Below are 56,572 nucleotides of genomic sequence, written 5' to 3'. Positions count from 1 at the left end.
TGGCAGTACCGGCGATCCATGGTGCTCCTCACAGGCGCAGGTCGGCGGCGCCTCGTGGAAGGGCATATTTCAGATCGTAGAGTACATGGGCCGGCTTGCCCCATTCGCGCAGGCGCCGGATCCCCAGGTCGCAGAATTCACGGTGGCCCACCGCCAGAATGATCGCGTCGTAGGCCCCGACCGCTGGCTGATCTATGGGGCGAATGCCGTATTCGTGCATGGCTTCGTCCTTGTTGGCCAGGGGGTCGTATACATCAAGGGCGACATTGTAATCACCGAGTTCCTTGATGATGTCGATGACCCGCGTGTTGCGAAGGTCCGGGCAGTTTTCCTTGAAGGTCAGCCCAAGTATCAGTACACGCGCGCCCTGCACATGAATGCGCTGCTTGATCATCTGCTTGATGAGCTGACCGGCAACGTAGGCCCCCATGCCATCATTGATGCGCCGACCGGACAGGATCACCTCGGGGTGGTAACCCACCTGCTGTGCCTTGTGGGTCAGGTAGTAGGGGTCCACGCCGATGCAATGCCCACCCACTAGCCCCGGGCGGAAGGGCAGGAAATTCCATTTCGTGCCGGCGGCCTCGAGCACCTCTTCGGTATCGATGTTCAGTCGATTGAAGATGACCGCCAATTCATTGATCAAGGCGATGTTCACATCACGCTGAGTGTTCTCGATGACCTTGGCCGCTTCGGCGACACGGATGGAACTCGCCTGAAACGTGCCTGCGGTGATGACAGAGGCATAAAGTGTATCGACGAAGGCCGCCACCTCGGGCGTCGAGCCGGAGGTCACCTTGCGGATGCTGGTGACCCGGTGCTCCTTGTCGCCCGGGTTGATGCGCTCGGGGCTATAGCCGGCAAAGAAGTCGGTGTTGTAGGTCAGCCCCGAAATCCGCTCGATCACGGGAATGCAGTCCTCTTCGGTAGCCCCCGGATAGACGGTCGATTCATAGATGACGATGTCCCCCCGGGTGATGACGCTGCCCAGTGTCTCACTGGCCTTCAGCAAAGGCCTCAGGTCGGGGCAATGCTGTTCATCGATGGGAGTGGGCACCGTGACGATATACACGTTGCAATCACGCAATGCCTCGCGTTCGCTGGTGAACGTCAGCTTGGTCGCTTCGCGCAGTAACTCCGGCTCGACCTCGAGCGTCAGGTCGATCCCGTCGTTCAACTGGGCAATGCGCTGTGCATTGATGTCGAAGCCGGTGGTGGGCAGTTTCTTGCCGAACTCCACCGCCAGTGGCAGGCCAACGTAGCCGAGTCCAATGATGCCCAAGCGTATCTTGTCCATGCTGACTGTCCTATCCATCGTTCTATGTCCGGGCTGTGGCTTGGATGCAAAGCGCTAGCGCTGCCTTGCACTGACGGTCCAATCGGTCGAGGAGGGTATCGGCTCCTCCAGATCGAACGTTGCGGTCTTCGTTTCCGGCGCTTGTCTGACCTCGACACCGTCGACTTCCGATTCGTAAGCGGGGAGGGCCTTCTCCTCGATCCACACCAGGTCGGCGATCTGCTCTTGCGGGTGGTAGGCGGCAGGCGCCTCGAGCAGCAATTCCCGGATACGGTCATGACGAACCTGGATGAGGGCGTCCTGCAACTGCTGGAGGAACCCTTCCAGCTTGCTCCATTCCCAATGGCTTTCATGGGCCGCCATGATCCTTGGATGGGCGGTGTCGGTGACATCGTCACCGATCAGCAGCTCCTCGAAGAGCTTTTCGCCCGGACGCAACCCCGTGTAGACGATCTCGATATCCCCCTCGGGAGAATCCGCACTCAGCACCTCGAGACCCGACAGGCGCACCATGTGCTTCGCCAGATCGCTGATCCTGACGGGTTCTCCCATGTTGAGAACGAAGACATCGCCCCCATTGCCCATGGCGCCGGCCTGGATGACCAGCTGAGCCGCCTCGGGGATGGTCATGAAGTAGCGCGTGATGTCCGGATGGGTAACGGTGATGGGGCCGCCTTCGCGGATCTGCTTGCGAAACAGGGGGACCACCGACCCGGAGGAACCCAGGACATTGCCGAAGCGGACCATGCAGAAGCGGGTGGTGTGCTGTTCTCGGGCGAAGGCCTGGCAAATGAGTTCCGCGAGACGTTTGGTGGTGCCCATGACATTGGTGGGGCGAACGGCCTTGTCGGTGGATACCAGGACGAAGGTTTCGACCTGGCAGGCCATGGCGGCTTTCGCGGTTTCCAGGGTGCCGAAGACATTGTTGCGAATGCCCTCTATGGCATTGTGCTCGACAAGGGGAACGTGCTTGTAGGCAGCCGCGTGGTAGATGGTCTGTACCCTGAAGGCGCGCATCACGCCCTCCAGGCGTTGCCGCTGTTGCACGGAGCCCAGGAGCGCCTTGATCGGTATCGCCAGTCCGGCGGCCTTGGAGAACTGCAGCAACTCCTTCTCTATCTGGTAGAGCGAATATTCGCAGACTTCGAAGAGGATGAGCCGCCGCGGGCGCTGTTGCAGTACCTGGCGACACAGTTCGGAACCGATGGACCCCCCCGCCCCGGTCACCAGCACCACCTTGTCGCGGATGTTCGCATCCAGCAGCGCCTGGTTCGGTGGTACCGGGTCCCGACCCAGCAGGTCCTCGACGGTGACGTCGCGGATCTCGTTGATGCGCGCACGACCGGCGATCACATCAGCCATGCCCGGAACGGTCTGTACGGGCACCGCCAGCGGCTCGAGCATCTTCAGTATTTCGCGGCGCCGGCCGAGAGAGGCGCTGGGCATGGCCAACAGCACGCGCTTGACGCCATATTCCTTGATCAGGCGAGGCAGTTCGCTGGGCGCGTAGACCTTGAGCCCCTCGACGAGGGTGCCGCGCATGCCTCGCCAATCATCGATGAAGCATACCGGAACGTACTCCTGGCCATGGCGCAGCGAGGCGACCAGCTGGGAGCCCGCGGCACCGGCGCCATAGATCGCGACGCATGTCTTGTGGCGCATCAGGCTACGCTGGTACAGCCCGCGCAGTATTGCGCGGACACCGCCGATGGTCAGCAGGGCCAGCATGGCGTAGATGATGGGCACCGAACGCGGTATGGGCAGATCCAGCCAGTAGCTGATGATGGCCATGGCGGCCGCCGAACCCAGGACGCCAAGCAGGATCGCATGCAGTGCCTTCTGGCTCATGTAGCGAACCACGGCACGATAAAAGCCCAGGTGAACGAAAATGAGCAGGCTCAACGGTATCAGGACCGCGACCATGAGCCAGGTGCGCTCTTCGTAGAGAGGGGTCCAGCTATCCAGCCGCAACAGCATGGCCAGAATGAAGCTGGTGGTCAGCAGAAGCGTGTCGACCAGCACTTGGATGATGCGTTTGTAGGTGCGTGGCAGGCGAAACATCCGTCTAAAGAGTGAAAGCATATTCTTCATTTCCTTATAAATGCCTGCGCAAGCCGCGAATGCTATCAAGGCAGCGGTCGATGTCCTTTTGGGGGTATCTCCTCGCGATCCGGTCGTGAAAGATAACCCCGTATCTCACAACATTTTTTTCGACCCGGCAGTTCATCCTATGCATTTTTCAAAGGAAAGTGCGTGAATATTTTCATTGTTCTTGCCCTCTAGACAGGCACTGTTTTTCAGTTAATAAATTTCACTTATTTATTATTTTTTTAGTCAAATTGAACGAGAAGCCACTATTGTCTTTGTCGACAACCCTGCATGTTTGCCAGTATGGCAAAGATTTCGTTCGATGTGACCTTTTCGTTACGTCCGAAAATTTTCTGCTGGAGCCATTGGCAGACCAAGTGCATCGAGGCGCCATTCATGTCATGACTGGCCTGGTGAATGCTGAACGGTCTACTATTGTTTCATAGAGTATCTTTTTGTTAGCTTGTTTTCTATGGTAGGCGCCTGTGCCTTCCATCCCAAGCTCAATTTTCTAAATTTAGAAGGCTTTTCTTGGGTTAGTTTGTTAATCCGGTGAGGGTGAAGAATCAAGTGCTTGGCAGCAGTGGCCTTGACGAGGAGCAAGCACACCGGGCAGAGGTCGAAGGGTGGACAAGGCGTATCGAGGTGGTGAAAACCGGTTCTGGGATTATGGATTAGGCGAATATGACGACTTTTGAACGGGTGCAGGCGGAACTGGCAGCAAGACCGAGGGCCTGGCTGATAACTGGCGTGGCGGGCTTCATCGGTTCCAATCTGCTGGAGCGATTGCTCAAGCTGGATCAAAGCGTGGTGGGGCTTGACAACTTCGCCACGGGCCACCGGCGCAACCTCGACGAGGTGAGGGGCCTGGTAAGCCCCGAACAGTGGGCGAGATTCAGGTTTCACGAAGGGGACATACGGGTACTGGGCGATTGCCAGCGAGCCATGGAGGGGGCGGATTACGTGCTGCACCAGGCCGCGCTGGGGTCGGTCCCGCGCTCCTTGAATGACCCGCTGGCCACCAATGCCGCCAACATCGATGGTTTTCTCAACATGCTGGTGACCGCCAAGGAGGCCGGCATCGAACGCTTCGTCTATGCGGCGTCGAGTTCGACCTACGGTGACCATCCGGCCTTGCCCAAGGTGGAGGAGCGCATCGGCAAGCCATTGTCGCCCTATGCAGTGACCAAATACGTCAACGAACTCTACGCCGAGGTATTCTCGCGCTGCTATGGCGTGAAAACGGCGGGCCTGCGTTACTTCAATGTCTTTGGCCCGCGCCAGGACCCGGAAGGTGCCTACGCGGCAGTGATCCCCAAGTGGACTGCGGCAATGCTCAGCGATGCGTCGGTCCAGGTGAATGGCGATGGCGAGACCAGCCGCGACTTCTGCTTCGTCGAGAATGCCGTGCAGGCCAATCTGCTGGCGGCTCTGGCGGATACGGAAGTAGACGGTGAAGCGGGCAGTGACGTGTTCAACGTGGCGGTGAACGGACGCACCACGCTCAATGAGCTGTTTTCCTACCTGCGGGAGGCGCTGGCCGAGCAGGGGGTGAACTACGACAGGCCGCCCGTCCATGGGGATTTTCGGCCGGGAGACGTGCGCCACTCCCAGGCGGATATCAGCAAGGCGGCGGGCAAGCTCGGCTATGTGCCGACGCACACGGTGGTCGAAGGCATCCGCCAGGCCATGCCGTGGTATATCAACCATTTTCGCCAGTAGGGGGCGAGGCTGCTCATGCCTCGACACAGAAACGCCCAGGCGTTCGAGGGAACCGCTCCGGGCGTTCTGGCATCCTGCATGCGTCAAACGGCCGTCATTTCGATACGGCGGCGATCGCCTCGGTCACGTAGGGTAGATTCTCGCTCGACAGGCCGGCGACATTGGCTCGCCCGGAGCGCACCATGTAGATACCGTACTCGTCGCGCAGCCGGTCGACCTGATCCGGCTTGAGGCCGGTATAGGAGAACATGCCGCGCTGCTCGGCCACGTGGGCGAAGGTGCCGTCCAGGCCGTGGGGCTTGAGCGCCTCGACGAAATCCCGGCGCAGGCCGTTGATGCGATCGCGCATCTCGGTCAGCTCGTCGCGCCACACCGCTGCCAGTTCCGCGGAGGTGAGAATCTCGCAGACGATGGCACTGCCGTGGGCCGGCGGGTTGGAGTAGTTCTCGCGAGCGACGATGGCCATCTGCGAGCGCACGTTCTCCATCTGCTCGGTGTTCTTGGCGATGGCAATGAAGCAGCCGGTACGCTCCCGATAGATACCGAAGTTCTTCGAGTAGGAGCTGGTGATCAGCACCTCGTCGAGATTTTCGGCCATCAAGCGGGCGCCGTAGGCGTCTTCCTCGAGGCCGTCGCCGAAGCCCTGGTAGGCGAAGTCGATCAGGGGCAGCAGGCCGCGCTCGCGAACTACCTCGAGCACCTGCTGCCACTGCTCCCGGGTGAGATCGAAGCCGGTCGGGTTGTGGCAGCACGCGTGCAACAGCACGACGTCGCCCTGGGGGATCTGCTTCAAGGCGCCCAGCATGCCGTCGAAATCGAGGCGGTTGTCGCTGTCGACGTAGGGATACTTGTGCAGCGTCAGGCCGGCAGCGGGGAAGATGCCCAGGTGGTTGGGCCAGGTCGGGTCCGAGACCCAGATATCCTTGCCGGGAAGCTTGGACTTGATGAAGTCGGCGGCCAGGCGCAAGGCCCCGGTGCCGCCCGGGGACTGGGTCGCGCTGGCGCGTTTCTCGGCTAGTACCGGCGAGTCGGCGCCCAGCACCAGGGGCAGGGTGACCTCGCCATAGCGGGGATCACCGTGGGAGCCGATGTAGCTCTTGGTGGTCTCGTTCTTCAGCAGCAGCGCCTCGGCTTCCTTGACGGCCCGCATGATGGGGGTGTTGCCCCGGGCGTCGCGGTAGACCCCGACACCGAGATCGACCTTCTGGGGATTGGTGTCCTTGTTGAAGGCCTCGATCAACCCGAGGATGGCATCCCCGGGCACCCGCTCAATCTGCTCGAACATTGGACTCTGCTACCTCGTCGGTTCTGGCGGCCAGGATGAAGTCGTTCTTGTGCAGGCTCTTGATGGCATGGGACCACCAGGTCACGGTGACCTTGCCCCATTCGGTGAGCAGCGCCGGATGGTGGCCGGCTTCCTCGGCGATGTCACCCACCTGGTTGGTGAAGGCGAGGGCCTGCTTGAAGTTGCGGAACGTGAAGACACGTTCCAGTTGCATGATGCCATCGCGCTCGATCAACTGCCAATCGGGAATGTCGCGCCGAAAGGCCTCGATCTGCTCCCGGGTGGCCTTGGGTGCATCGGCGCTGCAGGCTTCGCAGGATTGCTCGGAAAGTTGGCTCATGGCATGACTCCTCTGGCGGCATAGGGAAAGTGATGTCCTTATCCACCCATTCCTACAGTGTAGGCAGATCCTCGCTCTCGTAGTACAGCGCCGGGGCTTGGCGATAGGTGAGGACATCGTGATGTCACAAGTCGCCGACTATCCTTTCTTCTCAGGTGTTGCCACCGTCGATCGCCACCAAGCTCAGGCGCCACGGTATTGGTAATGAATAGGAAACGACAATAAATGACACCAGGAGAATACCGTCATGCAATCTCAGACTATCGTGGCTAGCGCCTCGTTGGCCCTGATTCCCCTGCTGGCCCTGCCCGCGGCACCGATATTCGCCGAGGCCAAGGCGCGTGCGGATGCCTGCCTTGCCGAAGCGGAAATGCCCATCGTCATCGGCCACCGAGGAGCCAGTGGGTTTCGCCCCGAACACACCCTCGAGGCCTACGAGCTCGCCGTCGAGCAGGGGGCCGACTTCATCGAGCCGGACCTGGTGGCAACCAAGGACGGCGTGCTCATCGTGCGCCACGAGAACGAACTGAGCGGCACCACGGACGTGGACGAACGCCCGGAGTTCGCCGATCGCGAGACGACCAAGGTCATCGACGGCGTGTCGGTCAACGGCTGGTTCAGCGAGGACTTCACCCTCGAGGAGATCAAGACGCTGCGCGCCGAGGAGCGCATTCCCGACACCCGCCCGGAGAACACGACATTCGATGGCCAGTTCGAGATCCCGACCCTCGAGGAGGTCATCGCCCTGGTACGCGACCTGGAAAAGCGGACCCAGCGAAAGGTCGGCATCTACCCGGAAACCAAGCACCCGACCTATTTCGCCAAGGAGGGCGAGTTCCTCGACGGCGGGGCCATCGAGATGTCCCTCGGCAAGAGGCTGATCGAGACCCTGGTGGCGCAGGAGTTCACCGACCCCGAACGGGTGTTCATCCAGTCCTTCGAGTTCGAGAACCTGATCGAACTGCAGAACGACATCATGCCGAGCTTCGATGTCGATCTCCCCCTGGTGCAGCTCTATGGCGACATCGAGAATGCCTACACTCCCCCGGAGAGCAGCTTCTCGGCACCCTACGACATGGTCTACAACGCCGGAAACGGCGATGTCGAGGCGATCTACGGTCGACTCGACGGCCTTGTCGGCGGCGACGGCTCGGGCATCACCGCCGAGACCGACTACGGCGATCTGGTGTCGGCAGCGGTGCTCGATCATATCGCCGAGGAATACGCCGAGGGTATCGGGCCCTGGAAGAACAGCTTCCTGCTGCGCGAGACGCTCGACGAACCGGTCGATGCCGACGGCGACGGCGAGGCCGAGATCACCACGCGGCTGACCGGCGAGGTGGCCGGTTTCCTGGCCCGGGCCATCGATGCCGGCCTGTTGGTGCATCCCTACACCCTGCGCGCCGAGGAAGCGTTCCTGACCCTGCATCCCAACGGCATCCCCCAGACCCTCACCGGCGAGGTGGTGCAACTGCTCGGCCTTGGCGTGAACGGCTTCTTCACCGACCAGCCGGTCACCGGCGTCGAGGGGAGGACGCTATTCCTCGAGGCCAACGGGTGCGGCGAGGGGCGGTAGGGACATACCGCCTGCACTTGCATGACGAGCATGTTTGCGCAAAACTACACAACAGGAAAAGCGCAGACGTCATCCGGCGATTGAAGGCCGAAGGCTGGCAACACGTCGGCGGCAAGGGCGATCACATGAAATTCAAGCATCCTGGATCTCCAGGGCATGTGGTCGTTCCCGATCCTCGCAAGGACATCGCCATCGGCACGCTGCGCAACATCTATCGCCAAGCCGGCTGGGTCTGGAGGTAAAAATGCTCTATCCCGCTTACGTTCACAAGGATGCCGACAGCGCCTACGGTGTCACCTTTCCCGATTTCCCGGGGTGCTTTTCAGCGGCGGACGAGCTGGCCGATCTACCGCGCATGGCCCAAGAGGCGGTCGAGGTGTATTACGACGGCGAGGAGATGGCCATCCCCGCGCCGTCGGCCCCGGAAGAGTGGCAGGACGACGAGCGCTTCCAGGGGGGATACTGGATGCTGCTCGACATCGACCTGTCAAGAATCCGCACTCGCGCGGTGCGTGTGAATGTCAGCCTGCCCGAGTGTCTGGTGGCCCGGATCGACGAAGCCGCCCAAGCGCGCCATCTCAGCCGTTCGGCCTTTCTTGCCCTGGCCGCGCAACACGAAATGGCCCAGTCTCGATAACCAGGTTATCCCTTGGGGGCTGGGCAAGCTCTCGCTCCTATCGAGCCATTGCCGCAGGCGTGGGTTGTCTTCTTGTCATATCCCGCTCCTCATTTTCAGCCTAGAAAGGATGGCTTAGCACTATCAGTACAACCAGCAGTGCAACCAGGGTAAGTACCTATACAAAAGAAATCGTTTGTTCTGTGTTGTAGCCGGTGGGTAGCCCCGCACCGGTTCACCGATGCGGGGCACGCCCGGCGATAGCCACGTTCTCGGGCGGGCGGATCTCGAAGCGCTTCCGGTATCGCTGCGGCGGTGACCCCACATAGCGCTTGAACACCCGCCGGAAAAAAGCCAGGTCGTCATAGCCGACGGCACGGCTCACCTGCTGAATCGTCTGCTGCTCGTTTTCCAGCAGATGGCGGGCGGCATTGATTCGCAGGCGATGCAGGTAGCCTGTAGGCGTTTCTCCGGTAGCCACCTTGAAACGCCGGGCAAAGTTCCGCGGGCTCATGCCCACGCGCCCGGCCAGAGCATCTATCCGGACCGGTTCGTTGAAATTGTGAAACAGCCATTCCTGCACTCGCCGGATCTGGCTGTCCTCATGCGACACCTCGGGTGGTTCCGCCGCGTACCCGGCCTGCCAGACACGCGGCGTCTCCAGCAACAGCGCCTTGGCCGTCTCCATGGCAATCCTGTGGCCGCAGAGTTTCTCGACCAGATAGAGACTGATATCAACGGAGGCATATACGCCGCCGCTACACAGCACATTGTCGCTTTCCGTCAAAAACCGCTCCGGCTGCCAGTGGACTCGCGGATACCGACGTCGGCACGTATCAACCACGCCCCAGTGAGTCGTCGCTGGGCGATCATCCAGGATGCCGGCCTCGGCGAGCAGCGCTACACCCGCACAGACACCGGCAATGGTGACGCCATGCTCGTGCCACTTCCGCAGCCACGGGTAAAGCGCCGTGTTGGCCGGACAGGCGGATTCCAGATCCGCGCCCACCGCGGAGACGATGATAAGATCGGTCGACTCCACGTCTGCAATGGCAAAGCTCGGCTCCAGGTTCAGGCTCACGGCCGTGGACACCCGCTGGCCATCCTGGGACGCCGTGCGCACCCGGAAATGCGGCTCCACCGGCTCACCTCGCATGGTGTTCCAAAGCACGCCGGCCATGCTGAACACCTCCACCGGAGCAACGGCGGTCGACGGCATCCCACCCTCCACCAGAACCACGGTGACATCAATCATCCTTCAACTCCGATGTCAGGATCACCTCTGTATTGTGTCGCTCCAGCCACTACGCGAAAAGACGTGACTGAGGAATACTCGACCCATGCACAAAGCGGCGGGCCGAAGGGCAAGCCGCTCGACGGACACAATCCACGCATACGATGGGGAGACGGATCATGAGCAACACCACCTATACAGGAAGCTGCTTCTGTGGCGCCGTGCAACTGGCGGTCAACGGCGAGCCGGAGGCCATGGGCTACTGTCATTGCGATTCCTGCAGGCACTGGTCCGCGGGACCGATAAACGCCTTTACCCTATGGAAGCCGGAAGCCGTTCGCATCATCAGGGGCGAGGACAACATCGGCTCCTACCACAAGACACCGCAAAGCCACCGCAAATGGTGCAGGACCTGTGGCGGGCACATCCTCACCGAACACCCGGAGCTCGGCCTGACGGATGTCTACGCGGCGATCCTGCCCGAACTCCGGTTCACACCCGGCGTTCACGTGCACTACCAGGAGGCCGTGCTGCGGATCCACGATGGACTGCAGAAATTCAGGGACCTCCCCGACGACATTGGCGGATCCGGTGTCAGCATGGCGGAGTAACGTGCCGAGAGGTTTTTTAGGGTTCTTCGTCGTTGGGCGTGGAATTCACCCCCTGAGATGAGGTTCTCAAGTGGCCAGCTTTCTCACCTTGGCAAACGGGCTGAGCCCCAGCCAGGCCTGCATGGCATCGGCCAGATCGCGACGGCCGATGATGGTGAGTTTCCCATTCTCGACCGCCCGCGTGACGGTCTTCAGCCCCATCCATATCTCGGTCATCGTGCGCAGATCGACCGAGACGTAGAGGTCCACATCGAAGCCCGGATCGATGTGACAGAGATCGACGCTGCGATCGGGCTCGACGAGCAGCCACCATTTGCGCTGGGACGCCGGCAGCTCAGGATAGATGAACTCGATCACCGTCCGGTCCGCCGGCACCGGCTCGGTGTCGAGATTGCGCCGCATGTCCCACATCAAGAGTTCGGGATCGAGGTTTTCTAGCGACGGCTCGGTCTCGACCCATTTCTGGCCCCAGATGCCGATGGCCTCGATGACCGGCTGAAGATCCCGGCCGGCCTGTGTCAGTCGATACACGCTGATGTCCGACCCCGGCGACAGTTGCTCGCGCACGATGATCCCGGCGGTCTCGAGCTCGCAAAGGCGTTTCGACAAGAGCGCCGGCGACATGCGCGGCACGCCGCGCCGAAGCTCGTTGAAGCGCGTGGAGCCGGCGACCAGCTCCCGCAAGAGGACGATCGTCCAGCGTGTGCAAAGCGTTTCTGCCGCCATGGCGACGGGGCAGAACTGCTGATAGCTCGCGTTCGTCATCTTGGCCTCTCTTCGTGTCCTGCTCTTCTTCCAAGTCTGGCAGACCCAGCGCCCCAACGAGGAGTTCAGAAACTATATCGGGCAGGGTTCAGACCGTGAACTGGCGGTAAAGGCATCCTCGGTGCCATTCTTTCTCGTGCATCGGGTCCCATTCGATCGCAACGTAAACCTCTACGAGCGACCGCCACCGGGAGCGAGAGGCTGATCGATGCGCTCGTCGAGGGGCATGTACGTCACGGATCAGCAAGGTGCTTCCTGTCTTGCCTGGTCAGGCTCGGCGGAGATCGATAAGCACCTTCGAGGAGGAATTAGGCATGGCGAATTGGCATATCGAGGGGCAGTACATGGAGACCTGCAACTGCGACTTCATCTGCCCCTGCATCGGTTCGAACCTGACCGCCAGACCCACCGAGGGCGATTGCAAGGCGGCGATCGCGATGCGTATCGACGATGGCGACAAGGACGGCACGGCCCTGAATGGCCTGTCGTTCGTCGTCTTGATGCACTCACCCGGGCCCATGGCGGAGGGCAACATCAAGGTCGGCCTCATCATCGACGACAAGGCGGACGAGGCCCAGACCCAGGCCATCGGCGAGATCGCCTCGGGCGCCGCGGGCGGGCCCATGGCCGCGCTGGCACCGCTGGTCGGTGAAATGGCCGGGGTCGAGAAACGATCGATCACCTTCGAAACTGACGGGCTGAATCGCACCGTCAAGGCAGGGGATCTGGTCGACCAGGCCCTGGTGGGGGTGCCCAGCGTCTCGAAGGAAGGCGAACCGATCTACCTGGAAAACACGGCTCACCCGGTATCGCCGAAACTGGCCCTGGCGAACGCGAGCCATAGTCGCTTCCACGCCTTCGGCATCGACTGGGAAGACGCCAGCGGGCTGAGAAACGGCCACTTTGCGCCCTTTTCCTGGGCGGGATAAGCGTCGATAGCGCTTGGGAGTCGTTACCGATGACCTTGGCAAATATCCGCAACGGCTGGTCACGCGAGCGCTACGTTGCGCTCGCCGGCCTGCTCGCCCTGGCGGCGCTTGCGTGGCTTTATCTTGGCGTCGAGGCTTATCGCATGGATGCGATGATGGGCGAGATGGCGGGGCCGGGCTCCGTCGAGGCGGCTGACAGCGCCTGGAATGTCGGCCCGCTCTTGCTCACCTTCGTCATGTGGGCGGTGATGATGGTCGCCATGATGCTGCCCAGTGCGGCACCGGCCATCCTGCTCTACGGCTCGATGGCGAAAAAGAGCCGAGAGAACGCCCCCGGCTTGCCGTCCGTGTGGGTCTTCGCGCTGGGATATCTCGCTGTCTGGACCGCCTTCAGCCTGGCGGCGACAGTCCTGCAGGCCGCCTTCGAAACCTGGCGCTTGCTGACACCCGCCATGACCTCGGCGAGCACCCTGCTGAGCGGTAGCCTGTTCATCGCCGCCGGCCTCTACCAGTGGCTTCCGGTCAAGAACGCCTGCCTGGAAAAATGTCGCGCACCGCTGCAGTTCTTCCTGTTCCGTTGGCGGCCGGGGGCGCAAGGCGCCTTCCGGATGGGCGCCGAGCATGGGCTTTACTGTGTCGGCTGCTGCTGGGCCTTGATGCTGCTGTTGTTCACCGCCGGCGTCATGAACCTGCTCTGGGTCGCGCTGATCGCCGCTTTCGTCCTCATCGAGAAGCTGGCGCCTGGAGGAGAGCTCATCGGCCGGGTGGCCGGCGTGACGCTGGGGCTTGTCGGCATCGCCCTGATCTTGGATGGCATCTAAGGAATCACTGCATAAATGCCTACACGAACGAATTACTGCGTTGCGCGGTGCTGGTGCGCCAGCCCGGTCGAAACTCGCCTAACCCCATGTTATGTCTCGTTTTCTGCGCTCCGTGCGCCTTGCAGCGTAGCGACGCCCGCTTATTTCGCTCGGCGATTTATTCAGCAATTCCCTAATGGCTTGCAACAACATCAAGGCAGCGGTTCGATATTCTGATTGAGCCGGAACAGGTTGGTCGGATCGAAGCGGGCCTTGATCCTGGCCAGCCGGTCGTAGTTCTGCCGATAGTTGTCTCGCACCCGGGGTTGATCGTCCCCGGACATGAAGTTCACGTAGCCGCCCGCCTCCGAGTGGGGCCGCAGGGCCTGGTAGTAGTCGCGGCCCCAGGCGAGATTGCGCTCGCTGTCGGCAGGGTCCGGCCAGCTCGGCCCGAGCGCCGTGGCGAAATTGGCGTCCCGGTAGGCAAATGCCGTGGCCTCGGGGGCGACACGCCGGCAGGCGCCGTCGATGGGAAACAGCAGCGTCGCGGTCTGCAGGCAGGGTATCCGGCTGCCATGGTCGAGATGCACCGCGATCGCCTCGTCGGTCAGCTGCCGGGTGAAACAGCCCTTCCAATAGTGGTGGAGCCCGGCGGGCAGCAGTTCGTCGAACAGGGTGTTGATCGCCGGGTACGGCATGCGCTGGACAAGCTGCCCCAGCACGGGACCGAGGCCTTCGAGACGCTCGCGTATCGTCTCGTCCTCGCTCGCCGGCCCGCTCCAGCAGGTCAGTACCACGGCCACCGGCTGGCCGTGCCACCGCTCGGGCAGAAAGGGCAGCGGTGGCCCCAGGGTGATACCAAGGATCGCGCCCAAGGCCTCCGGCGCCTCGGCGATCAACTCTTGATAGCGGCGCAGCACGTCGCCCTCGAGGGGGTAGAAGGTCGGCCCGCCGAAGATGTCGGACACCTCGTGCAGCCGGTACTCGAAGCTGGTCACCACCCCGAAATTGCCACCGCCCCCGCGCAGCGCCCAGAACAGTTCCGGATGCCGTTCTTCGCTGCAGGTCAGCAAGCGGCCCTCGGCGGTGACCACATCCGCCGACAGCAGGTTGTCGCAGGCTAGCCCGCAACGGCGGGCAAGATAGCCCAGACCACCGCCCAGGGTCAGGCCGGCGATGCCGGTGGTGGAGACGATACCGCCGGTGGTCGCCAGGTCGAAGGCGGCGGTGGCGTGATTGAGATCCGCCCAGGTACAGCCTCCTTCGGCGTGAACCCGCCGCGCCTCGGGCTCGACGCGAATGCCGCGCATCCGGCCGAGGTCGAGCACCAGCCCGTCGTCGCAGGTGCCGAAACCGGGAACGCTGTGACCGCCACCGCGAACGGCAAGCGGCAGTTCATGCTGCCTGGCGAAGGCGACGCTGGTCATCACGTCCGCCACATCGGCGGCGCGGACGATCAGCGCCGGGCATCGATCGTGCATCGCGTTGTAGACCCGCCGTGCCTCGTCGTAGCGCGCATCATGGGGTTGGATCAGTTCGCCGCGCAGGCCCTCTGCGAAGGCCTGTATCGTCTCCGATGGCAGGGGGGCAGTCTGATCGGCTTGTCGATTGCTTGGCGTTGTCATGACACACCTCTGCTTGATGGCTTGTGGTTGTTTGGGTGACATTCACAACCTATATCAGGTGGGCGTCCTCGGGCCGTGACATGGGCGTGACATTTCATTTGGTCATGCAGGGCAGCGACATCTAGGCTGATCTTCAGGGGGTAGCCGTCATGTCAGCTCTGCAAGTCTCATTGCTCGGAGAGTTCGCCTGTCATGCCGCCGAGGGACGGCGACTCGGGTTTCCCACCCGCAAGGTCGAGGCGTTGCTTGCCTACCTGGCGATGGGTGCTGGCCGGTGGCATTTGCGTAGCAAGCTGGCGGGGCTGCTGTGGGAGGATATGCCCGAATCCCAGGCGCGTGCGAACCTGCGCAAGGCGCTCTCACGGCTCCAGCAGGCGTTGCCCCTGGAGGCACGAGAGTGCCTGATGATCAACTCCCGGGAGATCGGCCTGGAAGCCGGCGCAGCCGTGGTGGACGTGGAAGCGTTCGAACGCTGGCTGGCCGATGGCACGCCGGAGACGCTGGAGCAGGCACTTGCCTTGTATCGAGGACCGTTCCTGGAAGGCATGAACGATGCCGGAGAGGCCTTCGAGGATTGGTTGATGGCCCATCGCCTGCATCTGGACGAGGCGCTGCAGCAACTGATGCATCGACTGCTCGCGCATTACGTGGTTACCGGCGCCATCGATCCGGGTATCCAGCTCGCGCTACGCCTGCTGGCAATCGATCCATTGGACGAGGGCGTACAGCGTACCTTGATCCGTTTCTATCTCTACCAGGACCGCATCGGTACAGCCCTGGAACAGTATCGACGCTGTCGTCAACGGCTTGCCGACGAACTCGGCGTTGCCCCGGCACCGGAAACCGAGCGGTTGAAGGCCGAATTGCTGGCCCTGCTGCCCAGCGAGGCCGAAACGACGAACGATCTGGTCCGGGAGAGGGATGACCTGCCTGAACGCTCCACCGTCATCGAAGCCGCTGCCGCGACGCGTGCTCGACACCGTGCCACGGATGCCGCTTATCCTGCCCTGGCGGTGCTGGCGTTTCGCCCTGACGAAACGGCTGGCCTGCATTGCCACCTCGGCGTCGGCCTGGCGGAGGATATCGCCACCGAGCTGGGCCGCTTTCGCGAACTTGTCGTGATCGCTCCCGCCAGTGCCCTGGCATATCGGGATGCGCCAGCCACACCGGCGCAAATCGGCATCGAACTCGGGGTGGACTATCTTCTCGAGGGACAGTTCCGACGCCGGGGGGACGCACTCCGGCTCACCGCTCGTCTGCTGCAGGCCGCCAGCGCCCGCCAGGTATGGGCCGAACGCTACGACTGCGGCTTCGACGAGATAGTCGCCGTGCAGGACGATATCGCCTCACAGATCGTCGGCAACCTGATCGGACGGATCGAGGACGACCGGCTGGAGGCGATGCGGCGCAAGCCACCCCAGGACTGGCATGCCTATGATCTCTGGCTGCGTGGGTGGAGCGCCCTGCGGCGCCCCGATCTAGCCGCCATACACGAGGCGCGGCGCTACTTCCAGCAGGCGCTGGCCAGGGACCCCCGGTTCGCTCGGGCCTATGTCGGCCTTGCCCTTGCCCATCTCAATGAATGGGCGTGCTTTTCCTGGAATCACTGGGCCTTTCTCCGCCAGGAAACACTGGAATTCGCTCGCCAGGCCGTCGCCCTGGATGAGCACGATCACCGCGCCCACTGCATGCTGGGTCTGGCCGAGCTGTACAGTCGACGCTATGACAGCGCCAACCGAGAGCTTTCGCTGGCGCTGACACTCAACCCCAACGATGCTGACGTGCTCGCCCATGCCTCCTTTGCCCTGGCCTTGATCGGCGAGCCCGCACGGGGGGTGGAGGCGGCTCGCAAGGCGCTGCGCCTGGCCCCCTATCGCCCCGAGTGGCATGCCGGCATGACCGGCATCGCCTTCTTCAGTGCCCGTCACTACCAGGAAGCCATCGATATCATGGCTTCCGCTCCCCAGGCCTTCTGCAACACACCGGCCGTTATCGCCGCGGCTCATGCCCATCTCGGCCAGCCGGAACGGGCGGTCAGCCACCGAGACACCGTCTATCGCCACTATCGCTACCAATTGGCCCGAGGCGCCTTCCCGAAGCACATGAGTTGCCTCGACTGGCTGCTCGCCCTGGATCCTTACCGGCACGATGCCGATAGGACCCACTACCTTGATGGGTTGCGCCGCGCGGGTTTCGCGTAGCGGGATGAGAGGCTGCATCTGTCATGACGCGATCGCCTCGACCGCCGGCAGGGGCGCTGACTACACTCAAGGATGATCATTACGCTGCGACCGTCGACCCGCCAGGAGATGCTCATGACCTCCAGCGCTATCGCTCTGCAAGCCGCCGGGGCCGAACTCGAGGGTGAACTGATCCTACCGTACACGCCCTTGGGCATCGTGGTCTTTGCTCATGGCAGCGGCAGTAGCCGATTCAGCACGCGCAATCAGCAAGTGGCCCACAACCTGAGCGAGCAGGGCTTCGCCACGCTGCTGTTCGACCTGCTGACTGCCGAGGAGAACCGGATCGACGAGCGCACCCGTGAATTGCGCTTCGACATCGAGTTGATCGGTCGACGCATGACAGGCGCGGTGGATTGGGTTGCCCAGGCTCCCGAGACGCGTGACCTGGCCATCGGGCTGTTCGGTGCCAGCACCGGAGCGGCGGCGGCCTTGATCGCGGCCGCCGAGCGTCCCGACGCGGTTCGGGCGGTGGTCTCGCGAGGTGGGCGGCCGGACCTGGCAGGGGAGGCCTTGCCTGGGGTCAAGGCACCGACGCTATTGCTGGTGGGGGGCCAGGACACCCAGGTGATCGAGCTCAACCGGCAGGCCGAGGCGCGCCTGCATGCGCCCTGCGAGTTGCGCATCGTGCCCGGCGCCTCTCACCTGTTCGAGGAGCCGGGCACGCTGGAGGCAGTGCAGTCCCACGCCGGCCACTGGTTTCGCGAGCATTTCCGGTATGCCGAATAAAGGAGAGAGATCATGAACAAGGTCTGCGCCGTCGTCGGTATCGGCCCGGGCAACGGCCTGGCGCTGGTGCGTCGTTTCACCCGGGAAGGCTATCAGGTGGCGATGCTGTCGAGAGATGTCGATCGCCTGGAGGTGCTGGAAGGCGAATACCCCGGCGCCTACGCCTATCGCTACGATGCCACCGATGGTGAGCGCGCGGGCGAAGTCTTTGCGCGGATTCGCGAGCGGCTTGGGCCGATTTCGGTATTGCTCTACAACGCCGGCGCCGGGGTGTTCAAGAGCGCCGAAGAAGCGTCGCTCCAGGAGTTCGAGGATACCTGGCGGGTCAACTGCTATGGCCTGGCGGCGACGACCCAGGCCGTGCTCGACCAGCTGCGCGAGCATGATCAGGCGAGTCTGGTCGTCATCGGCGCCTCGGCCGCGCTGCGCGGTCGCGCCGGCACGGCGCCCTTCGCCTCGGCCAAGGCGGCACAGCGCAGCCTGGCGCAATCGCTGGCGCGCCAGCTGGGCCCTGAAAACATCCATGTCGCCTATGTGGTGATCGACGGCGTCGTCGACCTGCCGCGTACCCGCAGGGCGATGCCCGACAAGTCTGACGATTTCTTTCTCGACGCCGACGCCATCGCCGACAGCGTCTGGTTCCTCACACGCCAGCAACGCTCCGCCTGGACCTTCGAGCTCGATTTGCGCCCCTTCGGTGAAAGCTGGTAGTAGCTGGGGGTTATGCCGATAGCCGAACCTCGCGAACTCATGCAGGAGTACTCGTGCCATCGCGCCTGCCGCTCTGGATCAAGCTGGTTTTCACGCTCTGGGTCGCCGTCTGGGCGACCAGCTATTTCGTCAAGCTGGGGTGGCAGAACTTCCTCTGGCTGTGTGACCTGGCCAGCTTCCTGATCCTCGTCGCCCTGTGGTGCGAGAATCGTCTGCTGATGTCCGCCCAGCTGCTCGCGGTATTCGTGGTCGGGGTGTTCTGGGCGCTGGATGTCGGCAGTGCCTTGTTGATCGGCGTGCACCCGATCGGCGGTACCGAGTACATGTTCAATGCCGAGATGCCGCTCTATTTTCGTCTGCTCTCGCTGTTTCACCTGTTCCTGCCGCTGGTGGCCGCCTATGGCGTGTGGAAGCTGGGTTACGACCGTCGTGGCCTGTGGCTGCAGACGGCGCTGACCTGGATCGTGCTGCCGCTTTCCCTGGCCTTCACCGAACCGGAGCGCAACATCAACTGGGTACAGGGGCCTTTCGGTCGCCCCCAGGAGACCCTCGACCCGCTGATGTACCTGCTGGGGCTGATGCTGATCTGGCCGATCGCCTTGTACTTGCCCACCCATGGCCTGATGATGCTGAAGCGATTCTTGCCCGGCCGCCGCCCTCGATGACCGATTCCTGCACCACGCCGTTCTCGCATATCGTCGGTTTCGACGACTGTCCCTTTTCCCGCGACCATCGCGGCGACGTCAGCATCGTCGGCGCGATCTATTCCGGTCCGCGCCTGGAGGGCGTCGTCTCCGGCAAGGTGCGCCGCGATGGCGACGACAGTACACGAGAACTGACCCGCCTGGTGAAGGAGTCCAAGTTTGCCGGGCATCTTCAGCTCGTGCTGCTGCAGGGCATCGCCCTGGCAGGGTTCAACGTCGTCGATGTCGAACGACTGCACGAGGCGCTGGGCATCCCGGTGCTGGTGGTCGCCCGTCATGCCCCTCGGCGCGAGGCCATGCGCCGCGCGTTGCTCGAGCATATTCCCGACGGTGCGCGCAAATGGGCGCTGGTCGAGCGGCTCGGGCCGATGGAGCCGCTGGCCGGCGTGTACGTCCAGCGCCGGGGGCTCGATCGCGACGAGGCCGGCGCGGTGATACGTGCCACGGCGATCAACGGCGCGATTCCCGAGCCGTTGCGCACGGCCCACCTGATCGCCGGCGGCGTGGGTGCCGGAGAGAGTTCGGGGCGGACCTGAGGAGTCACTCCAGAGTAGGACGAAAAGATGCCACCGTTCATGACCCGGCGGCTGCCTCTTGGCATAATGGCGCAGTTGCACAAGGCGTTAACTAATCAAGGATGCAGCATGGCTCACCTGCGACGCATAGTGATGATTCACGGCCACCTCGAGGGCGTGGTAGAACTCAGTGTGGAAGGCCACACCAACATCTGTGGCACCAATGCGTCGGGCAAGACCACCCTGCAGCGTCTGGTGCCGGTGTTCTATGGCGAGCAGCCCAACAAGGTGGTGCCGAAGACCCGGCTCAAGTTCGACGCCTTCTATCTACCGCACCGCAACAGCTATCTCGTCTACGAGTACCGCCGCGAAGGAGACGACATCTGCCAGGCGGTGCTGACACGCAAGAGCGATGGTGGCGTCGAGTATCGCTTCGTCGGGGCCCCCTACCGTCCCGAGGACTACCTCGTGGAGAGCGAGGTCGGCGTCACCGCCCTGGACTACGCCCAGTGGGCCAACGGCCTGCGCCGTCAGGGCATCTCGATCTCCAACAAGCTGGGCGCCACCTCGGAATACCGCGCGGTGATCCAGAATGATTTCTCTCAAAATCAAGGCAATCGACGCGAGGCGTTGCAACTGCGTCAGTATGCCGCCCGCTATAGCCTGGTGCGCCCCGGGCAGCGCATCCGCCATATGGAGAAGCTGGTCTCGGCGGTGCACGCCAAGGAGGGCAAGATGGACACCCTCAAGACCATGCTGGCGGCGATCTTCGAGGACGACGGCGTCGAGCTGCCGGTGACCCGTATCCGCAACACCAAGGCGCGGGAGTGGATCGACCGCATGCGTCAGTCGATGCGCCTGGAGCCCCTGCAGCGCTCGCTTTCTGCCCTGAAGAGCCTCGATCGCGAGATCGCTGACATCGAGACCGCACTATGGCAGCTGCGTCCCCAGCTCGAGGCCGACCGCCACCGCGCCGATCGCGAGAGCGCAGACCTCGAGGCGCAGATCCAGAACCGGCAGCGTGCCTTCCAGGCACGGGAGGAGGCCTATCACGAACATGGTCAGGTGCTCAACGAGAGGCTCAGCGAGCTCGACAGCGAGCTGAGCAAGGCGCGAGCCGACCTCGACGACCTGCAGCGCCGGTTCGAGGCCTTCGAAGAGGCCGATATGCCGGGCCTCGAACAGGATCTCGAGGCGCTGCCCCAATGGCGCGACCAGCAGCAACAACTGCGCGACCACCTGGAACTGATGCAGCAGGCGGTGAAGGAGAGCAGGGCCAAGTTGGAGGCGCGTCTGGTGGAGCTGGGCGATCTTCTCGAGCAGCGTCGTGATGAGCTCCAGGCGCTGATCGATGCGCTGGGCGAGGAAAAGGAAGCCTGTCGCGACCAGCAGAACGAGGCCGAGAGTCGCCTGGACGCGGACTACCAGGCTCGCCGCCAGGCCCTGGAGGACGACTTTCGCACCCGCCTGGATCAGATCACCGCTCGGCTATCCGAGCTCAGGGCGCAGCTTTCCCATGGTGCCCAGACCCCGGAGGAGACCCGCGAGGCGGAGCAGGCCCAGGCCCGGGTCGACCAGGCCCAGAGCGAACAGGGTGCTGCTTCCGCCGCGATGGAGAGCGTGCGAGCCGAACTCGATGAGCGCAGGCAGGAACGCGAGGCCGCCGAGCGCGAGCTGGAAAGAGCCCGAGCGCAGCGTTCCCGGGCCGAGGCGCATCGCGACGCCCTGCTGATCCAGCGCGATCCCGCCCAGGGCAGCCTGCGCCACTTCCTGCGCCACCATCGGCCGGGGTGGGAGCAGGGCTTGGGCAAGGTGATCGCTCCCGAACTCCTCGAGCGTCGCGACCTGGCGCCCCAGCTCAACGAGGACGCCAGCGATGACCTCTATGGGCTGGCGTTGGACCTGGCCGCCATCGCGCTGCCCGACCATGCCCAGGATGAGGCCAGCCTGCTGGCCGAGATCGAGGCCGCCGACGAGGCACTGGGCGAGGCCCAGGAGGCAGAGAAGGGCGCCGAGAAGAGACTCCGCGCCTGCCACCACGGGGTACAGGAGAGCGATGCACGTCTCGACCGCGCCAGGGGCATTCGTCGTCGCGCCGCCGAGGAGGTCGATTATGCCCTGCAGGCGCGCAGCCAGTGCCAGCAGCGCCACGCCGCCGCGCAGAAGGCGCGTCAGGCCGCCTGCCGCGAGGCGCTCGAAGAGCAGGAGGCCGCGCAGCAGGCGCTGCGCGACGAACGGCGCCAGGCCCTGGAGTCCCTGGCCGACGGCCACCGTGCCCAGCGCCTGGAACTGTCCGCCGACTTCCAGGGACGGCTGGCCGGCGTCGACCAGCAGATCGCCCAGCACCGCCGCCAGCTGGACGACCACAAGGCGGAGAACCGCCGCCAGCGCGACGAGCTGCAGGCCGCCTTCGACCGCGAGCTGGCCGAGCAGGGCGTCGACCCGGTCACCGTCCGCGAGACCCGCTCACGCCTGGAGGCACTGGCCAGACGCATTCGCCAGACTACCGAGCGCGAGGATGAACTGAGGGAATACCGTCACTTCATGCGGGTGGAGTGGGGGGAGCGCAAGCCGCGCCTGGTGGAGAGGGAAGCCGAGCTCTCCCGCGAGCATCAGGCCGCCGAACGCGAGCGCGAACAGCACAAGGCCGACTTCCGGACGGCCAGCCAGGAACACCAGGCCACGATCCGTGACCTCAAGGCCAGGCGCGACGCCGAGCAGGCGCTGGTCGAGACGCTCGCCCCGCTGCTCTCAAAGCTCGAGGCCCTGAGCCTCGAGCCCGCCCCGGGGCCCCGTGGCGAGGCCCCAGGGGACGCCAGCGAGCGCATCGAACGTACCCGCCAGGGGCTGGCCGACCACGCCCGGCGCCTGGACGAGCTGCGCCGCGGCTGCGAGAAGATCGAGTCCGAGTTGATCAAGGGGGCCAGCGCCGATTTCCGCGACATGCTCGAGGCCGAGCGCGCCAAGCTCGAGGGCGAGAGCCCACGCCGGCTGCTGCCGGTGATCGCCGACATGCTCCAGCTGCTCGAGGGGCAACAGCAGCAGCTGCTGCAGGAGGGGCGCAACCTGAGCGACGACCTCGACAAGTTCTTCACCGTGTTCCGCGACCTCAACCGGCGCATCAACGCCCAGAGCCGACGGCTCTCCGACGAGGTGGCCGACGACCTGCGCCTGGAGGGCATCGGCCGCGCCGAGGTCAAGATCCAGTCGACCATCGACGAGCTCGGCTTCTGGGAGCCGCTCAAGCGCTTCGCCCAGCGTTACCGCGAATGGCGCGACTCCGGCCAGCCGCTGCCCGGCGACGACTACCTCGATGCCCTGGCCGATGTAGTGGAGCTGTTGCGCAGTGATCAGCAGTACAGCTTCGAGAGCCTCCTGCGCCTGGAGCTGCATCTCAACGAGGGCGGCACGGATCTGATCATCAGGAACGACCGCCAGCTGCTGGAGTCCTCCAGCCACGGCATGGCCTACCTGATCCTGTGCAAGTTTTTGCTCGCCTTCACCCGACTGCTGCGTGGCCAGGCCGAGGTGGCCATCCACTGGCCCATCGACGAGATCGGCACCCTGGCCTATCACAACGTCGAGAAGCTGTTCGACGCCTGCGACAACAACCGCATCCATATCGTCGGCGCCTTTCCCAACCCGGAGTCGGATGTGCTGCTGCTGTTCCACAACCGCTACCTGATCGACCGCGACGAGGCGGCGCCCGGCACGCGACGCCTCAAGCGCATCGAACCGCGCCTGAGCCGCCTGGCCCAGCGCCTGCAGGCCCGCGCCGAGGAGGTCGCCTCATGAGCGAGCGCTCGATGACCGAACATGGCCCCCTGCTCGAACGCCTGCTGGCCGGCGAGTTCATCTGCGCAGTGAGCGACGAGAGTGCCTTCCGCCGCCTCCAGGACGACGAGGTTCGCGAGCAGCTCGATACCTACCTGCGCCCGCTCAACCGTCGCCTGGCCTCCAACGACGAGAACAGCGTCTATTTCCTGGCCTGGCGTCATCTCGACGAGGGGGCTCGCGAGCAGCTCTCGCGGCAGCTGGCGGACACCGTCAACAGCCTGCTGCCGATGCTGGAGTGGCTGCAGCTGGTGCAGGAGACGCTGGGCCGCGACGGCCTGGCCGCCCCCGGTGACGTGCTCAAGCCCGCCGACTTCAGCTCGCGCTGCGAGGACAACCAGGGCCTGCGCGAGCGGCTCGAACGCCTGGCCACCGACCCCTTCTTCGGCTCCCAGAGCGACCAGCTCGACGCCCAGCTCAAGCAGGTCTTCAAGCGTCTGAAGGAGCACGGCTACCTGCTCCAGCCCCACGCCGACCGCCAGTACTTCGTGGTCACCGCCAAGATCGACTACCTGGTCGACCTGGCGCGTTTCATCCGCGACGAGGAGAACCTGCCCGTGGATGAGCAGGCCCCGGCCAGCCAGGAGAGCCTGCTGTGAGCGCAAGCGATCCCCACGCGCTGGAGAGTCGCCTGATCGGCACCGGCGTCGAGCGCCTGGCGCTGCTTGGCAAGCACGCCGAGGCGTTGATGGCCGGCTACGCCAGGGACGAGGTGCCCTTGGAGGGGCTCAGCACCACCGCACTCAATCGCCTGCTGGCGGCGCGCATTCTGTGGCGGCCGGACGAGCAGGGCGGGGTCAAGCTCGCTCCCAAGGTGCGCGAGCTGATCGCCGAGATGCTCGCCGACGAGACCCGGCGCCACGTCAACGCCGACGTGGCCGAGACCCTGGAGCTTGCACGCACCCTGGTGCAGAGCTACCGCGAGGCCCGCGACGCCGGCGAGTACTGGCGCCAGGAACAGCTGCTGCTGCGCCTGCGCCAGGAGGTGGATGATCTCAACGGCCGCTTCGCCGACGCCATCGACAGCCTGTGGCGGCGCCTCAACAGCGACTTCGGTTTCGTCAGCCGCCTGGGCGACAAGATTCGCGAGAACGAGCGCGCCCAGAAGCAGATCGTGCGCCTGCTCGACGGCCTGGAACTGATCGATTTCCATGAGCTGATCGAGCTGGTGGGCAGCGATGGTGCCCTGCGCAAGCTGCTGGTCAGTGGCCTGCAGCACCAGCTCACCCAGCATTACACCAGCCTGCGCGAGGTGCAGCGGCGCATGGTCGAGCTGATGGCGCGATTCCGTCAGCAGCAGTCGCGAAGCCGGCTGGTGGCCGGCATGGTCGGCTTCCTTCGTGAACATCCGAACTTCGTGCCCGGCAATTACGCCCGGCGCAGCGAGGTGCCGGCGCTGGTCAACCGCGCCGCCCCGCTGATTGCCGCTGGCGCCGCGGCCCTGGATCACCACCCCGATACGCGTGTGCTCACCGAGCTGCTGCACCAGCTGCCGCGGCCTGTCCATCGACCGGAACCGGTGACCGCTGCCGGCGCCGCCGCTCCCCAGGAAGACACGCTCGTCGCCGCGCGCCATCAGGCGCTCAAGGAGGACGTGGAGCGCTTCTATCTCTCGGTGGTCGATCGCGGCGGTGAGAGGCTCAGTGCCCTGGAGTACCTTCAGGAGGGCGAACTGGCCTGGGGCGAGGAAATCTGGCTCTTCCAAGTGATTGCCGAATTCCAGGGACTGCCCAGAGGCGAGCAGCGCGCCTTTCGCCTGAGCCAGCAGGAGAGCCAGGCCAGCCCCTTCAATCACCTGCGGTTGATCCATGATGTCAGCCTGGAGCTGAGGGCGGGGGCGTGAACCTTTCGTTGCGTGCTCGCCACCTGCTCCGCGACGCTGGCCAGGCGCTGCGTGGCGCTCCCTGCCTGGAGAAGCGCCGCGGCAAGGTGGTGAACGAGGTCGTGGCCTGGTGCCAGGCGCACGACATCGAGCTTGGCCCACGCCTCTCCCACGCTCGCCTGCAGCTTGACCGTGATCTGCTCACCCGGATCGACGAGACCCTGGCCGCGCTGGGCGAACCCGCCGTCGCGACGGAGCTCAGCGGCCTGACCACCGCCGAGCAGGCTCGCCTGGGTAACCGGGAGGTCAAGAGCGTCCGCGAGAAGCCTCGCGATCAACGCGTGCTTGCCAGCTTTCCTGCTGCCGAGCCGCGGCCGGGCCTGGCCAGCCGCCGCCGCGACTTCTTCGACCTCGACTGGCGCGACCTCGACCTCGATGCCTTCGACGTGCTGGTCCAGGTCGAGAATCTCGACGGCTTCTACGCCTTCGAGCCGACCACTCTGGCGCCGGCCAGCCGGCGCCGCCCGCTGGTGCTCTACCGCGGCGACCGCCACTATGGCGGCGCCTTCGCCAGGGTGGCCGAGGCCTGGGCAGAGAGTGCCAGGCCCCACCTCTATCTCGGTGACTTCGACGCCAAGGGAGTGAGCATCGCGCTCGCCGGCCGTGCCACCCATCTGCTGCTACCACCCCTCGAGGAACTTGCGGAGCGCGCCAACGCTATGCACCTGCCGCCTGAGCAACAAAGCTACCAGCCGGCTCTGCGGGACTACGCTGCCCGCCTGCCCGTTGGTCACGCGCTGGCCGACTACCTCGTCGTCCTGCTTGGCGAGCAGCGCGGCCTGCGTCAGCAGTGGTTTGGTGATCCACTGCAAGCACTGCCTCTGGGCGAATCCGGCAAGGCCTGTTCGTGGCACCAGCGGTAAGGCCGTTCTTGATCGGCAGCTTGATCGGCGATCAGCGGGGCCAGGACGGCTGAGGTAGCGGCCGAGCTGGGACGGTTCCAGCGAGAATCTAGCGCGGCGCGTCGTATCGTCCGGAACGCTTCCTCGAATAGACGATCTGCCAGAGCTGAAGATCCCGGGCCCGGAAAGAGCCGGCGCACATGCTCAGATAGTAGCGGAACATGCGTCGGGTCTTCTCGTTGTAGTTGGCGGCGATTTCGTGCCAGTGCGCATCGAAGTTGGCGAGCCAGGCCATCAGGGTGCGATCGTAGTCGGCACCGAAGTTCTGCCAGTCCTCCATCAGCAGGTGGCCCTCGCTGGCCCGGGCGATGTGTACCGCCGAGGGCAGTATCCCGTTGGGAAAGATGTACTTGTTGATCCAGGGGTCGGCACTGATGTCCGAGGTGTTGGAGCCGATGGTATGCAGCACGAAATAGCCATGCTCGTCGAGCAGGTTGGCCACGGTATCGAAATAGGTGCGGTAGTTGCGGTGCCCGACGTGCTCGAACATGCCGATCGAGACCACGCGGTCGAAGTGGCCGCTCAGTTCACGGTAGTCCTCGAGCAGAATCTCCACCGGCAGCCCTGCGCAACGCTCCCGGGCGAAGGCGGCCTGTTCCCGGGAGATGGTGATGCCGGTGACTTGCGCGCCGTAGTGGCGGGCGGCGTGCTCGGCAAAGCTGCCCCAGCCGCAACCGATGTCCAGCACCTTCATGCCGGGTTCGATCTTCAACTTGCGGGCGGCCAGGTCGAGCTTGGCGACCTGGGCCGCGTGCAGCGTTTCGGCCTCCTTCCAGTAGCCGCAGGAGTAGCACATGGTGGGGTCGAGCATGCGCTGGAAGAGATCGTTGCCGAGATCGTAGTGCGCCTCGCCGACGATGTAGGCGCGGGCGCGGCTCTGCAGGTTGAAGAAGCCCGCCTGGAGCCGATACATCAAACGATGAGAGGCCGTCCGGGAGCGGGCGCCCAGGCCATGGCGCAGCAGGCGATAGGCAAGCTCGTCGATGCGCTCGCACTCCCACCAGCCTTCCATGTAGGACTCGCCCAGGCCTAGGGTGCCCTGATGCAGTACCCGGGAGAAGAAGTCGGGATGCAATACCCGAATGTCCCAGGGGTTGTCGCCGTTGATCGAGACGGTGGAGCCCTCCAGCAGTTGTTCGACGATGCGCCGGGCGCGGGTGTCGGGGAGGGCCACGGGGGCGATTCGAGTATCACTGGTCATGACGAACTCCGGATCAAATACAGATGGGTAAGATACGGGTTTCGCGCAAGGCATCCTTGCCGCTTTGCAACAACCTCTCGAGGTGGCTATTAGCCCATCGGTTCAATGGCTTGAAGCATATTTAGGATAGCGTAGCCCAGAAAGACGCGGTATGCCCCTCCCCGGGACAACGTACCATCACGCCCGAGGTTCGTCCGTCTCGGCCGGGCGAGAGGCAGAGTGTGCCGGGTCGGCAAGCGGTGTCAGCCATTGCGGGCAGCTTGCCAGCAGGTGGTCGGTCAGCGCCTCCAGCGTTTTTCCTCCCTGACGCCAATAGTGCCAATGGAGGGGTACGTCGATGAAGCACTCGGCGTCGAGATCGACCAGGGTGCCTTCCCGTAGTTCGCGCGTGACCTGCCTCTCGGGAATCAACCCGTAGCCCATGCCGGCCAGGGCGAGATGAATGAAGCCCTCGGAGGAGGGGCAGAGGTGATGGGGAAAGGGTGCCAGGTAGTCGCGCATCTCGAGATAACGATGCTGCAAGCGGTCGTCCGGGCCATAGACGATGGCCGGTGCCCGTCTCAGGGCCTCGACGGTCAACCCTTGGGGAAAGTGACGCTCGACATAGCCGGGGCTGGCCAGCGCCCGGTAGCGCATGCTGCCCAGTGGCTGGGCGCGTGCGCCCTGTACCGGCCGCGGCGTGGCACAGATGCAGCCGGCGACTTCGCCATCGCGCATGCGCCGGAGCGCCACGTCCTGATCCTCGACGACCAGGTCCAGCAGTACGTCCCGGCGGCGACAGAAGTCGCCGGTGACCGGTGCCCACCAGGTCGCCAGGCTATCGGCATTGATCGCCAGGCGCAGACGCTGTTCGCGTTCACCCAGGGCAGGGATCTGCTCGAGCAGATCGTGTTCCAGCAGATGCACCTGCTGCACATGATTGAGTAGACGCTGGCCGAGCGGGGTCGGCGACAACTTGGGCGTGCGTATCAGGACCGGCTGGCCGAGGCGTGCCTCCAGCAGCTTGATGCGCTGGGACACGGCCGATTGGGTCAGGCCCAGATGGCGAGCGCCACGCTCGAACCCCGAGTGATCGACCACGGCCGCCAGGGCTTGAAGAAGTTTGTAATCGAGCATCAGTAAGTCTAATCAGCTATTGCTTGAATTAATTTAATTTATCTCAGTTTTGCCCCTACTCTGCCACCTCATTGGTGTTCTTGTACTGCCTGGAGGAGCTAGCATGCTGATTTCCGCGTTCCATGGACTGGCGACCGGTGCCGGGTTGATCATCGCGATCGGCGCCCAGAACGCCTTCGTGCTGGGCCAGGGGCTGCGCCGGGAACACCCGTGGGTCGTGGCGGCGATCTGCGCACTCTGCGACTGGCTGCTGATCGGACTCGGCGTGCTGGGGCTGGGTCGCCTTATCGCCAGTCAGGAGGGGTTGATGCTGGCGGCGCGCCTCGGGGGTGCCGCTTTCCTGTTCTGGCAGGCGTGGCTGGCGCTGCGCCGCCTGTTGAAGGGTGACGCCCTGGCAGCGGGAACGGGCCTGAAGGGCTCGCTACGCGGTGTCGTGCTGGCGACCCTGGCCGTGACACTGCTCAATCCCCAGGTCTATCTGGACACCCTGATCATGCTCGGGGCGATCGGTGCGGTCCAGACCAGCCCCCTGGGGTTCTATCTGGGGGCGGCCGTCGCCTCCTTTGGCTGGTTCTTCGGCCTGGTGGCGGCCGCGGGCTGGCTCGCGCCGCGACTTGCCAGCCCGCTGGTATGGCGGGTCGTCGACGGGCTCATCGCCACCCTGTTGACCGCCGTCGCCCTGGGGTTGCTGGCGGGTATCTAGCCGATATGCACCTGGCCTTCGGCATACTTCACCCCATGCGGCTGACGGGTGGCGAGGAAGTAGCCCAGCGAGATCGGACCTGCCCGGCCGAGCAGCATGGCGACGATCAACGTGAACTGCCCGGGAAGCGAGAGCTCGTCGGTGATGCCCCGGGACAGGCCCACCGCCCCCGAGGCGGAGACCGCCTCGAAGGCCAGGTCGAGGAATTGCTTGCCCGGTTCGCTGATGGTCAGGACGAACAGGCAGGTAAAGGCCAGCAGCAGCACTGCCAGGGCCACGGCGACCGCCTTGAAGACGGTGCTGTCCGGGATCGCGCGGCCGAAGGCCGAGGGCTGAACGCTGCCTCGTATGAACGAACGCGCCACCAGCAGCAGGACCACGAGGGTGGTGACCTTGATGCCGCTGGCGGCGGAGCCTGGGCCCGCACCGATGAGCATCAGCAGCATGGTCAGCAGCGTGGTGGGCTCGCGAAGGGCCGCCGTGTCCAGCGTGTTGAGCCCGGCGGAACGTGGCGTGACGGCTTGGAAGAGGGCGGCCTGCAGGCGCACGCCGAGCCCTTCCAGGCCTCCCAGGGTCGTCGGGTTGTGCCATTCGAGCAGCAGGATGGCGAGGGTGCTCGCCAGGATCAGCCAGAAGGTGGCATGCAGCATGATGCGCGAGTGCAGCGACAGGCGGTGGCCCTTGAGCATGGCGCGCAGTTCGGCCACCACCACGAAACCCAGGCCGCCGGCGATGATCAGGGTGATGACGACAGCGTTGACCAGCGGGTCGGCGACCTGGGTGGTCAGGCTGTCGGTCCATAGGGTGAAGCCGGCGCCATTGAACCCCGAGATGGCGTGGAAGAGACTCAACCACAGCCCCCACCACACTCCATGCTCGGGTACCCAGGCGACGGCCAGCAGCATCATGCCCAGACTCTCTATCAGCAAGGTGAAGAGAATGACGGTGCGCACCAGGTGGCTCAGGTCGCGAAAGGAGGTGTGATTGAAGTTTTCGCGAATCAGGTTCTGATGCTGGAGCGGCACGCGCATGCCCATCAGCATCAGGGTCAGGGCGGTGAAGGTCATGAATCCCAGCCCGCCGAGCTGGAAAAGGCACAGCAATATGATCTGCCCGACCAGCGTCAGCTCCGAGGTGTCGATGACGGTCAGGCCGGTGACCGTGACGGCGGACGTGGCGGTGAACAGGGCCTCGTGCCAGCTCAGGGGCTCATAGGCCGAGATCGGCAGCAGAAGCAGCAGGGTGCCCAGGGCGCTGAGCAGGCCGAACCCGAGCAGCAGCAGTTCCGGGGGCGAGAGCCGGATGACCCGCCCATGGGGCATGGAGCGCATGGGCCTGGAGAGGCGTCGCCGCAACCCCATCGTCACCGGTATCCTTGCGGGTCAGAGTGTATCAAAGCTTCTTGCCCAGCTTGCGCAGGTCGTCGAGTTCGCCCATGAGTATCAGGTTGTCCTTTTCCTCCAGGCGCGTGTCGGCGGAAGGGGACCGGATGATTTCGCGGCGACGCTTGATGGCAATGAGCGACAGGCTGCCCTCGTCGAGGTCCAGATCCGCGACCGTGGCACAGTTCTCGCACATGCGTTCGGTGGTCTGCAGTTCCACGACGAACTGGTGATCGCCCAGGTCGATGAAGTCGACCATGGCATGATAGTGCAGGCTTTCCGCCACTCGTATGCCGGTATCGTATTCCGGGTAGACGACGTGTCGGGCACCGAGATGCCGAAGTAGCCGATAATGGGTATCCGAGTGGGCCTTGACCCATATCTCGCGGATGCCCAGCTCCCGAAGTAGCAGCGTGCAGGTCATGCTGGCTTCGATATTGTCATCGACGTCGATGATGACAGCATCGTATTCGTCCAGTGACAGTTCCGCGAGGGTCTGCTCGTCGGTAATGTCGGCGACCAGCGCATGGGTCAGAAGGTCCGAGAGCGCGTTGACCCGGGCTTCGTCATGATCGATTCCCAGCACGTCGTCATTCTGGCGACGCAGCTCCTGAGCGACGGTGACGCCGAAGTAGCCCAAGCCTAGAATGGCGAACTGCCGTGACATAGAACCACTCCCTGTCGATGCGAACGGCCGGTTGCCTGCGGAACGCTGGGCATCCTGAACAACACGGTATCATAGGCCGCTGACACAAGAATGACGTTTTCGAAGGTTGATGTCGCGTCGATGGCACCAGGGTCGATCCATTCGCGACGAATGGCGGAATGACGCTACAATCCCCGGGCCAAATGGCCGGTCGAGCCTCGTCGTCCGGCAGGGCTCAACGATCCTTCCACCAAGGTGCTTCATGACAGCAAGAGAAAAGCCCAAGACACTGTGGGTTGGCCGCTGGGGTTTCATTCTGGCGGCGACGGGTTCCGCCGTCGGGCTGGGCAACATCTGGAAATTCCCCTACATGACCGGCGAGTATGGCGGGGGTGCCTTCGTGCTGGTCTACCTGGCCTGTATCCTGGCCATCGGCATTCCCATCATGATGGCCGAGATCAGCTTCGGGCGTCGCGGTCGCGGCAGCCCCATCGATGCCATCCGGCGTCTGGCCCAGGAGTCGGGGCGGAGTGCGCTCTGGTCGCTGTTCGGGTGGATGGCGATGCTCTGCGGCTTCATGATCCTGTCGTTCTACGTGGTCGTCGCCGGCTGGTCGGTGGCCTATCTATGGAAAGCCGTGAGCGGCGGTCTCTCGGGCTCCAGTGTCGAGGAGATGGCGGCGATCTTCGGCGCCAACAACGCCAACCCCTGGAGCCTCGGTTTCTGGAGCACCCTGGTGACCCTGGCCACCATGCTCATCGTCGGCAAGGGCGTGCAGGAAGGCATCGAGAAGAGCGTGCGCTGGATGATGCCCGGCATGGTCCTCATTCTTGGCATCATGATCGTCTATGGCGTGTTTTCCGGGGGTTTCGGCGAGGCCATGAGCTTCCTGTTCGCCTTCGAACTCGGCAACCTTTCCAGCGAAGGCCTGCTGGCGGCCATGGGTCAGGCCTTCTTCACCCTGTCTCTGGCATCCGGGGCGATCCTTACCTACGGTTCCTACCTGCCCGATGACAAGTCCATCGCGCGCACCACCTTCAGTGTCGCGCTCTTCGACACCCTGGTGGCCCTGATGGCCGGTCTGGCGATCTTCCCGGTCATTTTCGCCAGTGGCATGGATCCGGACAGCGGCCCGGGCCTGATCTTCATGAGCCTGCCCCTGGCCTTCCAGCAGATGCCGCTGGGCACGCTGCTCGAGATCGCCTTCTTCTTCATGCTGACCCTGGCTGCCCTGACCTCGGCGATCTCGATGATCGAGGCGACGGTGGCCTGGTTGAATCAGAGCAGGGGCGTTTCCCGGGCCAAGGCGTCCTGGGGGACGGGTATCCTGCTGTGGATCGTCAGCACCCTGGCCATGCTCTCGTTCAATGTTGGTGCCGACTGGACCCTGGCAGGAAAGCACTTCTTCGACTGGCTGGACTACCTGACCTCACGCTGGATGATGCCTCTGGGCGGGCTGGGCATGGCCCTGATGGCCGGTTTCGTGCTGCGCAACGAGATCTTCCGCTCCGAACTCGGCCTGTCTCGTACCCAGCATGCCCTCTGGCTGTTCATGGTCCGCTACGTCAGTCCGCTGGGCATCCTGCTGATCTTCATCGATGCTCTAGGGGTGATGGCGCTCGATCTGGGCAGTCAATGGCCCTGGCTGTTGGCTGTGCTGGTCGCTATCACTGTGATGGGTGAGCTGATCAGTCCACGCCTCAGGCGGCAACTGGCATCCTGAGACTTCGTCGTCGTTGAGCCCCGCCGGCATCGGCGGGGCTCTCAGTCGGTGCTCACGTCGCGAAAGCGTGCATTGACGAAGCAGTAGATGCCGTAGCCGACCAGCCCTAGCGCGACGATGCCCAGCAACCAGGGGCCGAAGGGTTGGCGGGCCAGGGTATTGAGCGCGCCTCCCAGCCCCTGGGCCTCGCTGGGATCGGTCTGCCAGGCGGCGATGCACAGGAAGCCGCCGATGATCATGAAGACCACGCCCCGGGCCGATAGCCCCCAGCGCGTGGCACCCTCGGCCAGCTTGCGCTGGGTCTGGTTCATGTCGATCATGTGCCAGTTCTTGAGATAGGAGCGTTTCACGGCCCGCACGATCTGACGGATGCCCACGCCGATGAATATCACGCCCACGGCGAATACCAGGTAGATGCCGCCGGGGTTGCTCATCAGCCTGGCGGTACGATCCTGGGTCGACTCGCCGTCTCCCGAGGATGCTCCCACATTGAGCAGCAGATCGATGCAGTAGACGCCAAGGCCGGCGTAGATCACGCCGCTGATGACGAAGCCCAGCCGCGTTGCAATACCCTTGAAGCCACTGCCGGCATCCTCGGTATCGAAAAAGGCCTGAATGACCCTCCAGAGGGTGTAGGCGAACAGGCCGAAAGCCATCAGGCCCAGCATGGTGCTTCCGAAAGGTTGGCCGGCAATCTGGGTGATTGCCTCCTTGGTGCCGATGTTCTTGCCACCGAGCCCGAAGGCAGCCATCGAGGCTAGCACCCCGATGATCAGGTAGACGATTCCCTTGGCCGCGTAACCGCAGCGGGCAATGACCGCGACGGCATGTTCGATGGTGGCATTGGCGTGTTTCACGTGTGCTCCAGCGTGACGGGGTTCCCTTACGGCCATGGCCGTGGCATGACCGGTGTCGGCAAGACGGCGCGTGCGATCCCTGCTCGTTTTCCAGCATGCCATTGAAGAATAGACAATGGCTACCTTGGCGCCAGCCTCGCAATGGAGGGAGCGATCGTCTTGCCATCCTGCGACTGTGGTGCGTCAGCAGCGAAAACGGGCAAGCAGAGGCGTTGTCTTGCTGGATCGAGTGAGGATGTGGAGTCAAGTATAGGGTCGTCCCATCGGACCGGTCTTGGCGACGCAATGCTTGATCTGGATCATTCTGAACGAGGCTGAATCGGGGTGAAAAACGAGAGAGATTGTTGAGCTATTTATGTGTTTATTTTTTTCATTAATTTGCAATTAAGCGCCTTTGTGCATGAAAACGATGCCGAAGAAGTGATATTGCGAGGGACGGGGTAGAGAAGAATTTGTCAAGGTGAATCAGGACCAATCGGTTAAAGCGACAGCATTATATTTTTGGTTAATACGTGTAACCGCCGCATGAATTGCATCGTTACCCGGTTTTTCTATACCGCTGGCTTGGATACCCTGATGGCCAATAAGCGGGCGCAAGATCTCGCATAATCAGGGGTTCGAGTCACAGGGTCACAACGATGAAGCTTGTATTGTTTATGGGGGTGATAGTGGCCGCACTCGGTGCTGTCGTGATCATCTTGGATCCTACTGCAGAAGCCACCATACCGTTGACTCCGCAGCAGGAAAGATATTGCAAGGCGGTGGAGGAGTGGCGCATGCAGGAGCTTTTCGATGCACCCGAGTTCTCGAGAACAGGGCATCCGGATCATAGAAACGTGTATGATGAGTGGTGTCGCTGAGAGAAGGGTGTCTTTCGGATAGCCAACGGACCACCGTGAAGGGGAAACAAGCTGGTGCGGATGGGGAGACTCGAACTCCCACGCCTTGCGGCACCAGGACCTAAACCTGGCGTGTCTACCAATTCCACCACATCCGCTTCGGGCAGGAACCGGAAGTATTGTACGGACGCCATTGGCCAAGTCAATTGCCAAGGGTGTCTGACGCAAAGAGGTGCCATCTCCCACCATGACAACTCTGGCATCGTGTCTTGGCAAGGCTCGTTCTCTCGCTGAAAAGGGTGGCCGCCGTGCGGATGGCGTGTTGCAGCGTGCCTTGCCAGGACCTTGCATCTTCTGTCTCGCCCCCGCCCTGCGTCACAAACCGTGGTGTGCCAGCTGCTTCCTGTCGCTGCCCTGGAACCATGAGCCGTGTCGGCACTGTGCGGCACCCCTGCCGGAAGGTGCCTACCCGCTATGCGGTCCATGCCTGAAAGCACCTCCAGCCTTCGATCGCGCACGGGTCGGATTGCGCTACGAGGGAGAAATCGCGCAGCTGATGCAGCGCTTCAAGTTCGCGGGGGAGCCGCGGGCCGGGAAGGTGTTGGTCGCATTGCTGGGCGAGTCGCTGGATCTTCAGCGCGGTGCACCGCTTCCAGGGGCGTTGCTTGCGCTGCCGCGACATCCGGAACGCGCCCGGGAACAGGGTTTCGATCCAGCGGCCTGGCTGACGCGCCAATTGGCGCGACGACTCGAGATACCCTGCATCAACGCTCGGCGCATCCGCCCCACCCAGACGCAACGCGGGCTCGATCGTCGGGCGCGTCGGGGCAACGTGCGAGATGCTTTCCGGGTCGATGCTCTGCTGCCACCGCAGGTGGCCGTGGTGGACGATATCATGACCACCGGCGCTTCGCTGGAGGCGCTGGCCAAATCCTGCCGCGACGCCGGTGCCAGGCAGGTGGAGGCCTGGGCGGTGGCGCGAACGCCACTCTGGCACTCCTGATCTGGTAGCATGGGCCCTTTTCGATGAAGGACCCTTCATGGCTGATACTCTCCATCCCTTCGAAAGCCTGACCCCCGGGCGTATCGTCGACGCGGTCGAGAGCCTCGGCTTCCGGCTTTCCGGTGAACCCTTTGCCTTGAACAGCTACGAGAACCGGGTTTTCCTGATCAGTGACGAGGATCGCCGGCGCTGGGTGGCGAAGTTCTACCGGCCCGAACGCTGGAGCGAGGCACAACTGCGCGAGGAGCATGCTTTTCTTGCCGAACTGGCGGCGGGAGGCGTACGTGTCTGCGCCCCCTGGCGGGATAGCCAGGGCGAGAGCTTGCACGTGGCGCATGGTTTTCGCTACGCCCTGTTTCCTCACGTGCCCGGGCAGGCGCCGGAGTTGGAGGACCCCAGCCATCTGTTCGCTCTCGGCGCGCTGATCGGCCGCCTGCATGCGCTATCGAGTCAGCGCGCGTTCGCTTCGCGACCCAGTCTGGAGCCGGTCCAGATGGCCGCGGCCAGTCGGGAGCGCGTGCTTGCCGGCACCTGGCTCAATCGCCGTCAGCGCCACGCCTATGAACGGGTAAGCGAATCGCTTCAGGGCTTGCTGGCAAGACAGGCCTGGCCCGCTCAGGCATCCATTCGCGTGCATGGGGATTGCCACCTGGGCAATATCCTGGGGCGGGGCGACGATTTCACCCTGGTGGACTTCGACGATTGCCTCATGGCGCCGGCCGTTCAGGACCTGTGGATGATGCTCACGGCGCAGAATGAGCAGGAGCTGAACATGCAGCTCAGCGAGCTGCTCGAGGGTTACGAGGAGGCGATGCCCTTCGACCGCCGCCAGCTCGACTGGATCGAGCCGTTGCGCACCTTGCGTTTGATGCGTTATAGCGCCTGGCTGGTGGCACGCTGGCAGGACCCGGCCTTCCCGCGGGCCTTCCCCTGGGTCGCCGGCGAGGATTACTGGGACCAGCATATCCGCATACTGGAACAGCAGCGGCTGATACTGGACAAGGGGCAGCGCTGGCTGGCCTGATGCCCGGGAGGGAGGGCAGCGTTGCCAGGCCACCCTCCGGCTGGGGTGTTACCGGGTATCGCCGCCCGGTTCGGAGCCTTCGGCGGGGGCCGCATTGGCGTTGCCGTCGTCGTCGGCCTGGCGGCGCTGCCGGTTGAGTTCTTCCGAGGGGTTCGCCTGGGCGGTAAGCCGGGTAGTCTCGCCGATGCTCAACTGGAAATGATGGGCAGGTTCGATCACTGCCTTGACGCATTGACCGTTCTGCTTGTTCGTGCAGACGTCCAGGCCGAAGCCGCCGTCGCGTTCGAAGGCAGCGGCCGACAGCTCGCCACTGTAGATTTCGGGAGAATCGTCCTCGGCTTCGATGCAGGTGACCGACTGCGTGGTCAGGCGCACCCGCTGGTCATCGAGTTGCGCGTTGGCGGTGATCAGGCAGTAGTCGGGAAGAAGCCGGGCGCCATCGGCCTGGTCGTGGGTCACCGGACGCAGTAGGACGTCCGTGCGATCCGTGGCACCACCGTCGAGGGTGACGGTGTCGATGACCTGTACGTCGATGCGCGCATCGACCGGCAGTTCGAGCGTTGCTTCTGCGGCCCAGGCCGGCAAGGCCAGGCCGGTCAGCAGGATGCAAACGAGTTTCTTCATCATGTCAACGATTCTCGACAAGGTGCTGTACCCGCCAGAGACGGAAAAGTGAATGCGCTGCACTTTATCACAGGCACTCCGCCGGGGGCATCCGCCCCGTGCGGCAGGTTGTCGCTAATCGAGCCATCCCCGGGGCGGCTCGGCGCTGCGTCGGGGGTCCGACTGCGCTAGAATTTGCGGTTCGATCGATCGACATGCAAGCGTCACCTCCTTTTCAGGAAGCCTTCGGGCTCAAGAGCAATAGGCTGAACCGATGACTGAAGAACTCGCCAACCATTTCCGTGAGATCATCGCCGGCCTGGGTGAAGACCCGGATCGCGAGGGGCTGCGCGACACGCCGATGCGTGCCGCGAAGGCGATGCAATTTCTCACGAACGGTTATGGCCAAACTCTCGACGAACTGGTCAATGGTGCGGTCTTCGCCTCCGACACCGACGAGATGGTGCTGATCAAGGACATCGAACTCTATTCGTTGTGCGAACATCACCTGCTGCCCTTCATCGGCAAGTGCCATATTGCCTACATGCCCGGTGGCAAGGTGCTGGGTCTGTCGAAATTCGCGCGCATCGTCGACATGTACGCCCGACGCCTGCAGATCCAGGAAGATCTCACCCGGCAGATCGCCGATGCGGTGCAGCTGGTGACCGAGGCACGCGGGGTCGCGGTGGTCATCGAGGCTCGCCACATGTGCATGATGATGCGTGGTGTCGAAAAGCAGAATTCGAGCATGACCAGTTCGGTGATGCTGGGAAGCTTTCGCGGCAACCAGACCACGCGCCAGGAGTTTTTGATGCTGGTCAATAGCCGCTGAGGCATCGACGCTGCTGCTTTCCCGATTTTCACCTTGGGGGCAAACCCCGTAGCATGGGGGAAACATCAGGCGCCATGGCGATACGAAGGCAAGGGTTTCTGCGGAGCGTCAATCGGTCCGATAGCGAGCGTGACTGCGCTATCCTTGCTGGTAGAACCCGCGTCCGAGTCCCGCCGGGTTCAGTGCACGATGTCATCGCGCCGGGAAGCGGCCATGCCGAGTCACACTCTTGAACGGCAGTCCTTGCTGCCGTGATCACGGATAGGAGAAAGCCATGGAATCCTTGCAGAACAGCCAGCTGTTTCGCCCCTTTGCCTACATCGATGGCAACTGGGTCGCGGCCGACAGCGGCGAGCAGATAGAGGTCGACAACCCGGCAACCGGCGAGACCATCGGCACTATCCCGCGTCTTGGACGAGCCGAGACCGAACGCGCCATCGAAGCCGCGGAAGCCGCCTTTCCCGAATGGCGTGCGCTGACGGCTCAGGAGCGTGCCGACATCCTGATGAAGTGGTACGACCTGATGCTCGAGCACCAGGACGAGCTGGCCCTGATCATGACCCTGGAGCAGGGCAAGCCGCTCAAGGAGGCTGCGGGTGAAATCGTCTACGCGGCAAGCTTCCTGCGCTGGTTCGCCGAGGAGGCGCGGCGCATCTATGGCGAGACGGTACCGGCGGCGAAGGGTAATCAGCGCATCCTGGTGACCAAGCAGCCGGTCGGCGTGGTCGGCGCCATCACACCCTGGAACTTCCCCGCGGCGATGATCACGCGCAAGGTGGGAGCGGCGCTCGCCGCGGGCTGCCCGATCGTCGTCAAGCCGGCAAGCCAGACGCCCTTTACCGCCACCGCCATGGCGTTGCTGGCGGAGCGAGCCGGCGTGCCGCGTGGCGTGTTCAACGTGGTACCGGGTCAGGCCAGCGAGATTGCCGCCGCCCTGACCGAATCGCCGTTGGTGCGCAAGATCACCTTCACCGGCTCTACCGAGGTGGGGCGTTCACTGATGTCCCAGGCCTCGCAACACGTCCAGAAGATCTCCCTGGAGTTGGGAGGCAACGCGCCCTTCATCGTCTTCGAGGACGCGGATCTGGATGCCGCCGTCGACGGCGCGATGGCCTCGAAGTTTCGCAACGGCGGCCAGACCTGCGTGTGCGTCAACCGCTTCCTGGTCCAGTCGAGCGTCGTCAATGCCTTCTGCGAGAAGCTGGCGGCAGCCATGAACAGCGAGCTGCGGGTCGGCGATGGCACTCAGGAAGGTGTCAACATCGGTCCGTTGATCGACAGCGACGGTGTCGAGAAGGTCAGCCGACACATCGACGACGCCGTGGAAAAAGGGGCCGAACTGCTGCTGGGCGGGCATCGGCATCCGCTGGGTGGCAATTTCTTCACGCCGACCCTGGTGAGCAATGCCAACCAGGACATGCTGGTCGCCCAAGAGGAAACCTTCGGCCCGCTCTCGGCGGTATTTTCCTTCGACGACGAGGAGGACGCCGTTGCCATGGCCAACGACACCCCCTTCGGGCTGGCCGCGTATTTCTACTCGAAGGACCTGAGCCGTGTCTGGCACGTCTCGGAGGCGCTGGAATACGGCATCATCGGCATCAACACCGGGCTGATCTCCAACGCCGCGGCGCCATTCGGCGGGGTCAAGGAGTCCGGCCTGGGCCGCGAGGGCGGCCACCAGGGTCTGGAGGAGTTCCTGGAAACCAAGTATCTGTGCATCGATCTGGGGTGAGGCGGAACAAGCAAACAGGGCGGCCAAGGCTGCCCTGTTTGTTTTTATAAAAAGGCTCTTCGCCGTTGGGTGTGGAATTTGTCCGCTGAGCCGGAGGCAGGGCATGGACGGTACTCAGGCTCTGATGCACGGCCGGGCTCGAAGCGCCTGTCGCTCGCTGAAGCGAGCTCCTACGGGTGATTGATATCACGGAGTTTTGTAGGAGCCCGATTTATCGGGCGATGGTTCAGGCTAAATCCGCATGAAACGTCGAAGAGCCTCAATTTTCAAGCCGCATGATCGAGATCAGCATGTTCAAACTCTAGTGTTTGAAGTGGCGCATCCCGGTGAACACCATGGCGATGCCGGCTTCGTTGGCGGCATCGATCACTTCCTGATCGCGCATCGAGCCGCCAGGCTGGATCACCGCGGTGATGCCGGCCGCCGCCGCCGCATCGATGCCGTCGCGAAACGGGAAGAAGGCATCCGAGGCCATCACCGAACCAGGCACCTCGAGCCCTTCGTCGGCGGCCTTGATGCCGGCGATGCGCGCCGAGTAGACGCGGCTCATCTGGCCGGCGCCGACACCGATGGTCTGGCCGTGCCTGGCGTAGACGATGGCGTTGGACTTGACGTACTTGGCGACCTTCCAGGCGAAGGCCAGGTCGCGCAGTTCCTGCTCGGAAGGGGCACGCTCGGTGGCCACCTTGAGTTCGTCGCGCCCCACCATGCCCAGATCACGATCCTGGACCAGCAGCCCGCCGGTGACCCGCTTGAAATCATGGGCATGCTCCCGCTCGCCGGGCCAGTGGTCCCCGGCATCCAGCAGTCGTACGTTGGCCTTCTCGGCGACGATGGCGGCGGCCTCATCGCTGATGCCCGGGGCGATGATCACCTCGACGAACTGCCGGTCGATGATGGCGCGGGCGGTATCGGCGTCGAGAGGAACGTTGAAGGCGATGATGCCGCCGAAGGCGCTGGTGGGGTCGGTGGCGAAGGCCTTCTCGTAGGCCGCCAGCGGGCTCTCGCCGAGCGCCACGCCGCAGGGGTTGGCGTGCTTGACGATCACGCAGGCGGTGTCGACGAAGGCCTTGACGCATTCGAAAGCCGCATCGGTATCGGCGACATTGTTGAACGACAACGCCTTGCCCTGGCGCTGCCGGGCGGTGGCGACACTCGCCTCGGTAGCATCCGCCTCGACATAAAAGGCTGCCTGCTGGTGCGGATTCTCGCCATAGCGCATCGACTGTTTCTTGTGGAACTGCAGGTTGTAGGTGCGCGGAAAGAGGGTGTCGCCGTCCTGGTCGATGCCACCGAGATAATTGGCGATGGCCCCGTCGTAGCCGGCGGTATGCTCGAAGGCCTTGACCGCCAGATCGAAGCGAGTGGCATCGCTGACCGCGCCGTCGTGAGTGCTCAATTCATCCAGCACTCGGGAATAGTCCTGGCTTTCGACCACGACCGTCGTGAAGGCATGATTCTTGGCGCAGGCGCGCAGCATGGCCGGGCCGCCGATGTCGATGTTCTCGATGGCCTCCTCGAGGGTGCAATCGGGCCTGGCAACGGTGGCGGCGAAGGGATAGAGATTGACTGCCACCAGGTCGATGGGCGCGATGCCGTGTTCGGCCATCGCCTCGTCGTCCTGGCCACGACGGCCGAGAATGCCGCCGTGAATGGTGGGGTGCAGCGTCTTGACGCGTCCCGCCATGATTTCGGGGAAGCCGGTGTGCTCGGAGACCTCGGTGACGTCAATCCCCTGTTCCCTGAGCAGGCGGAAGGTGCCGCCGGTGGAGAGCAGTTCGATGCCCCGCGCCGCCAGCTCGCGCGCGAAGTCGACGATGCCTGTCTTGTCGGAGACGCTGATCAGTGCCCGGCGCACCGGGGGCAGGGAAGGCTGGGAAGAGGAAGAAGCGGCCATGATAGTCCAATGCGGCGGTTTGAACGGAACGGGAGCCATAGCGGGCTCCCTCTCGGAGAACTGGTTCAGATCAGATCGTAATGCTTGAGCTTCTTGCGCAAGGTACCTCGATTCATGCCCAGCATGTCGGCAGCCCGGGTCTGGTTGCCCTCGGTGTAGGCCAGCACGGCACTGAGCAGCGGCACCTCGACCTCGGTCATGACCATGGCATAGAGATCGCTGACCGATCCGCCGTCGAGATGGTCGAAATAGCGATGCAGGGCCTCGTCCACGGCCTCGCGCAAGGTTTGCCCACGGCTGGACGACGAGGCCGAATCATCCATTGCCTGAGTGGTTGAGAAGGCTGTGCCGGTCATGCTGCGCTGATCCTCCCCGTGGCCGGCGAATGGGCCGGGCGAAACAGTTCATCAACGAAACGGTGCTGCGCGGTCTGAGTCTCCAGAGCATTGAAGCGTGCCCGGAGAGCCTTGGCGTCTGCAAGTGTGCTCAGATACCAGCCAATGTGCTTACGTGCGATACGCACACCCATGTAGTCACCATAGAAAGCATGCAGTTTAGTGAGGTGCTGGCGAATCACGTGACGGCGCTCCTCCGCGCTGGGTGCACGAAGATGCTCGCCGGTGCGCAGGTAATGGTCGATCTGGCGAAAAATCCAGGGGTTGCCTTGAGCCCCTCGGCCGATCATTACCGCATCCGCACCAGTATAGTTCAGGACCTGGGCGGCTTTCTCCGGTGATGTAATATCGCCATTGGCGAATACGGGAATGCCCACCGAGGCCTTGATGGCAGCGATAGTGTCATATTCTGCCTCACCCGAGTAGCGTTGCTCGCGAGTGCGGCCATGTACCGCAAGGGCCTGTATGCCCTTCTCCTCGGCGAGGCGCGCGATGCGTTGCCCATTGACGCTGGCGCTGCACCAGCCGGTGCGGATCTTCAGCGTGACCGGCACGTCCACGGCGCTCACCACCGCCTCGAGGATGTCGGCGACCAGGCCTTCATCCCGCAGCAGCGCCGAGCCCGCCGCCTTGTTGCACACCTTCTTGGCCGGGCAGCCCATGTTGATGTCGATGATCTGGGCACCTTGCGCGGCATTGAGTCGCGCCGCTTCGGCCAGCATCAGCGGGTCGCCGCCCGCGATCTGCACGGACCGAGGCCCCGGCTCGCCGGCATGATCGAGTCGCGAGCGTGACTTGCGCGTATGCCACAGGCGCGAGTCGGCGGTGACCATTTCCGAGACCACCAACCCGGCGCCCTGGGCGCGACACAATTGTCGGAAGGGGCGGTCGGTGACGCCGGCCATGGGGGCCAGGATCACCCGGTTGGGCAGGCGGTAAGGGCCGATCGCGAGTGGTTCGACGCTTGCAGTAGCGGGCATCGTGATACGGAATCTCGGTCTCGAAGGGCCCGCCATGATAACGGCCGTCGCGCCTAGATTGAAGGCCATCGTGCTCAGTCGATGCGATACCCGCTCAGACAGATCCAGCCATCACGCTCGAGGGGGGCGTCCATCTGCAGTCCCTGGGCGAGATAGGCCTCGAGCACCGCCTCGGCCTGATGGGCGAGAATGCCGGACAGCGCCAGATGTCCTCCGGGCGCCACCTGGCCGGCGATGGTCGGGGCCAGTTCGACCAGGGGGCCAGCGAGTATGTTGGCCAGTACCACCTCCTGGCGGGAAGCAGGCAACTGTTCCGGCAGGCACAGCGTGAGATCCTCATCCGCGATGGCATTGCGCCGGGCATTGTCTCGACTGGCGATGAGCGCCTGGGGATCGATGTCGGTTCCCAGGCCCTTCGCGGCGCCCAGCTTGAGCGCGGCAATGGCAAGGATGCCGGAGCCGCAGCCGAAATCCAGTACGCTTGTGCCCTTCAATTTGCCTCGTTCGGCCAGATCGTCGAGCCATTCCAGGCACAGGGCCGTGGTCGGATGGGTGCCGGTGCCGAAGGCCAGACCGGGGTCGAGCAGCAGGTTCACCGCCTCGGGGTCCGGGGCCTCATGCCAGCTCGGCACGATCCACAGCCGCTTGCCCATCCGCAAGGGCGAAAAGCCGTCCATCCACTCGCGTTCCCAATCCCGGTCGGCGAGCAATTCATAGTCGATCTCGGGACAGGGGTCGTCGGGTGTGGCCAGGGCCCAGGCCTGGCGTACCCGTTCGAGCATGGCCTCGATGTCGTTCAGATCATCGTAGAGGCCGGTCAGCACGGTTTCCTGCCATAGCGGCGTGGTGCCGATGTCCGGTTCGAACACCGGGTCGTCCTGAGCGTCCTGGAGGGTGATGGCCGAGGCGCCTTCGGCGGTCAGCAGTTCCTCGAGGAGTTCGGCCTGTTCTGGGGCGACACGCGCCTTGAGCTGTAACCAGGGCATGAGAGGGTCCGGTTGCCTGGAACGAAAAAGGGTGGCATGGGCCACCCGCAAAGTGTAGTACCGCACGCTTTCCCGAGGGGGCTCGTTCAGCTGCCGAGTTTCTTCTCGAGATAGTGGATGTTCACGCCCCCCTGCTGGAAATGGGTATCGCGCACCAGGTCCTTCTGCAGGTCGATATTGGTGCGAATGCCCTCCACCAGCAGCTCATCCAGTCCGTTGCGCATGCGGGTCAGTGCGATATCGCGGTCCTCGCCCCAGGTGATCAGCTTGCCGATCAGGGAGTCGTAGTGAGGCGGCACCGAATAGCCGGTGTAGAGGTGAGAGTCCATGCGCACGCCGAGCCCTCCTGGGGCATGATAGAGCGTCACCTTGCCGGGCGAGGGCATGAAGGTGCGCGAATCCTCGGCGTTGATGCGGCACTCGAAGGCATGACCATGCAGTACGACATCTTCCTGTCTGATCGTCAGTGGCAGGCCCGAGGCGATGCGCAGCTGCTCCTTGACGATGTCGACGCCGGTGACCATCTCGGTGACCGGATGCTCGACCTGAACCCGGGTGTTCATCTCGATGAAGAAGTATTCGCCGTTCTCGTAGAGGAATTCGAAGGTGCCGGCGCCACGGTAGCCGATCTCGTTGCAGGCATCGGTGCAGGCCTTGAGCACCCTGGCCCGAGCCTCGGGATCGACCTGCGGAGCCGGTGCCTCTTCGATCACCTTCTGGTGGCGGCGTTGCAGCGAGCAGTCGCGGTCATAGAGATGAATGGCATTGCCCTGGCCATCGGCGAGTACCTGCACCTCGACGTGGCGCGGCTGCTCGAGGAACTTCTCCATGTACAGCGTGCCGTCGCCGAAGGCGGCGTTGGCCTCGTTGCGCGTCACGCTGACCGAGGAGAGCAGATGCGCTTCGGTGTGCACCACGCGCATGCCTCGCCCACCGCCGCCTGCCGCGGCCTTGATGATCACCGGGTAGCCGATGCGCTTGGCGGTGGCGAGTATGGCGTCGTCGTCATCCTCGGGCAGCGGTCCGTCGGACCCGGGCACGGTGGGGACTCCGGCGGCCTTCATGGCAGCGATGGCGCTGACCTTGTCGCCCATCAGGCGGATGGTCTCGGCACGGGGGCCGATGAACACGAAGCCCGAGCGCTCGACCTGCTCGGCGAAGTTGGCGTTCTCGGAAAGGAAGCCGTAACCGGGGTGAATGGCGCTTGCATCGGTCACTTCGGCGGCACTGATCAGCGCCGGGATGTTGAGATAGGATTGGGCCGAGGGGGGCGGGCCGATGCACACCGCTTCGTCCGCCAGGCGCACGTGCATCAATTCCCGGTCGGCCTTGGAGTGGACGGCGACGGTGCGAATGCCCAGTTCCTTGCAGGCGCGCAGAATGCGCAGGGCGATCTCGCCGCGATTGGCGATGAGTACCTTATCCAGCATGGTATTTTCCATTGGTCAGGAGATGATTAGCATCGGTTGGTCGAATTCGACCGGTTCACCGTCCTCCACCAGGATGGCTTCGATGACGCCGTCCTGATCGGCATCGATCTGGTTCATCATCTTCATGGCTTCCACGATGCAGACGGGCTCACCCTTCTTGACGCGCTGTCCCTTCTCGACGAAAGGCTTGGCACCGGGCGCCGGCGAGCGATAGAAGGTGCCAACCATCGGCGAGGTCACGGCATGTCCGGCCGGTTGTGCCGGGGCATGGGGCTCGCCCATCTCGTCATTGGGTGCGGCGGCGGGGGCCGGTGTCTGTGTCTGGGGCACGCTCGGCGCTCCCCAGGCGGGCATCGGCATGGACTGGCTGTGTCCATAGCTGTGGCGCGTGATGCGCACCGATTCTTCACCTTCCTGTATTTCGATTTCGCTGATGTCGGATTCTTCGAGCAGCTCGATGAGCTTCTTGACCTTGCGGATATCCATAGATGATGTCTCTTGCGATGAATGAGAGATAATGCGTCAGGAAACAGGCGCGGCCAGGCGGAGCAGCGCGGCGTTGAGGGCGAGCTCGTAGCTGTCGGCCCCGAAGCCGCAAATGACGCCCTCGGCCACGTCGGAGAAATAGGAGTGGGCGCGGAACGGCTCGCGGGCATGCACGTTGGAGAGGTGCAATTCGATGAACGGTATGGCGACACCGGTCAGTGCATCGCGCAGCGCGACGCTGGTATGGGTGAAGGCGGCCGGGTTGATCAGGATGAAATCGGTGCCATCGACCCGGGCGCCATGCACGCGTTCCACCAGTTCGTGCTCGGCGTTGGACTGCAGCCAGTCGATCTGGTGGCCGTGCTCGAGGGCGCGGGTCGTCAGGCGCAGGCGAATGTCGTCGAGGGTCACGCTGCCATACACCTCGGGTTCGCGAGTGCCCAGCAAGTTCAGATTGGGGCCGTTGAGTACCAGAATTCGGGCCATAAGGGTCCTTGGAGCGGCGCTGTTAACCTGTTCGATATTCATCAAGATGCCAGCAGGATTCTGCAAGTTGACGCCCGTGGACGCCAAATGAGCCGACGTTGGCGGAGTGTGACGAAAAAGAAACCGCTTGTCCAGCCATCGGGCCGTCATGGTCGAACGCTGTTCGGGGCAAGGTCTGGGGGCGTCGCGTTGAGGGGGCCACCGCGCCGGAAGGGGCGTGATAGGATAATCTTCATAAAGCCAAGGACTCTTTCAACCTCGCTCTAAGGACGTCGTGGATATGGCAATCTTTCGCAAGCGCAAGCGCCGCACCGATGTGCTCGAACGCCCCGATTATGGCTGGATATGGAAGCCGCTGCTGTTCTTGATAGGACTCTATCTGCTGGTCTGCATCGGGCTCGGCATCTGGTGGAGCCAGCGGCCGGACGCCTTCGCCGTCGATCGGGCCGTGGCGGAACGACGTGGCGCCGCCGCGACCACGCCTGCGGCCCGGGGAGCGGTCACCATCGCCACGCTCTCGACGACGGTCGATACGCTGCTCGACAAGCCCGGGGGCTATCTGCGCAACGATGTGACACCGCCCGGCGTCTGGCTCGACAACATGCCCAGCTGGGAATATGGCGTGTTGAATCAGGCGCGTCTGCTCGCCCAGGCGTTGCCGGCGATGAGCGCCGGAGAGACGGCCTTGTTCGGTGAAGCGGAAGAGGCGCTCGACAGCAACAGTCGCGATTGGCTCTATCCGTCCGCGGAAAAGCGCTATGCGCGAGCGGTCGAGGCACTGGATGGCTTCCTGGCGACGCTTTCCGCCGAGAGCGTGACCGGTTTCGTCAACGATGGCGATGCCCTGGCTCAATGGCTGCAAAAGGTGGACCGGCGGCTCGGCCACCTGATCCAGCGCCTCTCGGCCAGCATCGATGATCCCGAGGCGCTGCGCGAGCTGGGTGTCGATGAGACCGAACTGCCGGAAGCCACGCCCTGGTATCGCATCGACAATACCTTCTTCGAGGCCCGGGGCGATGCCTGGGCGTTGATGCACTTCCTGAGGGCCGTCGAGCGCGACTATGCCGATCTGCTTGCCAAGGCCGGGGCCTCGGGCAACATGGCGCGCCTGCTGGCGGAGCTGGAAATGGCCCAGCGGCGTCTTTGGAGCCCCTTGGTGCTCAATGGCTCGGGGTTCGGGATTTTTGCCAACCATTCGCTGCTGCTGGCGAACTACATCATGAGTGCCCGGGATCAGGTTCGCGCCTTGGCTGCAGGCGTGGAAGGGGTCGAGGTCGATCCGGCAACGGCCGTCGAGGACGAGGCCGAGACGCCGGCAAGCCCCGAAGAGCAGGGTGCCTCCTCGCCTGAGGCCCGCGACGCGTCATCCGAAACGGCCGCGGAGGACCCCGGCGCACCGACTGATGGCGAGCAAGGCGATCAGGCCTCCGGACAGGCCGCCGGTGAACCGGCGCCAGCAAATGACGAACCTGGCGATCAGGCGCCCGAGAAGGTGGGCGATGAGGCAACCGATTCCGGGGCGGACGAGGCAGAGGGTGAGGGTGTCACCCCGCCCGAGCCGGCCGAGGCTGCACCGGAATCGCCAGTGGCGCCACCGGTATCGGAAGAGGAATCGCAATAATCACGACAGCCAGACAAGCACAAGGGGCCGCTGGATAGCGGCCCCTTGTGCATCGTCGGGATGGTGATGCGAGGATTACTGCTTGCCGTAGGCGGCGACGGCCTTCTCGATCGCGTCCCGGGCGGCGTCGACGCCATCCCAGGATTCCACCTTGACCCACTTGCCCTTGTCGAGGTCCTTGTAGTTCTCGAAGAAGTGGGCGATCTGCTGGCGCAGCAGTTCGGGCAGATCGGTGACCTCCTTCACCTCGTCATAGACCGGCGCCAGCTTGCTGTGGGGAACGCAGATCAACTTGGCGTCCTCGCCGGCTTCGTCGGTCATGTTGAGGATGCCCACCGGGCGGGCGCGGATCACGCTGCCGGCCTGGATCGGGTAGGGCGTGACGACCAGCGCATCGAGAGGGTCGCCGTCGTCGGCCAGTGTATCGGGAATGAAGCCGTAGTTGGCCGGGTAGAACATGGGCGTGGTCATGAAGCGATCGACCACCAGGGCATCCATTTCCTTGTCGATCTCGTACTTGATCGGCGCATGGTTGGCAGGAATTTCGATCACGACATAGACGTCGTTGGGGAGATCCTTGCCTGCGGGAATCTTGCTGAAGCTCATGGTCGAGTCCTTGAGGTTGGCTGCAAAAAATTCGCTGAATTATACGAACTGCCTTGGGGGATTACCAATCCGAACGGCTTGCGAGTGCGCTCCCGCGACCCCTCCATTGGTCGACGAATCGCGCCGGCTCGCGACAGTGTATCATGGCGCCGCAACGCTACCCGACGAGGAGAGATCTCTTGGCGAAGCAAGCCTTGTCCTTGAGCTACGGTCAAGCCTTCGTGGCGCCGGAGCGTGGCCACCATCGCAGCTCGATGTCGGTGCGCCTGCCCGAGGACGACACCCTGGACACCAAGGGCGCCTGTGCGTTGATCAGCGATTCCACCTGGCGCAACGCTATCGCCAAGCAGGCCGGCGACCTGACCGTGCGAGGCTTCCTGGCCGACTATTATTCGACGCCGGTGCACTGGGACATCAAGACCTCGGCGATGCGTGTGCTGCTGGCCCTGAACAGCTGGAGCCACAGCCAGAGCAGCCACGTGGCCGAAGGCAGCTACGTCAGCTCCCTCTCGGCGCTGGTACTGCGCGGTCGCGAGGGGCATCTCTTCCATATGGGCGACACCCTGGTATTTCGTCTGCGGGGAGCCGAGTTCGAACAGCTCACCCGGGACCATGTCACCGATCTCGGCGGGTATCGCTACCCTTCCCGGGCACTGGGGCTGGATGGCAACCTGGACATCGATTACCTGCGCATGCCGATCAAGCAGGGCGATCTTTTCCTGTTCACGACCCAGGCGGTACGCGGCACCCTGATGCCCTCGGATTACATGCAACTGATCCGAGTCGATGTCAGCGACCTCGATGCCGCCTGCGAGCGCCTTGCCGAGGCCGCCCAGGTGCGTGCCGCGGAGCGAGGCTACGGCGCCGACCAGTTCTGTTTCCAGTTGGTGCGCATCGATCGCCTGGCCGAGGAGACGCCAGGCTTACCCGAACGCGCCTGCGAGAACCTGCCGATTCCCCCCGAACTCGAGGTTGGGGATCGTCTCGATGGTCTCGAGGTGGAGGCGGTCCTGTCGCGTACCGCGCAGACTCGGGTCTTTCGCGTGCGGGATGTGCGCAGCGGACGCGAGATGGTGCTCAAGTCGCCCAGTCCCGAGCTATCGAACCGCAACGCCTACCTCGAGCATTTCCTGCTGCAGCGATGGGTGGTCGAGCGTATTCATTCACCCTTCGTCGTCAAGGCCGTGCAGCGGACGCGTCCGAGCCGCTATCTCTATTACCTGATGGCTTACGTGCCGGGCGAGACCTTGACCGACTGGGCGAGACGTCACCCTGGGGCCAGCCTGGGTCAGCGACTGGATATCGCCCGACAGCTGGCCAAGGGGGTGCAGGCGATGCATCGCCGCGAGGTGCTGCATCAGCAGATCCATCCCGGCAACATCCTAATCGACGCCCGGGGCCAGGTCGTCATGGCGGATTTCAGCGCCTGTCACCGGCGCGATGGCGACGGTCACAGAAGCGCACGGGAGCTGGCGCGCCAGGTCGGGCTCAACGAGCACAGCGCCCCGGAATACGCCCTGGACACGGATGTCGGCCGGCGCAGCGATCAATACGCGCTGGCCTCGACGCTCTACTGGCTGTTGACCGGAGACTTGCCCTACGCTATCGAGCCGCGTCAGCTGCGCACGCATACCGATCTGGAGAGGATGGTTTACCGCAGCGCGCGGATCGCCAACCCGGAGGTGTCGCCGACGCTTGACGACGCCCTGCGGCGGGCCCTGGACCCGCAGCGCGCGCTGCGTTTCCGGCGCCTCTCCGAATTCGTCTGCTTCCTGGGCGGCCAGCGCAAGATGGCTGCCGAATCATCCACGCCCTCTCGTGTGTTGCGAGAGCCCGTCAATCTCTGGCAGGGAATCGCCGGGATCCTGCTGCTGTTGTTGTTGCTCTCCTGGTTATGGAAGTAGAACGCAAGACGCCCCGGCGAGGGGCGTCGACTCCAGGCAAAAGGGGATCAGGCGATCAGAGCGTGAATTGGGGAAGCTTGCGCTCCACTTTCACCAGCTTCAGCTCGGCCATTCTGGGCAGGCCGTTGTCGAAGGGCGGGAAATCCTCGCCCTGAATCAACGGTGACAGGTAACGCCGGCAGGCATCGGTGATGCCGAAACCATCGTCACGGATATACTCGCGGGGCATGAACTTTTCCTGATTGGCCACCTCGGCCAGGGGAGCGGCATCGATGCGCCATTCATAGGGATCGTCGCTGATGCGCTTGATTGCCGGCATCTTGGCGTTCTGGCCCTCGAGAGCCAGCTCCACGGCCTTGCGGCCCACCGCATAGGCCTGCTCGACATCGGTCCGCGAGGCCAGATGGCGCGCGGCGCGTTGCAGGTAGTCGGCCACCGCCCAGTGATACTTGTAGCCCAGGTCCTGCTTGATCATGCCCGCCAGGGTCGGCGCCACGCCGCCGAGCTGGCGATGGCCGAAGGCGTCCGTGTTGCCGGCGTCCGCCAGGAAGGTGCCGTCCTCGTAGCGCGCCCCCTCCGACACCACGATGACGCAGTAACCATATTGCTTGACCGATGTCTCTACCCGAGCCATGACCGCGGCGCGATCGAAGGGGACTTCCGGGAAGACGATCAGATGCGGTGGCTCGCCTTCGCCGTTGCCGGCCAAGGCGCCAGCGGCGGCGATCCAGCCGGCGTGACGGCCCATCACCTCGAGAACGAACACCTTGGTGGAGGTGGCGCACATCGAGGCGATGTCCAGGGCCGCCTCCCGGGTCGAGGTGGCGATATACTTGGCCACGCTACCGAAGCCCGGCGAGTTGTCGGTGATCGGCAGGTCGTTGTCCACGGTCTTCGGCACATGAATGGCGGTCAACGGGTAGCCGAGCTTCTCCGAGAGTTGCGATACCTTGAGGCAGGTATCGGCGCTGTCGCCACCGCCGTTGTAGAAGAAATAGCCGATGTCGTGAGCCTTGAAGACCTCGATCAGTCGCTCGTACTGGGCACGGTGGCTCTCGATGTCCTTCAGCTTGTAGCGGCAGGAGCCGAAGGCCCCCCCGGGGGTGTGGCGCAGCGCGGCGATGGCCTCGTCGGACTCCTGGGAGACATCGATCAGGTCCTCGGTGAGAGCGCCGATGATGCCGTTGTGGCCGGCGTAGAGCTTGCCGATGCGATCCGACTCGCGGCAGGCCTCGACGACGCCGCAGGCGCTGGCGTTGATCACCGCCGTGACACCGCCGGATTGGGCGTAGAATGCGTTTTGCTGGGCCATTGGGGGCTTCCTTTGCTCCTGACTTTTGAACTGTGAACAGCGACAAAAACGACGTTCCATCATAGTCGAAAGCACCCGCGGCTGCATCACGGCCGGTGTATGAACCTGCTGGTGCCTGGCGAGGGAAAAGGCACCATGCTAGGCTCACGCGCTGGTCCAGCTTGCATGCTTACGCGAATTTGTCTGTTGGCTCGACGTGCCTTGTCGGGTCGTTGAAACGCCTGAGGATTCGATGCACATCCACATACTGGGTATCTGCGGCACCTTCATGGGCAGCCTGGCGCTCCTGGCCCGGGAGCTGGGCCATCAGGTCAGCGGGTCCGACGCCAACGTCTATCCTCCCATGAGTACTCAACTCGAGGCGGCGGGCATCCTGCTGCGTGACGGCTATCGCGCCGACAACCTCGAGCCACGCCCCGATCTGGTGGTGGTTGGCAACGCGCTGTCTCGCGGCAATGTCGGGGTCGAGGCCCTGCTCGATGCCAAGCTCCCCTACACCTCGGGGCCTCAATGGCTGGCCGACCATGTGCTGCCGGGGCGTCGCGTGATCGCCGTGGCGGGTACCCACGGCAAGACCACGACCGCCAGCCTACTCGCCTGGCTGCTGGAAAGCGCGGGCCAGGCCCCTGGCTTCCTGATCGGCGGGGTGCCGCGCAACTTCGGCGTCTCGGCGCGCCTGGGCGATGCCGGTGCGCCGTTCGTGGTCGAGGCCGACGAGTACGACACCGCCTTCTTCGACAAGCGTTCCAAGTTCGTGCATTACCGCCCCGACGTGGCGGTGCTCAACAACCTCGAGTTCGATCACGCGGACATCTTCGTCGATCTGGCAGCCATCGAGCGCCAGTTTCATCATCTGGTGCGCACCGTCCCCTCCTTGGGTCGGTTGTTGGTCGCCGATGGAGAACCGGCCCTGGAACGGGTGCTCGGGATGGGCTGCTGGAGTCCGGTCGAGCGTTTCGGCAGCGACGATCAAAGCGCCTGGCGCCTGGTGCTGGAGCGGGACGATGCCAGCCGCTTCCGGGTCATTCATGGTGGCGAGGATGCCGTGGTCGATTGGGCGCTCACCGGCGAGCACAATGCGCGCAACGCCTTGGCGGCCCTGGCCGCGGCGGCCACCTGCGGGGTCGATCTGCCTCGCGGCTGCGCGGCACTGGCGCGCTTCGAGACCCCGCGTCGCCGGCAGGAGGTGCGCGGCGAAATCGGCGGCATACAAGTGATCGACGACTTCGCTCATCACCCGACGGCGATCGCCGGGACCTTGAAGGGGCTGCGTGCCGCGACCCCGCGCGGACGCTTGCTGGCGGTGATCGAGCCGCGCTCCAATACCATGCGCCTGGGCACCCTGAAGGGCCGCCTGGCTGACAGTGTCCGTGATGCGGACGCGGTATGGTGGTATCAGCCGGCAGGGCTCGACTGGTCCCTGGACGACGTGCTGACGACCAGCCCGGTGCCCGCCACGCGAGCCGACGACATCGATGCGCTGGTGGCCGCGCTGGTCGCTCAGGCGCGCCGCAACGACCGTATCGTGGTGATGTCCAATGGCGGTTTCGGCGGCATCCACGACAAGCTCCTGGCCGCCCTCGGGGCCGCCCATGGCTGAGACCGCAGCAGCCTTCAAGCCGCCGATCAGCGTCGCCTTGACCGGCGCCTCCGGGGCCCAGTACGGCCTGCGCCTGATCGACTGCCTGGTGACCACAGGCCACGAGGTCTGGGTGATGATCTCCAAGGCGGCGCACATGGTCGTCGCTACCGAAACCACGGAGGCCCTGCCGGCACGCCCCGACAAGCTCGCCCAGGCCCTGATCCGGCGCAGTGGCGCCGCTCAGGGACAGATCCGCTGCTTCGCCCGGGAAGACTGGATGGCTCCGGTGGCTTCCGGCTCCGGGGCCTCCTCGGCGATGGTCATCTGCCCGTGCTCTACCGGCACCCTCTCGGCGGTCGCGACCGGGGCCAGCAACAACCTGATCGAGCGTGCCGCCGACGTCGCCCTCAAGGAGCGCCGACGATTGATCCTGGTGCCCAGGGAAACGCCGTTGTCCGCCATTCATCTCGAGCACATGCTGACGCTGGCGCGCCTCGGAGCGGTGATCCTGCCGGCAGCCCCGGGGTTCTATCACCGACCTGACAGTGTCGCCGACATGGTCGATTTCGTCGTCGCGCGCATTCTCAACCAACTGGGGATCGAGCATCGCCTGATGCCGCGCTGGGGAGAGTAGCCAACGTGGTCAACCTGTCGTTGTTGTCGGTCTTCGTTCCCACCTTCTTCATGGTGTCGCTGACGCCGGGCATGTGCATGACGCTCTCCATGGTGCTGGGCATGACCGTGGGCGTGAGGCGCGCGCTGTGGATGATGGTCGGCGAACTGGCCGGCGTGGGGCTGGTGGCGGTGGCGGCGGGTGCCGGGGTGGCGGCGCTGATGCTGCGCCAGCCGATGCTGTTCGCGGTGTTCAAGGGGCTGGGGGGTGCCTACCTGGTCTACCTGGGTTTCATGATGTGGCGCTCCCGGGGACGCATGGCGATTCCTCTCGAGTCCCGGGAAACGGCAGACGTCTCGCGGCTCCACTTGCTTGCCCAGGGCTTCGTCACGGCCATCGCCAATCCCAAGGGCTGGGCGTTCTTCATCGCGCTCTTGCCGCCTTTCCTCGATGCGTCCCTGCCCCTGGCGCCGCAACTGGCGGTACTGGTGGCGATGATCCTGGCGATCGAGCTGACCTGCCTGCTGCTTTATGCCGGCGGCGGGCGTGGCGCCAGTCGCCTGCTGGCACAGGGGGGCAACGTGCGCCTGCTCAATCGTATCGCCGGCACGCTGATGATCGGGGTGGGAATCTGGTTGGCCCTGGGGTGACCCTCGAGGTCACACCGGCGGCAGCCAGAGGATGCGGGCCGCGAGCAGTGCCAGCATGCTCAGGCTCAGCGTGATCCAGGGCGGTTTCTGCAGCGTGCGGATGGCAAAGCGATGGTAGCTGACGCGCACCAGGGCACAGGCAACCAGACCCAGCAGGGCCCCGCCTATCAGATCGCTCAGCCAGTGAACACCGATGACCAGGCGCGACAGCGCCATGGGCACACAGATGAGGATGGCTGCCCAGTAGGCCAGCGCTCGATGCCGAGAGGGCAAGGTTTCGGCCACGAATGCTGCCGCCAGGCCATACAGCACCACCGCCGTGGAGGTATGGGCGCTGGGATAGGAGAAGGAGCCGACCAGATAGTCCGGGGTCTCCGGGCGGACACGTCCCGCCAAGTGCTTGAACAGGGTATTGCCGAGGGCGATACCGCCAAGCCCGCCCAGCAAGTGCAGCAGCACGGCGTGCTGGTGACGGAAGAGCAACCATAGCGCCCAGGGCAGCACCAGGGCGATGACCCCCAGGGTATCGCCGGCCTCGGCCATCCAGGCAGCGATCTGGATCAGCATCGGGCCGGCTAGCGCATCGACGAGGCTCTGCAGATGCTGGTCCATCGGCAGCGGACCGTCCTGCTCGAGTACCCACAACGTCCAGCCGCTCAATGCCGGCAGGCTGACGAACAGCAGCGTCAGGGAAGCCAGTGGAAACTCGCCGCTGGGCCGCGAGGAGCGCAGGGCGTGCCATAGCCAGCGCCACCAGGGGCGCCCCAGGGCCAAATAGGCCAGGCCTCGATAGAGACGCCCTTCCCGAGCCAGCTGGTGGCGAAGCAGCGAGAACATCAGGGCGAGAGCGAGGATCGCCAGGGCCAGCAGGATCAGCCAGCCTTCGCTGCCGGGAGGCATGACGAGCAACTGTTGCCAGGTTTTGCCGAGCAGGTAACCGGGCAGGAGGTAGGCGGGTGCCCAGAGCAGGGCCGATCCCAGGTTGGACCACAGGAAGTGGCTGCGGGGCATCCGCATCATGCCTGCGATCATCGGCACGACGGGGCGTACCGGGCCGACGAAGCGTCCGACCAGTACCGACAGCACGCCGTAGCGCTTGAAGAAGCGCGCGCCGCGGGCCAGCCACTCCGGATGCTGACGGAACGGCCACAAAGAAGGAATCCGCTGACGCTGGGTATGGCCGAGCATGAAGCTCAGGCCATCACCGATCACGGCGCCCAGGAAGGCGCAGGTCAGCACCAGGAAGACCGGTACGTCGTAATGTCCCGCCAGGGAGGCGGCCGCCGTGAGCAGCACCACTCCGGGGACGATCAGGCCGATCAGTGCCAGCGACTCCACCAGCGAGATCGCCGCGATGAACAGCAGCAGCCATTCGGGCGAGGGCGTGAGGGTTTGAAGCCACTGCGTCGCGTTCAAGAAGCCGGCTCCATCAGCTTGAGACCGGTCGCCAGCAGGCGCTGCTCGAAGTGCACGGCATCCTCGCCGGGATGCAGGTAGCACGCGCGGATGCGCGGCTGAATGGCGCCGGTCTCGGCAAAGACCTCACGGCTCAGCGCGC

At 64.0% G+C, this 56,572-nt stretch carries 51 protein-coding genes, 1 tRNA gene and 1 pseudogene (1 of these 53 running past the window's edge); 28 read left to right on the top strand and 25 right to left on the bottom strand.

The genetic code is table 11. The annotated features are described in order from the left end of the window. Window positions 1-28: 28 nt before the first annotated feature. On the bottom strand, window positions 29-1,297 hold the full coding sequence (gene tviB, locus BUA41_RS13715; RefSeq protein WP_084671593.1) for a Vi polysaccharide biosynthesis UDP-N-acetylglucosamine C-6 dehydrogenase TviB: 1,269 nt from the start codon (window positions 1,295-1,297) through the stop codon (window positions 29-31). Between the two features lie 54 nt (window positions 1,298-1,351). Then, a complete protein-coding gene (locus tag BUA41_RS13710) occupies window positions 1,352-3,379 on the bottom strand; it encodes a polysaccharide biosynthesis protein (protein ID WP_084671590.1) in 2,028 nt (675 codons plus the stop codon). A gap of 690 nt (window positions 3,380-4,069) precedes the next feature. On the opposite strand from BUA41_RS13710, the gene BUA41_RS13705 reads away from it, so the two are divergent. Then, window positions 4,070-5,107, top strand: coding sequence for an SDR family oxidoreductase (locus BUA41_RS13705; protein WP_072823810.1), 1,038 nt, complete (start codon window positions 4,070-4,072; stop codon window positions 5,105-5,107). A gap of 94 nt (window positions 5,108-5,201) precedes the next feature. Here the strand turns inward: BUA41_RS13705 and BUA41_RS13700 are convergent, their stop codons facing one another. Both BUA41_RS13700 and BUA41_RS13695 read right to left on the bottom strand, forming a co-directional pair. Then, the gene (locus BUA41_RS13700) at window positions 5,202-6,392 is read right to left on the bottom strand and encodes an amino acid aminotransferase (RefSeq protein ID WP_072823808.1); all 1,191 of its coding nucleotides are present in this window, start codon (window positions 6,390-6,392) and stop codon (window positions 5,202-5,204) included. Then, a complete protein-coding gene (locus BUA41_RS13695) occupies window positions 6,376-6,732 on the bottom strand; it encodes a 4a-hydroxytetrahydrobiopterin dehydratase (protein WP_072823806.1) in 357 nt (118 codons plus the stop codon). The genes BUA41_RS13700 and BUA41_RS13695 overlap by 17 nt, the downstream gene beginning before the upstream one ends. A gap of 247 nt (window positions 6,733-6,979) precedes the next feature. Here BUA41_RS13695 and BUA41_RS13690 point away from each other — a divergent pair, with 247 nt between their 5' ends. The 3 genes from BUA41_RS13690 to BUA41_RS13680 are packed head-to-tail and all read left to right on the top strand — an operon-like array spanning window position 6,980 to window position 8,945. Then, complete coding sequence (locus BUA41_RS13690; RefSeq protein ID WP_084671588.1) at window positions 6,980-8,308, top strand: glycerophosphodiester phosphodiesterase family protein; 1,329 nt, start codon at window positions 6,980-6,982, stop codon at window positions 8,306-8,308. Continuing rightward, complete coding sequence (locus BUA41_RS13685; RefSeq protein WP_245791925.1) at window positions 8,290-8,550, top strand: type II toxin-antitoxin system HicA family toxin; 261 nt, start codon at window positions 8,290-8,292, stop codon at window positions 8,548-8,550. The genes BUA41_RS13690 and BUA41_RS13685 overlap by 19 nt, the downstream gene beginning before the upstream one ends. A 2-nt stretch (window positions 8,551-8,552) precedes the next feature. Continuing rightward, a complete protein-coding gene (locus tag BUA41_RS13680; RefSeq protein ID WP_072823804.1) occupies window positions 8,553-8,945 on the top strand; it encodes a type II toxin-antitoxin system HicB family antitoxin in 393 nt (130 codons plus the stop codon). Window positions 8,946-9,159: 214 nt separating this feature from the next. On the opposite strand, the gene BUA41_RS13675 is transcribed toward BUA41_RS13680, so the two are convergent. Then, the gene (locus BUA41_RS13675) at window positions 9,160-10,179 is read right to left on the bottom strand and encodes a GlxA family transcriptional regulator (RefSeq protein WP_072823802.1); all 1,020 of its coding nucleotides are present in this window, start codon (window positions 10,177-10,179) and stop codon (window positions 9,160-9,162) included. 158 nt (window positions 10,180-10,337) lie between these two features. Here BUA41_RS13675 and BUA41_RS13670 point away from each other — a divergent pair, with 158 nt between their 5' ends. After that, window positions 10,338-10,769 (top strand): GFA family protein, encoded by a 432-nt coding sequence (locus BUA41_RS13670; protein ID WP_072823800.1) that lies wholly within the window; start codon window positions 10,338-10,340, stop codon window positions 10,767-10,769. Window positions 10,770-10,835: 66 nt separating this feature from the next. On the opposite strand, the gene BUA41_RS13665 is transcribed toward BUA41_RS13670, so the two are convergent. After that, complete coding sequence (locus tag BUA41_RS13665; protein WP_072823798.1) at window positions 10,836-11,534, bottom strand: winged helix-turn-helix transcriptional regulator; 699 nt, start codon at window positions 11,532-11,534, stop codon at window positions 10,836-10,838. 314 nt (window positions 11,535-11,848) lie between these two features. Between BUA41_RS13665 and BUA41_RS13660 the strand changes: the two genes are divergently transcribed. Then, window positions 11,849-12,463, top strand: a complete 615-nt coding sequence (locus tag BUA41_RS13660) for a DUF1326 domain-containing protein (protein WP_072823796.1) — start codon at window positions 11,849-11,851, stop codon at window positions 12,461-12,463. 29 nt (window positions 12,464-12,492) lie between these two features. Continuing rightward, entirely contained in the window at window positions 12,493-13,284 is a 792-nt protein-coding gene (locus BUA41_RS13655; RefSeq protein WP_072823794.1) for a DUF2182 domain-containing protein, read from the top strand. Window positions 13,285-13,475: 191 nt separating this feature from the next. On the opposite strand, the gene BUA41_RS13650 is transcribed toward BUA41_RS13655, so the two are convergent. Then, entirely contained in the window at window positions 13,476-14,888 is a 1,413-nt protein-coding gene (locus BUA41_RS13650; protein ID WP_072823792.1) for an FAD-binding oxidoreductase, read from the bottom strand. A 149-nt stretch (window positions 14,889-15,037) separates the two neighbouring features. On the opposite strand from BUA41_RS13650, the gene BUA41_RS13645 reads away from it, so the two are divergent. From BUA41_RS13645 to BUA41_RS13605, 9 genes are all read left to right on the top strand, one after another. Continuing rightward, on the top strand, window positions 15,038-17,089 hold the full coding sequence (locus tag BUA41_RS13645) for a BTAD domain-containing putative transcriptional regulator (RefSeq protein ID WP_072823790.1): 2,052 nt from the start codon (window positions 15,038-15,040) through the stop codon (window positions 17,087-17,089). Window positions 17,090-17,203: 114 nt separating this feature from the next. Continuing rightward, window positions 17,204-17,857: a dienelactone hydrolase family protein gene (locus tag BUA41_RS13640; protein ID WP_072823787.1), complete on the top strand. Its 654-nt coding sequence runs from the start codon at window positions 17,204-17,206 to the stop codon at window positions 17,855-17,857. 12 nt (window positions 17,858-17,869) lie between these two features. Next, complete coding sequence (locus BUA41_RS13635) at window positions 17,870-18,568, top strand: SDR family NAD(P)-dependent oxidoreductase (RefSeq protein ID WP_072823785.1); 699 nt, start codon at window positions 17,870-17,872, stop codon at window positions 18,566-18,568. A gap of 53 nt (window positions 18,569-18,621) precedes the next feature. Beyond that, the gene (locus tag BUA41_RS13630) at window positions 18,622-19,233 is read left to right on the top strand and encodes a hypothetical protein (protein ID WP_072823783.1); all 612 of its coding nucleotides are present in this window, start codon (window positions 18,622-18,624) and stop codon (window positions 19,231-19,233) included. Further along, on the top strand, window positions 19,230-19,808 hold the full coding sequence (locus BUA41_RS13625) for an endonuclease dU (protein ID WP_072823781.1): 579 nt from the start codon (window positions 19,230-19,232) through the stop codon (window positions 19,806-19,808). Before BUA41_RS13630 ends, BUA41_RS13625 begins: the two co-directional genes overlap by 4 nt. 108 nt (window positions 19,809-19,916) lie before the next feature. Further along, entirely contained in the window at window positions 19,917-23,582 is a 3,666-nt protein-coding gene (locus tag BUA41_RS13620) for an ATP-binding protein (RefSeq protein ID WP_072823779.1), read from the top strand. An 11-nt stretch (window positions 23,583-23,593) separates the two neighbouring features. Then, window positions 23,594-24,220 carry a condensin complex protein MksE gene (locus tag BUA41_RS13615; RefSeq protein WP_072823871.1) on the top strand — a complete coding sequence of 209 codons (627 nt, stop codon included), beginning with the start codon at window positions 23,594-23,596 and terminating at the stop codon, window positions 24,218-24,220. Next, window positions 24,217-25,464: a hypothetical protein gene (locus BUA41_RS13610; protein WP_072823777.1), complete on the top strand. Its 1,248-nt coding sequence runs from the start codon at window positions 24,217-24,219 to the stop codon at window positions 25,462-25,464. The genes BUA41_RS13615 and BUA41_RS13610 overlap by 4 nt, the downstream gene beginning before the upstream one ends. Next, the gene (locus BUA41_RS13605; protein ID WP_072823775.1) at window positions 25,461-26,366 is read left to right on the top strand and encodes a DUF7281 domain-containing protein; all 906 of its coding nucleotides are present in this window, start codon (window positions 25,461-25,463) and stop codon (window positions 26,364-26,366) included. The genes BUA41_RS13610 and BUA41_RS13605 overlap by 4 nt, the downstream gene beginning before the upstream one ends. Before the next feature lie 88 nt (window positions 26,367-26,454). On the opposite strand, the gene cfa is transcribed toward BUA41_RS13605, so the two are convergent. Then, window positions 26,455-27,606 (bottom strand): cyclopropane fatty acyl phospholipid synthase, encoded by a 1,152-nt coding sequence (gene cfa / locus BUA41_RS13600; protein WP_072823773.1) that lies wholly within the window; start codon window positions 27,604-27,606, stop codon window positions 26,455-26,457. 177 nt (window positions 27,607-27,783) lie between these two features. Then, window positions 27,784-28,722 (bottom strand): LysR family transcriptional regulator ArgP, encoded by a 939-nt coding sequence (locus BUA41_RS13595; protein ID WP_072823771.1) that lies wholly within the window; start codon window positions 28,720-28,722, stop codon window positions 27,784-27,786. A 103-nt stretch (window positions 28,723-28,825) separates the two neighbouring features. On the opposite strand from BUA41_RS13595, the gene BUA41_RS13590 reads away from it, so the two are divergent. Further along, the gene (locus BUA41_RS13590) at window positions 28,826-29,425 is read left to right on the top strand and encodes a LysE/ArgO family amino acid transporter (protein ID WP_072823770.1); all 600 of its coding nucleotides are present in this window, start codon (window positions 28,826-28,828) and stop codon (window positions 29,423-29,425) included. Here the strand turns inward: BUA41_RS13590 and BUA41_RS13585 are convergent. Together BUA41_RS13585 and BUA41_RS13580 are read right to left on the bottom strand one after the other, a co-directional pair. Continuing rightward, window positions 29,422-30,786, bottom strand: coding sequence for a potassium transporter TrkG (locus BUA41_RS13585; protein ID WP_072823768.1), 1,365 nt, complete (start codon window positions 30,784-30,786; stop codon window positions 29,422-29,424). The two genes, BUA41_RS13590 and BUA41_RS13585, sit on opposite strands and share 4 nt — an antisense overlap. A 31-nt stretch (window positions 30,787-30,817) precedes the next feature. Continuing rightward, window positions 30,818-31,474 (bottom strand): potassium channel family protein, encoded by a 657-nt coding sequence (locus BUA41_RS13580; protein ID WP_072823767.1) that lies wholly within the window; start codon window positions 31,472-31,474, stop codon window positions 30,818-30,820. A gap of 241 nt (window positions 31,475-31,715) precedes the next feature. On the opposite strand from BUA41_RS13580, the gene BUA41_RS13575 reads away from it, so the two are divergent. Continuing rightward, window positions 31,716-33,176 carry a sodium-dependent transporter gene (locus tag BUA41_RS13575; protein WP_072823766.1) on the top strand — a complete coding sequence of 487 codons (1,461 nt, stop codon included), beginning with the start codon at window positions 31,716-31,718 and terminating at the stop codon, window positions 33,174-33,176. A gap of 41 nt (window positions 33,177-33,217) precedes the next feature. Here BUA41_RS13575 and BUA41_RS13570 read toward each other — a convergent pair whose 3' ends face one another. Together BUA41_RS13570 and BUA41_RS13560 are read right to left on the bottom strand one after the other, a co-directional pair. Beyond that, window positions 33,218-34,033, bottom strand: coding sequence for a DUF1206 domain-containing protein (locus tag BUA41_RS13570; protein WP_072823764.1), 816 nt, complete (start codon window positions 34,031-34,033; stop codon window positions 33,218-33,220). 912 nt (window positions 34,034-34,945) lie between these two features. Beyond that, window positions 34,946-35,030 (bottom strand) — tRNA-Leu (locus BUA41_RS13560). Between the two features lie 89 nt (window positions 35,031-35,119). On the opposite strand from BUA41_RS13560, the pseudogene BUA41_RS19795 reads away from it, so the two are divergent. The 3 genes and pseudogenes from BUA41_RS19795 to BUA41_RS13550 all read left to right on the top strand — a co-directional run. Beyond that, window positions 35,120-35,350, top strand: a pseudogene (locus BUA41_RS19795) (double zinc ribbon domain-containing protein); the annotation flags it as partial. A 78-nt stretch (window positions 35,351-35,428) separates the two neighbouring features. Continuing rightward, window positions 35,429-35,875, top strand: coding sequence for a ComF family protein (locus BUA41_RS13555; RefSeq protein WP_245791923.1), 447 nt, complete (start codon window positions 35,429-35,431; stop codon window positions 35,873-35,875). 37 nt (window positions 35,876-35,912) lie between these two features. After that, entirely contained in the window at window positions 35,913-36,899 is a 987-nt protein-coding gene (locus tag BUA41_RS13550) for a serine/threonine protein kinase (protein ID WP_072823761.1), read from the top strand. A gap of 48 nt (window positions 36,900-36,947) precedes the next feature. Here the strand turns inward: BUA41_RS13550 and BUA41_RS13545 are convergent, their stop codons facing one another. Next, a complete protein-coding gene (locus BUA41_RS13545; RefSeq protein WP_084671585.1) occupies window positions 36,948-37,526 on the bottom strand; it encodes a hypothetical protein in 579 nt (192 codons plus the stop codon). Between the two features lie 250 nt (window positions 37,527-37,776). Between BUA41_RS13545 and folE the strand changes: the two genes are divergently transcribed. Together folE and BUA41_RS13535 are read left to right on the top strand one after the other, a co-directional pair. Further along, window positions 37,777-38,334 (top strand): GTP cyclohydrolase I FolE, encoded by a 558-nt coding sequence (gene folE, locus BUA41_RS13540; protein WP_072823760.1) that lies wholly within the window; start codon window positions 37,777-37,779, stop codon window positions 38,332-38,334. A gap of 274 nt (window positions 38,335-38,608) precedes the next feature. After that, window positions 38,609-40,066 carry an NAD-dependent succinate-semialdehyde dehydrogenase gene (locus tag BUA41_RS13535; protein WP_072823759.1) on the top strand — a complete coding sequence of 486 codons (1,458 nt, stop codon included), beginning with the start codon at window positions 38,609-38,611 and terminating at the stop codon, window positions 40,064-40,066. Window positions 40,067-40,367: 301 nt separating this feature from the next. Here the strand turns inward: BUA41_RS13535 and purH are convergent, their stop codons facing one another. The 7 genes from purH to aroQ form a co-directional block, all read right to left on the bottom strand. Then, complete coding sequence (gene purH, locus BUA41_RS13530; protein WP_072823865.1) at window positions 40,368-41,963, bottom strand: bifunctional phosphoribosylaminoimidazolecarboxamide formyltransferase/IMP cyclohydrolase; 1,596 nt, start codon at window positions 41,961-41,963, stop codon at window positions 40,368-40,370. A 65-nt stretch (window positions 41,964-42,028) separates the two neighbouring features. Then, window positions 42,029-42,319, bottom strand: coding sequence for a DNA-binding transcriptional regulator Fis (gene fis / locus BUA41_RS13525; protein WP_072823757.1), 291 nt, complete (start codon window positions 42,317-42,319; stop codon window positions 42,029-42,031). Further along, entirely contained in the window at window positions 42,316-43,338 is a 1,023-nt protein-coding gene (dusB, locus tag BUA41_RS13520) for a tRNA dihydrouridine synthase DusB (RefSeq protein ID WP_072823756.1), read from the bottom strand. The genes fis and dusB overlap by 4 nt, the downstream gene beginning before the upstream one ends. Window positions 43,339-43,412: 74 nt before the next feature. Beyond that, entirely contained in the window at window positions 43,413-44,324 is a 912-nt protein-coding gene (prmA, locus tag BUA41_RS13515) for a 50S ribosomal protein L11 methyltransferase (protein ID WP_072823755.1), read from the bottom strand. Between the two features lie 86 nt (window positions 44,325-44,410). Then, a complete protein-coding gene (gene accC, locus BUA41_RS13510) occupies window positions 44,411-45,754 on the bottom strand; it encodes an acetyl-CoA carboxylase biotin carboxylase subunit (RefSeq protein WP_072823753.1) in 1,344 nt (447 codons plus the stop codon). Between the two features lie 15 nt (window positions 45,755-45,769). After that, window positions 45,770-46,240, bottom strand: coding sequence for an acetyl-CoA carboxylase biotin carboxyl carrier protein (gene accB, locus BUA41_RS13505; RefSeq protein WP_072823752.1), 471 nt, complete (start codon window positions 46,238-46,240; stop codon window positions 45,770-45,772). 36 nt (window positions 46,241-46,276) lie between these two features. Further along, window positions 46,277-46,726: a type II 3-dehydroquinate dehydratase gene (gene aroQ, locus BUA41_RS13500; RefSeq protein ID WP_072823751.1), complete on the bottom strand. Its 450-nt coding sequence runs from the start codon at window positions 46,724-46,726 to the stop codon at window positions 46,277-46,279. A gap of 280 nt (window positions 46,727-47,006) precedes the next feature. Between aroQ and BUA41_RS13495 the strand changes: the two genes are divergently transcribed. Continuing rightward, a complete protein-coding gene (locus BUA41_RS13495; protein ID WP_072823750.1) occupies window positions 47,007-48,347 on the top strand; it encodes a DUF2333 family protein in 1,341 nt (446 codons plus the stop codon). A 75-nt stretch (window positions 48,348-48,422) separates the two neighbouring features. Here BUA41_RS13495 and ppa read toward each other — a convergent pair whose 3' ends face one another. Further along, a complete protein-coding gene (ppa, locus tag BUA41_RS13490; protein WP_072823749.1) occupies window positions 48,423-48,953 on the bottom strand; it encodes an inorganic diphosphatase in 531 nt (176 codons plus the stop codon). A 143-nt stretch (window positions 48,954-49,096) separates the two neighbouring features. On the opposite strand from ppa, the gene BUA41_RS13485 reads away from it, so the two are divergent. After that, window positions 49,097-50,857, top strand: a complete 1,761-nt coding sequence (locus BUA41_RS13485; protein ID WP_371829246.1) for a protein kinase domain-containing protein — start codon at window positions 49,097-49,099, stop codon at window positions 50,855-50,857. Window positions 50,858-50,912: 55 nt separating this feature from the next. On the opposite strand, the gene BUA41_RS13480 is transcribed toward BUA41_RS13485, so the two are convergent. Further along, the gene (locus tag BUA41_RS13480; RefSeq protein ID WP_072823745.1) at window positions 50,913-52,169 is read right to left on the bottom strand and encodes a 6-phosphofructokinase; all 1,257 of its coding nucleotides are present in this window, start codon (window positions 52,167-52,169) and stop codon (window positions 50,913-50,915) included. A gap of 232 nt (window positions 52,170-52,401) precedes the next feature. Here BUA41_RS13480 and mpl point away from each other — a divergent pair, with 232 nt between their 5' ends. Genes mpl through BUA41_RS13465 form a run of 3 tightly spaced genes read left to right on the top strand, consistent with a single transcriptional unit; the run spans window position 52,402 to window position 55,014 of the window. Next, window positions 52,402-53,769 (top strand): UDP-N-acetylmuramate:L-alanyl-gamma-D-glutamyl-meso-diaminopimelate ligase, encoded by a 1,368-nt coding sequence (gene mpl / locus BUA41_RS13475; protein ID WP_072823743.1) that lies wholly within the window; start codon window positions 52,402-52,404, stop codon window positions 53,767-53,769. Next, a complete protein-coding gene (locus tag BUA41_RS13470; protein WP_072823741.1) occupies window positions 53,762-54,385 on the top strand; it encodes a flavin prenyltransferase UbiX in 624 nt (207 codons plus the stop codon). Before mpl ends, BUA41_RS13470 begins: the two co-directional genes overlap by 8 nt. A gap of 5 nt (window positions 54,386-54,390) precedes the next feature. After that, on the top strand, window positions 54,391-55,014 hold the full coding sequence (locus BUA41_RS13465; protein ID WP_175546978.1) for a LysE family translocator: 624 nt from the start codon (window positions 54,391-54,393) through the stop codon (window positions 55,012-55,014). Between the two features lie 9 nt (window positions 55,015-55,023). Here BUA41_RS13465 and BUA41_RS13460 read toward each other — a convergent pair whose 3' ends face one another. Beyond that, the gene (locus BUA41_RS13460) at window positions 55,024-56,430 is read right to left on the bottom strand and encodes a bifunctional DedA family/phosphatase PAP2 family protein (protein ID WP_072823739.1); all 1,407 of its coding nucleotides are present in this window, start codon (window positions 56,428-56,430) and stop codon (window positions 55,024-55,026) included. Further along, on the bottom strand, window positions 56,427-56,572 hold the final stretch of the coding sequence (locus tag BUA41_RS13455) for a diguanylate cyclase domain-containing protein (RefSeq protein WP_084671582.1). 802 nt of this gene lie beyond the right edge of the window; only the last 146 of its 948 coding nucleotides appear in the window; its start codon lies off the right edge, out of view; it ends in the stop codon at window positions 56,427-56,429. Before BUA41_RS13455 ends, BUA41_RS13460 begins: the two co-directional genes overlap by 4 nt.

The organism is Modicisalibacter ilicicola DSM 19980 (assembly GCF_900128925.1).
In the GTDB taxonomy this organism is placed as follows: domain Bacteria; phylum Pseudomonadota; class Gammaproteobacteria; order Pseudomonadales; family Halomonadaceae; genus Modicisalibacter; species Modicisalibacter ilicicola.
This window is presented reverse-complemented; position numbering and strand designations above follow the sequence as displayed.

Coding starts and splice junctions, on each gene's coding strand:
- BUA41_RS13695 (WP_072823806.1), bottom strand. CDS start 6,732: ATGAGCCAACTTTCCGAGCAATCCTGCGAAGCCTGCAGCGCCGATGCA.
- BUA41_RS13645 (WP_072823790.1), top strand. CDS start 15,038: ATGTCAGCTCTGCAAGTCTCATTGCTCGGAGAGTTCGCCTGTCATGCC.
- ppa (WP_072823749.1), bottom strand. CDS start 48,953: ATGAGCTTCAGCAAGATTCCCGCAGGCAAGGATCTCCCCAACGACGTC.
- BUA41_RS13680 (WP_072823804.1), top strand. CDS start 8,553: ATGCTCTATCCCGCTTACGTTCACAAGGATGCCGACAGCGCCTACGGT.
- BUA41_RS13470 (WP_072823741.1), top strand. CDS start 53,762: ATGGCTGAGACCGCAGCAGCCTTCAAGCCGCCGATCAGCGTCGCCTTG.
- prmA (WP_072823755.1), bottom strand. CDS start 44,324: ATGCCCTGGTTACAGCTCAAGGCGCGTGTCGCCCCAGAACAGGCCGAA.
- BUA41_RS13620 (WP_072823779.1), top strand. CDS start 19,917: ATGGCTCACCTGCGACGCATAGTGATGATTCACGGCCACCTCGAGGGC.
- BUA41_RS13665 (WP_072823798.1), bottom strand. CDS start 11,534: ATGACGAACGCGAGCTATCAGCAGTTCTGCCCCGTCGCCATGGCGGCA.
- purH (WP_072823865.1), bottom strand. CDS start 41,963: ATGGCCGCTTCTTCCTCTTCCCAGCCTTCCCTGCCCCCGGTGCGCCGG.
- BUA41_RS13595 (WP_072823771.1), bottom strand. CDS start 28,722: ATGCTCGATTACAAACTTCTTCAAGCCCTGGCGGCCGTGGTCGATCAC.
- BUA41_RS13480 (WP_072823745.1), bottom strand. CDS start 52,169: ATGGCCCAGCAAAACGCATTCTACGCCCAATCCGGCGGTGTCACGGCG.
- BUA41_RS13590 (WP_072823770.1), top strand. CDS start 28,826: ATGCTGATTTCCGCGTTCCATGGACTGGCGACCGGTGCCGGGTTGATC.
- accC (WP_072823753.1), bottom strand. CDS start 45,754: ATGCTGGATAAGGTACTCATCGCCAATCGCGGCGAGATCGCCCTGCGC.
- BUA41_RS13485 (WP_371829246.1), top strand. CDS start 49,097: ATGGCGCCGCAACGCTACCCGACGAGGAGAGATCTCTTGGCGAAGCAA.
- BUA41_RS13700 (WP_072823808.1), bottom strand. CDS start 6,392: ATGTTCGAGCAGATTGAGCGGGTGCCCGGGGATGCCATCCTCGGGTTG.
- BUA41_RS13660 (WP_072823796.1), top strand. CDS start 11,849: ATGGCGAATTGGCATATCGAGGGGCAGTACATGGAGACCTGCAACTGC.
- BUA41_RS13585 (WP_072823768.1), bottom strand. CDS start 30,786: ATGGGGTTGCGGCGACGCCTCTCCAGGCCCATGCGCTCCATGCCCCAT.
- BUA41_RS13705 (WP_072823810.1), top strand. CDS start 4,070: ATGACGACTTTTGAACGGGTGCAGGCGGAACTGGCAGCAAGACCGAGG.
- BUA41_RS13675 (WP_072823802.1), bottom strand. CDS start 10,179: ATGATTGATGTCACCGTGGTTCTGGTGGAGGGTGGGATGCCGTCGACC.
- BUA41_RS13495 (WP_072823750.1), top strand. CDS start 47,007: ATGGCAATCTTTCGCAAGCGCAAGCGCCGCACCGATGTGCTCGAACGC.
- BUA41_RS13670 (WP_072823800.1), top strand. CDS start 10,338: ATGAGCAACACCACCTATACAGGAAGCTGCTTCTGTGGCGCCGTGCAA.
- BUA41_RS13655 (WP_072823794.1), top strand. CDS start 12,493: ATGACCTTGGCAAATATCCGCAACGGCTGGTCACGCGAGCGCTACGTT.
- BUA41_RS13635 (WP_072823785.1), top strand. CDS start 17,870: ATGAACAAGGTCTGCGCCGTCGTCGGTATCGGCCCGGGCAACGGCCTG.
- BUA41_RS13550 (WP_072823761.1), top strand. CDS start 35,913: ATGGCTGATACTCTCCATCCCTTCGAAAGCCTGACCCCCGGGCGTATC.
- BUA41_RS13625 (WP_072823781.1), top strand. CDS start 19,230: ATGACCGATTCCTGCACCACGCCGTTCTCGCATATCGTCGGTTTCGAC.
- mpl (WP_072823743.1), top strand. CDS start 52,402: ATGCACATCCACATACTGGGTATCTGCGGCACCTTCATGGGCAGCCTG.
- BUA41_RS13535 (WP_072823759.1), top strand. CDS start 38,609: ATGGAATCCTTGCAGAACAGCCAGCTGTTTCGCCCCTTTGCCTACATC.
- BUA41_RS13640 (WP_072823787.1), top strand. CDS start 17,204: ATGACCTCCAGCGCTATCGCTCTGCAAGCCGCCGGGGCCGAACTCGAG.
- BUA41_RS13575 (WP_072823766.1), top strand. CDS start 31,716: ATGACAGCAAGAGAAAAGCCCAAGACACTGTGGGTTGGCCGCTGGGGT.
- folE (WP_072823760.1), top strand. CDS start 37,777: ATGACTGAAGAACTCGCCAACCATTTCCGTGAGATCATCGCCGGCCTG.
- BUA41_RS13690 (WP_084671588.1), top strand. CDS start 6,980: ATGCAATCTCAGACTATCGTGGCTAGCGCCTCGTTGGCCCTGATTCCC.
- cfa (WP_072823773.1), bottom strand. CDS start 27,606: ATGACCAGTGATACTCGAATCGCCCCCGTGGCCCTCCCCGACACCCGC.
- accB (WP_072823752.1), bottom strand. CDS start 46,240: ATGGATATCCGCAAGGTCAAGAAGCTCATCGAGCTGCTCGAAGAATCC.
- aroQ (WP_072823751.1), bottom strand. CDS start 46,726: ATGGCCCGAATTCTGGTACTCAACGGCCCCAATCTGAACTTGCTGGGC.
- BUA41_RS13545 (WP_084671585.1), bottom strand. CDS start 37,526: ATGATGAAGAAACTCGTTTGCATCCTGCTGACCGGCCTGGCCTTGCCG.
- BUA41_RS13580 (WP_072823767.1), bottom strand. CDS start 31,474: ATGTCACGGCAGTTCGCCATTCTAGGCTTGGGCTACTTCGGCGTCACC.
- BUA41_RS13615 (WP_072823871.1), top strand. CDS start 23,594: ATGACCGAACATGGCCCCCTGCTCGAACGCCTGCTGGCCGGCGAGTTC.
- dusB (WP_072823756.1), bottom strand. CDS start 43,338: ATGCCCGCTACTGCAAGCGTCGAACCACTCGCGATCGGCCCTTACCGC.
- fis (WP_072823757.1), bottom strand. CDS start 42,319: ATGACCGGCACAGCCTTCTCAACCACTCAGGCAATGGATGATTCGGCC.
- tviB (WP_084671593.1), bottom strand. CDS start 1,297: ATGGACAAGATACGCTTGGGCATCATTGGACTCGGCTACGTTGGCCTG.
- BUA41_RS13650 (WP_072823792.1), bottom strand. CDS start 14,888: ATGACAACGCCAAGCAATCGACAAGCCGATCAGACTGCCCCCCTGCCA.
- BUA41_RS13555 (WP_245791923.1), top strand. CDS start 35,429: ATGCAGCGCTTCAAGTTCGCGGGGGAGCCGCGGGCCGGGAAGGTGTTG.
- BUA41_RS13710 (WP_084671590.1), bottom strand. CDS start 3,379: ATGCTTTCACTCTTTAGACGGATGTTTCGCCTGCCACGCACCTACAAA.